A 54,865-nucleotide genomic window follows, 5' to 3' on the forward strand; every position below is an offset into this window, starting at 1 on the left:
GAGTCTACCGAATCAAACTCTATATTGCTCAATATTGCCTGTGAGAGAAAACCGTCAGGAACGAACCTTGAATACATTCGCTTGTTGAAATCACGAGAATATAACTTTTTAGTACCATTAAAGACACTGATGTGAATGATATTATCATAATAAACGCTCTCCACCTTCACCCCATCGTCATTGTAGGAATACTTTATCACCTTATACGTTGTAGGATTTACGGCTATATAACAATGATAACGTACGCTGTTATACACCACAACCGTATCTTTCTTCAAATCGTGTGTAACGATTGGCAATTGAGGCTTTTCTATTTTAAAGGCTTTTTCTTTATCCGGTTCCATGCTTTTCACCAGTTTCAGAACATCACCATTATGATTTTTCAACAAAAACAAGTTCTTTGTCAATTTCAAAATCGGATATTTGGTTATGTCACGACCGATACATAATGTATCCGCACTGACACGGAAAAATGTCGGCTGACTTGTGGTATCAGGATAAAAGATAGTATCCTTTTCTATCTTAAAAACAGGGGCTTCGGTTTCGAAGTCGATCCAAATTCCTTGTAAATTTGCTTTGGCTTCTTTGTCTTCCGTTATAAAACCAACCTGTGATTGTTTTTCATTTTGTCCACACCCGCAAACAAAAACAACAATGAGGAATAAAAGAAAAAGCCACTTGTTCATTCTATAAGTATTATATGTATATATCATTTGCCAATACAATGATACTCGAAACCGTTCTCTTTAAGCTCCTCGCTATCAAATATATTACGCCCGTCTATCACCAGAGGATATTTCATGGCTTTCTTTATGACCATCCATGTAGGCAAACGAAATTCTTTCCATTCAGTAAGCAGAAGCAAAGCATCTGCATCAAGCACCGCATCATATTTGTCACGACAATAAGTAACCTTATCACCGATGCGCCGTTTGCACTCATCCATGGCTACCGGGTCATAGACCCGGACTGTGCAACCGGCTGAAAGCAAATGTTCTATCATGACAAGAGCTGTACTTTCCCGCATGTCATCCGTTTCCGGCTTGAAAGACAAACCCCACAAAGCAATCGTCTTACCTTGTAAGCCGACTTCCTTATATACATTTTTCAATTTGTCAAACAACACTGCTTTCTGCTTTTCATTGACTCGTTCAACGGCTTTAAGGACTTCCATAGAATATCCTTTCTTGTCAGCTGTCTTTATCAAAGCCTTGACATCTTTTGGAAAACAAGAACCGCCATAGCCGCATCCGGCATACAAGAACTTCCTGCCTATACGTGTATCAGCCCCTATTCCCGCTCTTACCATATTGACATCCGCACCGACCAACTCACACAAATTAGCAATATCGTTCATAAAGGAGATGCGGGTAGCCAACATCGAGTTTGCGGCATATTTAGTCATTTCGGCCGAAGGAATATCCATAAATATGACACGGAAGTTGTTTATAAGGAATGGTTTATATAATTTAGTCAGGACTTTCTTTGCCTGTTCACTCTCGACTCCAACAACAACACGATCGGGAGACATGAAATCACTTACGGCATTACCTTCCTTTAAAAACTCAGGGTTACTTGCCACATCAAATTTCACGTCTACCCCACGCTTATCCAGCTCATCCTGGATTGTCGCACGCACTTTGGCCGCAGTTCCGACAGGAACCGTACTCTTGGTTACCACCACGAGATATTTAGTCAAATTCTTGCCAATGGTGCTCGCTACCTCCAACACATATTTGAGATCTGCACTACCGTCTTCATCCGGTGGGGTGCCAACAGCCGAGAAAACAATCTCCTGATCATTCAGTACAGAAGCTAAATCGGTCGTAAACCTCAATCTCCCGGCCTTTACGTTTTTCACAACCAACTCATCCAGCCCCGGCTCATAAATAGGTATTTCGCCTCTTTTAAGACGCTCGATTTTATTTAAATCGACATCTACACATGTGACATTCGCCCCTGTATCAGCAAAACACGTTCCGGATACAAGACCAACATAGCCGGTACCTATTATAGCTATATTCATTTTTCAGATATTAATACTCAATCAAACAAAACCGCATCTTTAAGCAATTGCGCTTTGAGATCCTTGTCGCTCATCACAACATTATTTTCCTCAATCGGCCACTTAATTCCAAGCGCAGGATCATTATACAATATACTCGCCTCGCTCTGTGGCGAATAAACATTGTCCACCTTATAGGTAAACACCGCTTCATCGCTCATTACAAGAAACCCATGAGCAAAACCACGCGGTATAAAAAACTGTCGCTTGTTCTCTTCACTAAGTTCAACCATCACATGTTGCCCGAAAGTAGGACTGCTTTTACGCAGGTCGACCGCAACGTCAAGTACTTTCCCTTTTATGACACGGACCAATTTGGCCTGAGAAAATTCTCCTTTTTGATAATGCAGACCGCGCAATACACCATAACTTGATTTTGACTCATTGTCTTGTATGAAATCGACATGACCTATATTGCTTTCAAAGTCAGCTTTTTTCCAAGCCTCGAAAAAATATCCACGTGCGTCATTAAAGACTTTCGGCTCTATAATATAAACACCTTCTATACTTGTTTTTTTGTATTCCATAAGATAATAAAGATTTATATTTCCGTTGTGCAAATGTAATAAATAAATTCCGTTTAGATATTGTTTTGCCAATTTAATTCTACATTAACTTGCTTTTATTTGCAAATATCCGCGAAAAGACTTAATTTTGCAGCCATGATTGAATTGGAAAGACATATTGAGATTCTTTTACTTGGTAATGACTGTGTAATAGTCCCCGGATTAGGAGGCTTTATGACACATCACTCAGAGGCGCGTTATGACGACAACGAACATTTATACCTGCCGCCATTGCGCACAATAGGATTCAATCCCCAACTTAAATTAAATGATTCTTTACTTGCCCAGTCATATATTGAGGCATACGATATAAGTTATCCGGAGGCAATACGAAGGATAGAAGAAGAAGTACATGAGTTGAAACAACATCTTCGGAACGACGGTAAATACGAGCTGAACGATATTGGGATATTATACATCAACGAAGAAAACAAGTATAATTTCGAGCCATGTGAATGCGGAATACTATCGCCGGATTTATACGGTTTGGATTCTGTTGAAATAAAAAAAATATCAAAAGATGAAATGACTTCATCCATAGCCGATATTGACAAGGAGGTCATTATATCCGAGAATACCGAAATTGAGGATGACAACCTTTCAGACGATAAAACAATAAGAATCAAGGTCGCATGGATTAGAAACGCTGTTGCTGTAGCCGCGTCACTCATTGCATTCTTATTCATCACGACTCCTATCTCAAACAGTAACAACAGCTATATCACCGGAAATATCAATAATGGAATAATATCCAATATCAATCCGACATCCGGTAGTGAAAAAATGCACAAAATAACTCCAAAAGAGATTAAGGCAGCTGTTTCACAAAAAGATACTATCACAGGCATTAAACCGGATGCAAATCACAATATATCCACAAAAGATCAAGATACAGGAGCATACTGCATTGTTTTGGCGAGTAGAACGACAGAAAGAAATGCTAATATGTATATTCAGGAATTACATAAAAACGGGTATAAAGACGCACATATATACATCAACAACAATATCGTAAGGGTCGTATATGGCCATTACAATAATGAGTCCGAAGCGTATTCCGCATTGCGTTCTGCACATAATAATGAATATTTTGAACAAGCTTGGGTATATAAAAAGAAATGAAAAGAGTAAGATGCCCGAAATGTGATAACTATATCACATTTGATGAAACAAAATACGAATCAGGCCAATCACTGTTGTTTGAATGTCCTGAATGTGGAAAACAGTTTAGAATAAGAATTGGAGTATCTAAATTGCGAGCAACTCAAAAGGAAGAAAATCCCGATGAGAATGCAAATGAAAACGGCTTTGGTTCTATTGTTGTGATAGAAAACGTCTTCCATTATAAGCAAGTCATCCCATTACAATATGGAGATAATGTCATAGGACGCTATATGAAAGGTAGCAAAACAAATACTCCTATCGAGACCAACGATCCAAGTATAGATATAACACATTGTATAATAAATGTCTGTCGCGACAAAAAAGGTAAATTGAGATATATTTTACGTGACGGTCCTAGCTATACCGGAACATTCGTTGATAATGAAATTTTAGGCGATAAAGAACGTAGGGTTATCAGCGACGGCTCTCTTTTCACGATTGGAGCTACAAGTATAATACTACGGGAAGCCCAAACCAAAGATACAGATAGTATTTAGATTTTTTGTTCAAACACTTTCATTATCGTCGTTTGATATGTGATAATGAGGAACCCATATTTGCTTTGCATCTAAAAATCAGGCTCAAATTCTGTATCAATAAATTTATTGATACAGAATTTGAGCCTGATCAATTGTTAATCGGCCTTATAAATTTATTTACTCATCAGGACATAAGTATTTATTACCTGTTTGCTTGATAAGTTCACGAGCATAGTTTGCAGGATATCCGAGACGTTCAACCTTTGAACCAAGACCATATTTTGTTCTTGTAAATTTACCGTCTTTCTCTGGTTTAACTATCATATCATTGTATTTTACAATAAGATAGAAAGCGAGTTGCTGCCAACGAGAAAGCATTTGACCAGCTTTTTCAGCTGTATAATTTGTCAGATATTCCACAGCCTGTGCCGGCTCTTTAGCATATAACTCCATTGCCTGTTTCTCAACCTCCATCTGCAAGTCAAAATAAGATGCATCAAGAGAATCACGAACAGCTTCAAGACTATGAAACATCTGGCTATATCTGGGATATACCATATTACTAACCCAATTGCAAACCCAATAAGCACTATTCATTTTAAATGTTAAGGCATCAGCACCAGGAGCATTATAACATTCCGGAACACGTACTGCACAACAATAAACAGGAGTGAATGGTACCATATTCCCGTCATCATTGCCAAACCACAATATTCCACCTATCTCACGAGGAAGCCATGAACGCATCTGACTTACATAAACGAAACCAGACTGTTGGGTCGACGTGGGACGTTCGTTGAAATATGTCTTGCCATCAACTTCAAACGCCAATGGTGTAGGGCGGTAAGGCATCTGCCATATTCCGCCACCTATATCACTGTCAAGAGCGAACGGTGTCCCCTCATAATGGTCACGCATACAGTTTTCCAAATCATGAACACTTATCTTTTTATTAGGCGTAATCCATAAAGGCATTGGTTTCGCATCTTTAACCTTACCTTCGGCGTATGGTATATACTGAGCCATTTCGGTACTATAATGATTGAAAAAACTCCAAACACGAGCTTCACAATAGCGACGTCCGCCAAAATCCGGATAAGCATAAGCCTCACAGAAGCTGAAATCAGCATCCTTTCCATCAAACCATCCCTTACTGCGAGCAAACTTTATAGCATTCTTTGAATACATTACATTCTGCTTGTCTTTCTGGTTAAATGTACGTATTCTGCTTTGATTTGCATGCGCACAGATTGCATCATCCGGTATACGCAAAGCTACCCATACTACGGATTTACTACCGGCTCCGCATCCCATCATCTCCATTATCCACGCTTCATTAGGGTCACAAACAGTAAACGTTTCCCCCTCGCTATTGTATCCGTATGTCTCTGCCAAAGTTGTCATAGTCCTAATAGCTTCACGAGCAGTACGAGAACGTTGTAATGCAATATAAATCAATGAACCGTAATCAAGAATACCGGTTGAATCCACCATTTCTTCGCGCCCTCCGAATGTTGTCTCTCCTATCGTAACCTGATATTCATTTATATTTCCAATAACATTGTAAGTCTCAGGCGCTTCTGGTATTTCTCCGTGATACTTGTTAGTATCCCAGTCAAAAATTTTACGCATTGCTCCTTTCTCATGTTTGGCAGCCGGATAATGACATAATGTCTGATACATTCCATAATCATCAGCACTATACGTACACATCACGGAGCCATCCGCACTTGCTTTCTTACCAACGATAAGATTGGTACACGCCATGGCACTTCCATACACCATAAGCGCAAATACTATTAACGCTTTCTTTCTCATCATTATTTATATTAAACTCTTTTTCTATTTCATTTATTCTTTCTACAAATATTCGTAAATTAGGCTTAATACACAATTTTAGTATTAAACACCCTTGTATTTTCACGATGATCTGTTGCGAAGAATTTCAAGTGATGAACATTTCCAGTCTTCTCTATTGGTGTATCACTTAAATCACAGACTACCATTGAGCACTTTTCAACTTTCTCGAAAAGTACAAACCGACCATCGACATATCCCTTATAAGTCTTGATCCCGCTTTTGTTATCATCTACTTCCAATTCTACAACAGCCAATTTGCTCCATTGTTCCTGTCTTACCGGAGTTATTTCCGGAGCTTCATCGTCATAATCCAACTCATATAAAAGTCCTAGATCCCTTATTTGTCCTGTCACCCAACCGTTTCTATACTCGCCTCCATAATACCGATATTTATCATCATGCCCGACGATAAAAAGTTTGCTCGGATCCTTTACCTTTCCTTTAACAGCAATACTCAGTTCAGCCCATTGTAATAACGGATATGAAGTATTACTAAAAGAATACATTGGAGAACTCTTGCCTTCCTTTTGCCTTACCTCTGGTCTCAAATGAATATCGTCCGCCAAAGTACCGTAAGGAATTACAAGCTGCATGCCCGGCAATGAATAACAATTTGTTTTATCCCACTTCAGCATTAACGTAAAATCCCCATCGTCATCCTCTTTCGAAATATTTTGTGCAATTCCACTCACCACAAATTTGTAATTTGACGTATTTCCAAATATATCCCGTAAAATATATTCCAAATGATAATCACGCTCTTCATTTATGTCTACTATCCCCAAACTATCATCCGCTTTCAACATGTCAAGCCTGTTGCTTGGTGTCGTAAATGATTTCATATACCATACTCCGCTTTGATAATAATGACCGTAATCTCCCCAAACATTCACCATCCTTGTGCTTTGCGAGGGGAAGTCCGTAACACATGCATGAAAAACTTCCTTTCCATCAACCAATAGTATTGTTTCATACACTCCATATCTATTATACGTGGCCTCTGAATAATCATTTGCCCATAAACCAAATCCAATTTTACCCCAACCTATGAAATGCTCCTCCATGTTATGTGAGATAAATCGAAATGCCTGACAGGTACGATTTTTATTAAACAATCCCAAATCCTTCATCGGATACACCAGAAATCCGTGAGCCATTGGTGGGGTCTCATCTTTAATATATGAACTTAACACACTAAGAGGATCTAATAATCTACCAGTTTTTGTGTCTCGCAATTCAAGATGCAAGTGTGGAGCTTGACTAGCACCCGTATTTCCACTAACAGCGATAAGTTGTCCTTCAGACAATGGGCAATCCAATGGAGACAATCTTACGTCTGCAATATATGATTGATTTTCATACTGCCATTTCCTCAATAGCGATTTTATGCGTGGTGAAAAAGATTTCAAATGACAATACACGCTGGTCTTTCCATCCGGATGAGCCACATAGACAGCATTACCGAAGCCAAACATTCCGACTGTAATTCTGCTCACATATCCTTCACCGATAGAATAGATAGGTTTACCCTCTACCCCACCTGTTTTCACATCAATACCGTTATGGAAATGATTGGGGCGAGGCTCACCAAAATTCCCCGCCAAAGACATTTCATAGTCTACCGGCGGGGTGTAATTGATTGATATTGCCAAAAACAATCCGGCAATAAAACTCAACATGCCTTAAAACTCATATCAAGTCCTTTTACCGAGTGTGTCAAAGCGCCAACAGAAATAAAATCGACCCCACACTCTGCATAATCACGAATAGTGTCGAATGTTATTCCACCGCTCGACTCAACTTCGTATACACCATTCACAAGCTCTACAGCTTTCCTGGTATCATCCACAGAGAAATTATCAAGCATTATTCTATTCACTCCACCACAGTCAAGCACCTGACGCAACTCATCAAAATCACGAACCTCTATTTCTATTTTCAAGTCAAGTCCATTGGTTTTGAGATAATCATGACATCTGTTTATTGCATTGGATATACCTCCTGCAAAGTCTATATGATTGTCTTTCAGCAATATCATATCGAAAAGTCCGATACGATGATTGCACCCTCCACCTATCTTTACAGCCTGCTTTTCAAGCATTCGCATTCCGGGTGTTGTTTTTCTTGTGTCCAATATTCGCGTTTTCGTTCCTGCGATACGTTCCACATATTTATTAGTCATGGTTGCAATACCGCTCATACGTTGCATTATATTCAACATGAGCCTTTCTGTTTGCAACAAAGAACGTACTTTTCCCGTGACAACCATCGCCACGTCACCTTTACTCACCTTAACACCATCATTTATAAGCACTTCCACATTCATTGACGAATCAAAACGTGCAAAGACCTTTTGGGCTACTTCCACTCCTGCCAATATACCGTCCTCCTTTATCAGAAGATGCGATTTTCCCATAGCTTCATCCGGTATGCAACATAGCGTTGTATGATCCCCATCACCTATATCTTCCGCAAAAGAAAGATCTATCAGTCTGTCTGTCAATTCGTTTACACTTAACATAGCTATCTCTATTATATTATATTATATTATATTATTTATAAATAAATACCAAATCCTACTCGGAAACCTACAGTACTATAATCACTGTGACTCTTGAAAGACTGATTATAATATATTTCCGGTTCAATTGTTACGGTATGGCTGATGAAAAAAGCATAACCCACCTGCAAACTCGGCATAAAATCATCATAATTATTGTTTGAATGCAGATAATTTACAGAGGCTCCTAAATACAATCCGTTCTGAACTATATAATAACGTGCGCCTGCGCCAAGAGTATAAGCAGCCGGCACGTCTTTTTTCTTATCATAGCCGATCTGTCCCGTTATCATGAAATCTTCACTGAAAAGATAACCGGCTTTGGCTTGTAAGCCCAAAGAACTTTTTTCTGTTCCGTTATAACTCAGGTTTAGCCCAGACAAAGAAGAGCCTATATACTTCTTACCTTGCTCAAATTGCGCATTGGCAGCCATTGTCACAACCAATCCGACAAGCATAAAAACTAATTTCTTTTTCATTGTTCTATTATTTAATTTTGTGATTTTTTATATTTCCCGTACCACATCCTAAACCACACCGTCGCTATCACAAAAACGAGTGTGCCCAAAGCATAAGCTACCTGAGCATCCATATGAAACGCTTGCCTTGAAGCGAAAAGGAAAGTAGCACATACAGTGGTCATAAATAATGCCGGTATCAATGCTATTATATAACACTTATTCTCCCTTACAAGATATACTGTAAGTGTCCATAAAGTAAATACAGACAATGCCTGATTGGCCCATCCGAAATATTGCCATATTATATTAAATCCGTCCGGATTGCCAATCTGCCACAACAAAAACATAATAGAAACAACAAACAACGGAACAGAAATATAAAAACGTTGCAATATGTTTTTTTGTCCGATACTGATATTTTCCGCAATAATCAAACGAGCAGATCTGAAAGCCGTGTCACCACTCGTAATCGGAGCTGCAACAACACCAAGCAGAGCCAACACTCCACCAACAACACCCAACCAATCATTACAAATGATATTCACCACGGCTGGAGCCGATGTATGGAACCCCGTTTCTCTCGCTGCCTCCAATACATGATAGCCAGGGGTCGGCTCTCCATAAAAGAAATACATCGACACGGTAGCCCATATCAACGCTACAATTCCCTCTGTTATCATAGAACCGTAAAAGATCGGACGCCCCATCTTCTCACTCTTCACACAGCGAGCCATCAAGGGACTTTGTGTAGCGTGAAAACCACTAATTGCGCCACAGGCCACTGTTATAAACAGGCAAGGGAATATATTGTCTGTCCACGATATATCGGTTTTTACAGCCATATTATCAAGACCATCCCAAAATTCCGGTAAACGTGGCATCTCGATGAGAAGAATTACCATCAATGCCAACGCCATGAAAAGCAGGGATATGGCAAACAACGGATAGATCTTGCCTATCACCTTATCTATAGGCAACATTGTCGCTACCACATAATAAATAAATATTACAAATACCCACATCATGGAAGAACCTCCGATTGACTCTAGTATCACTGCCGGACTGTACACAAAAACCGTTCCAACCATTATCAACAACAATACCGTGAATACAAGCATTATTTTCTTTGCTGCCTGTCCGAGATACTTGCCTACCAAAACAGGAAGACCGCTTCCCCCGTTACGCATAGACAACATTCCACTGAGATAATCATGCGTGGCGCCGGCAAAAATACATCCTAACACTATCCAAAGATAACAAGACGGCCCGAATTTAGCCCCCATTATAGCTCCGAAAATAGGTCCTGTACCTGCTATATTGAGAAACTGAATCATGAATATCTTCCAATTAGGAAGAACAATATAATCTACCCCGTCAGCCTTTGCCACCGCAGGTGTAATCCTGTCGTCCGGACCAAAGACCCTTTCTACGAAACGGCCATAAAAAAAGTACCCGATTACCAAAGCCGCAAGGCTCAATATAAAAGAAATCATATTATCGGTTTTTATTTTAAAATCTTCATGCAAAAGTAAGTATTTAATTTGAGATATAAAAAAATAATGATAACTTTGCGCCAAAATACTTTAAACATGAAAGTTTTAAAACGTATATATAAATACATAGCTATAATATCACTCTTTTTTTCTATCTCTCAATTATCGGCCAATGCACATATCCCGTCACCCAAACACGAGGTGCGGGCAGTATGGCTCACAACAATAGGAGGGCTTGACTGGCCGCACTCTTATGCACGGTCGGAAAACTCAGTGAAAATACAAAAGAAGGAGTTATGCGACATTCTTGACAAATTGAAAAAAGCAAACATAAATACCGTTCTGCTACAAACACGTATACGAGGAACCGTCATTTATCCATCGGCATACGAACCATGGGACGGTTCTATGTCAGGTATTCCCGGGCTTTCACCTGGATATGACCCATTGGCATTCGCCATAGACGAATGCCACAAACGGGGAATGGAGCTACACGCATGGGTTGTCACCATCCCCATAGGAAGATGGAACAACACCGGGTGCAAAAAATTGAGATATAAATATCCGAACATGATAAAAAGAATAGGTGATGAAGGATACATAAACCCCGAACACCCACAAGCCGGTCCATACATAGCAGATATATGCGGTGAGATTACAGAAAACTATGACATAGACGGGATACACCTGGATTACATCAGATATCCTGAAACATGGAACAGGAAAATCAATCGCAGACAAGGCAGAGAATATATAACCGGTATTGTGAAAATGATACATAACAGGGTGAAAGGAAGAAAACCATGGGTTAAAATAAGCTGCTCACCAATAGGAAAATTTGATGATTTGACAAGATATAGAAGTCACGGCTGGAATGCTTATACCACAGTATGCCAAGATGCACAAGGCTGGTTACAAGACGGATTTATGGACGAATTATTCCCGATGATATACTTTAAAGGCAACCAGTTTTATCCGTTTGCCCTTGACTGGAAAGAGAACGGTAATGGGCGAATAATCTGCGCAGGATTAGGCATTTATTTCATGTCTGATAAAGAAAAAGATTGGGATGTTGAGTTGTTTAAAAGAAAGATGAATGTATTAAGAGCAAACGGAATGGGACATGCATTCTTCCGCTCACGTTTCTTCACGGAAAATATCAAAGGAATATATGATCTTACTTCCGATGAAATCGATAAAAATCCAGCGTTGATACCACCGATGACATGGCAATGGAATGTTAAACCGTCCGCACCGTCGTCCATGACCATTACCAATACAAAAACAGGATATCTCATCTGTTGGAACGGTGCCAAAGACATGTCAGACGGTACTTACCTATCTTATAACATATATTCATCTCCTTCATATCCCGTAGACATCGATGATGCAAGAAACATCATTGCTACACGATACTTGAAACAAGAAATATTCATAGCTCACGAAAGAAACAAAAGACCACGATATTATGCTGTAACAGCCATGGACAGGTACGGTAATGAAAGCCAGCCTATAAGCATTCCCCCAAAAACAACAAAAGAAAACAGAAGTTATTTACTAAAAAACGATGGCAAGACACTAAGTGTACCCCCAAAAACAAACATTCTATCGGCTGATTATCTGATAATTGAAACACTTCAGGGAGGAATTGTTGCAACAAGACCGTATATCGATGAAACCGCCGATATTTCAGATCTTTCGGAAGGAATGTACGTTCTAAGGTCGTTAGGTCAAAAAGGCATAACTCACAGACTTGGAACATTCATAATAAAACGGCATTAATCTTATAAATTAAGAATCAGAAATAAAGACGATACTAAATAAAATGCGAAGAGCGGATAAATGTAATGCGAAAACCCCGATTAAAATACAAAAAGGCTTAATCATGGTGTTACATAGATGACAAATCTCAAGCCATACTTATTGTTCCGCAGACTGATTATATTAATGTATATCGAAAGAATAAGATAGCTTTTTATAAAAAAAATCCAAATTTATTTCCTTTTACCGCTGAAAATCAGTATATTTGCACTCCAATTAACGAAAAAGGGATAAAATATTATAAATAATTCAGATATTCACAAACAATTAAAATGACTAAAGCAGATATCATAAACAAGATTGTAGCAGATACCGGATTGGCTAAAAAAGACGTTGCAACTACAATTGAAGCCTTTATGGAAGAAATACGACAAAGCTTGACAGAAAAAAAAGAAGATGTATTCCTTAGAGGCTTTGGCAGTTTTATTGTTAAGCACCGTGCACAAAAGACAGCCCGTAACATTTCAAAGAATACAACCATAGTCATTGAGGCTCATGATTACCCCGGATTTAAGCCGGCAAAGAGTTTCATTGAAAAAATGAAATAATCAAACATTTAATAATAATCAAATTAAAATCTTAAGCTATGCCAAGCGGAAAAAAGAAAAAGGGCCACAAGATGGCAACTCACAAGCGTAAAAAGAGATTGAGAAAGAACAGACACAAGAGCAAATAAGCAGAGCTTGATTGCAAGTCTATTCAAAAAAGAAATGAGAGGAGTGTGTCAATAAAGTTCATCAGAACTTTGGCACACCCTTTCTATTTAAGAAACAGACGAGAATTACAAGAAACAAGAAGAAATGACAAGCGAAGTAATTATTGATGTACAGCCCAAAGAGATCTCCATCGCTTTACTTGAAGACAAAAGCCTGGTGGAATATCAGAACGAGACACGTTCCGCATCTTTCTCCGTAGGCAACATCTATGTGGCAAAAGTAAGAAAACTGATGCCCGGGCTAAACGCATGTTTCGTAGACGTGGGATTTGAGCGAGATGCTTTCTTGCATTACCTTGATTTAGGTTCTCAATTTAACTCATACGAAAAGTATCTCAAACAAGTACAAAGCGACAGAAAAAGACTTTATCCGATATCAAAGGCATCAAGACTGCCTGACCTTAAAAAGGACGGAAGCGTACAAACGGCCCTAAAAGTAGGACAGGAAGTGATGGTACAGATTGTCAAAGAACCAATATCCACAAAGGGACCGCGTCTGACATGCGAACTTAGTTTTGCCGGACGATATATTGTCTTGATACCATTTAATGATAAAGTCTCTGTTTCCTCAAAAATTAAAAAAGGCGAAGAACGAGCAAGGCTCAAGCAACTCATCCAAAGCATAAAACCCAAGAACTTTGGAGTTATTGTGCGTACCTCTGCCGAGGGTAAACGAGTTGCGGAACTGGATACAGAATTAAAGATTTTGCTTAAACGTTGGGAAGATGCCATAACAAAAGTGCAGAAAACCACCGTACGCCCGCAAGTTGTATTTGAAGAAACAGGGAGAGCCGTCGCTCTATTGCGAGATTTATTCAATCCCACTTATGATGGCATTTATGTCAATGACACGGAGATTTTCAGCCAAATAAGAGATTATGTCGGGTTAATAGCCCCTGACAAAGTAGACATTGTAAAACAATATAATGGGCAAGTGCCCATTTTCGACAATTTCAATGTCACAAAGCAAATTAAATCCGCTTTTGGAAGAACCGTAAATTACAAGCGTGGCGCTTATCTCATCATTGAACATACAGAAGCCTTACACGTAGTGGATGTCAACAGCGGCAACAGGACAAGAGCTGAAAACGGACAAGAGGCAAATGCGCTTGAAGTAAACCTCGGTGCCGCCGATGAACTGGCACGCCAACTACGCTTACGCGATATGGGAGGTATAATTGTTGTCGATTTCATTGACATGAACCTTGCAGAAGACAGACAAATGCTCTATGAGCGCATGTGTAAAAACATGCAAAAAGACAGAGCAAGGCATAATATACTGCCGCTAAGCAAGTTCGGACTGATGCAAATCACCCGCCAAAGAGTGCGTCCGGCAATGGATGTTAACGTGGAAGAGACATGCCCGACATGTTTCGGACGCGGCAAAATAAAATCAAGCATACTGTTTACAGATCAATTGGAGAGTAAAATTGACCGTTTAGTCAATAAGATAGGTATCAAGAAACTGTATCTTCATGTACATCCGTATGTAGCCGCCTACATAAATCAAGGATTAGTTTCCATGAAAAGAAAATGGCAAATTAAATATGGCCTGGGAATAAATGTTGTTCCATCACAAAAGATGGCTTTCCTTCAATATGAATTCTATGACAAAAACAAAGAATTCATCGATATGAAAGAAGAAATAGAGATACAGTAGTAAATATAAAAACACGGGAATACAATTAGTTATTTCCGTGTTTTTTTGTATTTCACAGATATTTTTATTTATTTTGCATTGTAACACAAAAAATACCGAAATGAATACCATAAAAACCACTTTCTGGATTTTTCTGTTCCTGACTTTCTATACATACATAGGATATGGGATTATACTTTATGTCATCATAAGAATAAAGAGAATAATAATCCAAAAACAAAAGCAAATTCTACAATCAGAAACCGACCTTCCGGAAGTGACAATGCTTATATGCGCATATAACGAGCAAAATATCGTAAAAATGAAAATGGAAAACATTGGCGCATTGGATTACCCAAAAGACAAACTGCATATCATGTGGGCCACAGATGGAAGTACAGACTCAACCAATGAATACCTGAAAGCATATCCAAGCATTCAAATTACATTCCATCCAGAACGGCGCGGCAAAACAGCCGCAATGAACAGAGCCATACCAAAGATACAGACAGGCATTATAATCATGACCGATGCCAACACAATGATAAATCCCGGAGCGATAAAAGAAATTGTACGCCTATTCAATGACCCGTCAGTAGGATGCGTGGCAGGAGAGAAACGTGTAATGGCAAGAAATAACGAACATACCGCCGCAAAGGGAGAAGGCCTATACTGGAAATATGAAAGCACTTTGAAACGATGGGATTACGAATTATACTCGGCAATGGGAGCCGCCGGTGAGTTATGCGCCATAAGAAAAGAATTATTTGACCCGATACCTGAGGATACGTTGCTTGACGATTTCATCCTTTCCATGGGCATGACAGTAAAGGGATACCGCATTGCATACACCCCATACGCCTATGCGTTTGAATATGGTTCGGCAAACATTGAAGAAGAGTCTAAAAGAAAAAGAAGAATTGCGGCAGGCGGATTACAAAGCATCTGGCGTCTGAAAAACTTGATGAATCCCATTAAATATCCGATAGTAGCATTCCAATTTATTTCCCACAGAGTCCTAAGATGGAGCATCACGCCCATAGCCTTGTTCACATTGATACCCCTTAACACGATATTGGTCTTCTCAAAAGCCGGAACTATATACACTATTATCTGGGTCTTACAGATAATGTTTTATGCGGCAGCTTTCGGAGGATATCTGTCAGATACACAAGGACGTAGAAACAGAATACTATATGTTCCGTATTACTTTATGTTCATGAATATCAATGTATTCCATGGCATTCGGTATCTGTTCACACACAAAAACACCGGAGTATGGGAAAAAGTGAGAAGAGGGTAAAATATATTATATATGACCATCATTAATTCTATTTTTTGTCGTATCTTTGTCTCTACTAAACGATGAATAAAGATATGGAGAAATATGAACCGGATTTTTTTCTGCAAAAGCTTGCGATATTGGAAGACAGACTCCAAAAAGCATTGGCAGAAAAAGAAAAGGCCGAATACGAACTGAAAAAATGCAAAGACAGTATTCTTAAAGCTGAGAATGCCAGCAAAATGAAATCATTGTTCCTTGCAAACATGAGCCATGAAATTCGTACTCCATTAAATGCCATAGAAGGTTTTTCCAGGATCATAGCTGAAACGGAATCCATGGAAGAGCGCATGCAATTTCTTGAAATAATAGAAAGCAATAACAGCAGACTAGGTTTTCTAATAAACGAGATACTTGATCTTTCACGAGTTGAGGCCGGAGAAATTACAATAAAAAAATCCCATACGGATTTAGATGAATTATGCAAGAGCATAAAACATATTTTTAAATTCAAAATAACAGAGTGTGTTAAACTCATGATAGACACTCCCACTGAATCTATCATGCTCAATACCGATGCAAACAGACTTACACAGGTTTTTTCAAACCTTATAAACAACGCAATAAAACATACAAAACAAGGAGCTATAACATTCGGTTACAGACCGGTTGACAACCGCAATAAAATCCGATTCTATGTAAAAGATACGGGAGACGGTATATCGTCGAAAGACATAGACCATATATTTCAAGCATACGTATCAAAAGATGCTGAAACACACTATAACAGCTTCGGACTAGGACTCCCGCTAAGTAAGATCATAATTGAGAAAATGGGCGGACAAATATATGCTGAATCACATATTGGAAAAGGCTCAACGTTCTACTTCACCCTACCCTTTGACGGCTTTTTCCGCAATATAAAGAAAATGTCAACCACAACTTCCGTTACAAGAACATTGCGAATGGATGCTAACGGAGGAACAAATAAAATGAAACTAATCCTTATTGCCGAAGATGAGGATTGCAATTATGAGCTCTTGAAAAAGATTTTATCCAAGCGCTACAGACTTATACGGGCAAGGAACGGTATCGAAGCTGTCACTCTAAACGAGGAAGAAACACCCGACTTGATACTCATGGATATACGAATGCCGGAAATGAACGGCCTGGATGCCACACGGATCATAAAAGAGATAAACATGAATATTCCGGTCATCGCACTAAGTGCATATGCCTTTGATGAACAAATTAAAGACGCAATGAGCGCCGGATGCAATGAATTTATCCCCAAACCGATACACATCGAGCATCTTATTAAAACGATAATTAAATACTTAAACGAATAACCAATCTGAATATGGGAAAATTAGCAGTATATAAATATATCACAATGATGTTTCTGGTAATACAGATAGTATTGTCCATCTTTACCTTTGTAGGTCTGTTCGGTGGCGACGTGCCTCCTTCCGGCAATACGGCAAGAGCCATGCTGGTATATGTATTGCCACTTCTTATAGCTGCAAATGCCTTCATACTGATATATTGGCTTCTTAAACGGCTTTGGATTGTATCTTCAATACCCATTATCACCGTATTGTCATGCATTCCATATATAGGTACAATATATCAGTTCGGCCCGTCAAATACAAATGCAGACAATAGTGCCGGAATAAAAATAGCCACATATAATGTCGCGAACTTCGGCCGTGAGACATCCGGCTTCATGGCACAAGACATTCTTTCGGAAATGAAAAAGCATAAAGTTGACATTCTATGTATGCAAGAATATTCGGATGCCAGTGGTGATAAGAAAAACTCCGACAGCTATAAAGAATATTTCACATACATGGCTACCGGAAACAATGACATGGTAATATATAGCCGCTACCCGATAAAAAAAACAAAAAACATTCCTTTTGAGTATACAAACAACAGTGCAATGTGGTGCGACGTTGATGTAAACGGTAAAAGAATAAGGGTATTCAATGTACATTTGGAAACTACAGGATTTAACAGAACTCTCCAACAAGCCGCCAAACTCACCAACAGCGGAATAAAGGTAGAGAGCAATTCCATTATAAACGCCATTTACAACAACTATACTCTCGGCATGATTATACGGGCTGGGCAAGCCAACACAGTGGCCCTTGAAAAGCGCGACTCAGACATTCCGACAATATTATGCGGCGATTTCAACGATGTTCCATATTCATACGTATACAATACTATGCTCGGTGACATGACAGACGGATTTAAAGAATGCGGAAGCGGATGGATGCGCACATACAGGGGTAAGAAATCCGTACGTATAGATTATATTTTTCACGATAAAAGTATGACCGGACTGACATACTACAATACACAACTTACATATTCAGACCACTATCCCGTGTTTATGAAAATAGAAATATAAAAACCTGGTATCACGGAATTGCATTCCGTGATACCAGGTTTTTCAGATAACCTTAAATCTTATTCTGAATGTGCGCAGATGCTCATCCCAGTTTGTCCCAAGCATCTCGAAACGTCCTATTTGCGACGTGGAGCGGACGTGCTTGCCTATACACGGACACACGTCATAATCCCCAATACGCACAAGACGGATTACCTCTGATGCATCATCAGGTAATTTTTCCAATGTCACACCATAATATTTACCACCGGGTGCTGTATTTTCCTCTGTCAAGTCGGCAATGTTCACGAACTCAAAAGTAACCGGAAGATCCATTTCTATAAGCTCGTTCATTCTATCAGCAATAGCCTTTTCCTCTTTCCGGTCCGGCTTGTGGTCTACCACATAAGTTATTTTACTTTTCTTACGCTCTATATGTGCATTACCGGAACGTCCACAACCAAACATCCTGATCATGGTCTGATTCAACAGATGTTCCGCTGTGTGACTTTGTGGATGCTCCTCCTTGTTATGCGCATTCAAAACAAACTCATTCATATCAATGCTTACAACAAAATTTCCATACACGACCGTAACATGAGCCGACACTCATCCTGACCGGCTTTCCTTTGGACAAAGACAGCACCATCTTATCATCCGTCAACAAATCCTCTGCTTGATATCTCCCCTCAGGCATGTCAAGAAAGTCAAAAGCATGTTCAGGAATTTTCACGTCACACTCAGATCGTTCACTCGAGAAATTGGCAACCACGAGAAGCGCTTCACTACCATACTTCCGCAAAAACGCATAAAGATTACTACCTATATGGCTGTTTGCATACATTAAATCATAAAACTCACCTTCTGCCACTGCCTGTTCATTCGTAGCCACATTCAGCACTTTGGCATATACGGCCCCTAACGTTCTCTCCTCTCTTGTCTGTTTACGCCTGTCATAATACCCACGGAAAACAGAAGGCACCGACCAATAATCAAATATAGTAGTGCGGCCGTCTACTCCACTAAATCCCTCCTTATCCATCCCTGACTCTCCAAATTCCTGACCGGCATAAAGCATGAACGGATTTTGGCGCATCAACACACTGACGATAAGCCCCGGCACCCCTTTGGCACCGCTGGCCGCAAAGAAATCACTCGCAATGCGTTGCTCGTCATGATTTTCAAGAAAGTACAACATGTGGCTGCGTATGTCATCGGTAACCTGCCACTGCCATGTGATATCCGAAGCCTGGCGGTGTCCACAGATTACATCACGCACACAATCATACATTCCCACTTTGTCATACAAATAGTCAAAACCTGCCGATATATAGTTTCTATATTGCGCCGGATCATATACTTCGCCAATAAATTTTATCTCCGGATAACGACATTTCACCTTGTCCGTCGCCCAAGCCCAAAATGCGGTCGGTACCATCTCTGCCATATCACAACGGAAAGCATCTACGCCCTTTGATGCCCAGAAAAGCAATATATCCGTCATCTTGTTCCATGTGTCGGGAACAGGAGAGAAATGTTCGGAGCGGCCGCCGGCATCACAATAATCAATGCCATAGTTAAGCTTCACCGTCTCATACCAGTCATTGCGTCCCGGAGAACAGCCGAAATGGTCATTCCCAGTCGCTTTTGCCGGGAACTCCATGTACGGTTCATCCGCTTCACCCTTTAAATCAATATCCGGACTAAACCGCATGCCCCAGCAATAATAAAAATTATTATCCGTCGAGAAGTGCATTCCATCATTGTCTGTCTCGCCAAGATCCTTCACCCCGTCGGGTTTCGCTATCGAACGATATTGCCGTGCCACATGATTAGGCACAAAATCTATTACCACTTGCATTCCCGCCTTATGTGTGCGCTCCACAAGCGCCTCAAACTCAGCCATCCGATTGTCTACGTCATCGGCTATATCCGGGTCTATATCATAGTAGTCGGTAATGGCATACGGAGATCCGGCACGTCCTTTCACTATAGCCGGATGCTGACATGGAATACCGAAAGCCGAATAATCTGTTGTTGTGGCATGACGTATAATTCCGGTATACCATACATGTGTGACTCCCAATGCCTTTATTCTCCGCAATACCTCCCGATCGAAATCACGCATTTTGCCGCTTCCGTTCTCTTCAATGGTACCGCCTTCCTTACGGGTTTGATTACGGTTACCAAACAGTCGGGTGAATACCTGATATATAATAACTTTTTTCATTTATGTGCCTGGTGTTCTTACGTTATGGAAATAAAAACAAAAACGCAGGACACACAGATCTGCTTATACCTTTCTGTGTACCTGCGCCATAACTAATATTACGTTCAGTAATTTATTCTATACCATGTGAAGCCACGCTCTTGTCGATACGACCAATCATACCTTGAAGAGCCTTACCGGGACCGCACTCCGTAAAATCATCCGCACCGCCCGCAATCATATTGCGGACGCTTTCCGTCCAACGCACACTGCTTGTGAGCTGTGCTATCAAATTTGCCTTGATGTCTTCGGGTTCTGTATGGGCATTGCCGTCCACATTCTGATATACAGGACATTTCGGAGCTGCAAATGTTGTCTTCTCGATTGCGGCTTGAAGCTCATCCTTAGCCGGCTGCATGAGCGGAGAATGGAATGCGCCTCCGACTTTCAACGGTAACGCTCTCTTTGCCCCGGCTGCCTTAAGTTTTTCGCAAGCCTCATTTATGGCCTCTATGTTTCCCGATATAACGAGCTGTCCCGGACAGTTGTAATTTGCAGGAACCACCACATGACCGCCCTTGTTCACTTCTGCGCATATTTCCTCAATCTTCTCGTCCGGCAAACCAACAATGGCAGCCATAGTAGAAGGAGCCACGTCGCAAGCCTTCTGCATTGCCATTGCACGTGCATAGACCAGCTTCAGACCATCTTCAAAACTCAACGCCCCGACAGCCACGAGAGCCGAGAATTCTCCAAGTGAGTGACCGGCAACCATGGCGGGATTGAAATCATCGCCAAGGCACAATGCCGAGATAACGCTGTGCAGGAATACAGCAGGCTGCGTGACTTTGGTCTGTTTGAGTTCTTCATCCGTTCCTTCAAACATGATGTCTGTTATCCGGTAGCCAAGGATATCGTTTGCCTTCTCAAAAAGTTCTTTTGCCAATGGATTATTGTCGTAAAGGTCTTTGCCCATTCCGACAAATTGTGCTCCCTGACCGGGAAAAACAAATGCTTTCATATTCAATATTTGTTATAATTTATAATTAATTGCAAAGTTACTATTTTTCTACGAATTTACCAAAACGCAACATGAATATCACTGCAACCGTGTTGAATTATATTTACAAAACACTATTTATATTTCGATTATTTGGAAAATATAAATCCCATGGCTGAAAAAATCGCAGTATTTACTCTATTTACATAAACAACTATCAATCAACTAAATACATCCAAGAACCATAATACTCATACTTTGCGGACAACAGTATTTACGCATTTAATATCCCGTTGGGTTGCATTTAGCGGCTCGTTGCACCGCAACGGGATACTCGTTATCTTCCAACGAGTTGCTAAATGCAACCCAACGGGATACCTATTGCAAAAAAAGGCCGGTCGCCACCTATTGTCACAAACCGGTCTATCGTTTTATATATAGTGTTCTGTATAAGGTTATTATTCTATAATGAGAAAAAACGAAGTGCCAAATTCGTGATTTTATTATTACACTTCAAATCAATCGCTCATTCAGCTTTCTTCAAAGGAACAAGGACACTGAACGTACTACCCTCTCCCAAAACGGACTCAACCTCGACATCACCGCCATTCTTAACGGCAAAGTCTTTGCACAACTGTAAACCGAGGCCGCTTCCTTCTTCGTTATTAGTACCACAAGTACTTTCTCCTCTTGCAAAAAGTCCGGCTATTCGATCCTGACTGATTCCGACTCCATTATCCTTAATGCTCACTCGGGCCATATCGCCGTCTCGTCTCAGAACTATATCAATAGTACCTTCCTCATTGCTGAACTTTATCGCATTACTGATAAAATTCCGGATTACGGTCTTAAGCATATCATTATCTGCACATACGGTAAGCCTTTCTGTACCTAAATCGCAATTCAACTTGATATGTTTTGTCTCAGCTATCATCACATAAATATCCACAATTCCAGGAATTACATCATTAAGGTCAAAGTCTTGATATACAACATTCAACCGTCCTGTCTGGCTCTTCGTCCATTTCAACAGATTGTCAAGCAGTCCGTGTGTTTCTTCCGACTCTTTATTAGCCCTGTCTATCAGACCGAACAACTCCGGGCCTATCATATCGGGAGACACACTGTTCACAAAAAGATTGAGTACCATACGTATGCTTGCCATAGGAGAACGTAAGTCATGGGCAATCACGGAGTACATCTTGTCACGGTTGCTTATCGTATTTCGCAATTCCTCGTTCTGCTTCTCTATTATCCGACGTGCCACCACAAGTGATATCTGCTGCATTACCCGCATTATCAGTTCTTCTTTATTAAAAGGCTTGGTAAGAAAATCGCTCGCTCCTACCTTAAAACCATGTACGAGATCAGAAGGAGTATTGAGTGCCGTGAGAAATATTATGGGGATAGATGCTGTTTCAGGATCATTTTTCAGAATGACAGCCGTATCGAAACCGCTCATATCAGGCATCATGACATCCAACAGAATGAGATCCGGCCGTTCTGACTTTGCCTTTTCTATACACTCATTACCATTGCTTGCCGTACATATTCCGAATTGTTCTTTCGTCAAAAGTATCTTCAACAGCAAAACATTGCTGACAACATCATCTACAATAAGAATTGTATAGTCGCTCCTGTTTATTTTAGCATCCAATACGTTGCCACATTCCATCATTATCTGTCTTTTATTAATATATAGGCAAATATACACTAAATATTCCAAATGTACAATTTTTTCCTTGACTATTTGTCGGTACGGATTGGTTTTGCATAATCAACACTATGATTTTCACAGAATGACAATATAAAAAAGCGGACAGCCCTTTCACCGGCTGTCCGCTTTCGATATTCATCTATGGTGTTTTACATAATCACCACCTTATTTATACTCCGCCCAACTCTTTATATCAATATCTTCAAGACTCGTCTGGCAAAAAGCGGTAATGAAAGCACTTGCCAGCCGGCTGTTGGTTATCAGCGGCACGTTCAGGTCTATCGCCGCACGACGTATTTTATATCCGTTGCTGAGTTCGCTGACAGTCAAATCCTTGGGAATGTTCACCACCATGTCTATTTCATGATTACGCAACATGTCAAGAGCCTGCGGATGTTCCTTCTCCGATGGCCAATATACCATAGTGTTCTCTATGCCGTTCTCTGTAAGATATCTTGAAGTCCCGCCGGTAGCATACAACTTGTATCCATTAGCGACAAGGGTTCTCGACGCATCCAGCATCTCAGCCTTCTGCTTCGCGCTTCCGGTTGAAAGCAAGATTGTTTTCTCCGGTATGCGGTGTCCGACGGAAAGCATGCTTTTGAGCAAAGCAGTATTCGTATCGTCCCCAAGACAACCCACCTCACCGGTAGAAGCCATGTCGACACCAAGAACAGGATCCGCTTTCTGCAAACGGTTGAAAGAGAACTGACTGGCCTTGATGCCCACATAGTCGAGGTCAAACAAGCTCTTATGAGGCTTTTCGACCGACAGTCCGAGCATTACTTTAGTCGCTATCTCTATCAGATTAATTTTCAATACCTTACTTACAAACGGAAAGGAGCGCGAAGCACGCAGATTACACTCTATGACGAGTATGTCGTTGTCTCGAGCCATGAACTGGATATTGAACGGGCCGCTTATATGCAACTCTTTGGCTATCTGCCTGCTCACACGCTTAATGCGGCGCACCGTCTCAACATATAGCTTCTGTGGAGGGAACTGTATCGTGGCATCACCGGAATGAACACCGGCAAACTCAATATGCTCGGATATAGCATAAGCCAAAATCTCCCCGTCTTTGGCCACGGCATCCATCTCTATTTCCTTGGCATGCTCGATAAAACGGCTCACGACAACAGGATGATCTTCTGATACATTGGCTGCCAATTTAAGAAAACGATCGAGCTCTTCCGCATTAGAGCAAACGTTCATGGCAGCTCCCGACAGTACATACGATGGGCGGACAAGAACCGGGAAGCCGACACGGGCTATAAATTTATCGATATCTTCCATGGAGGTCAAGGCGCTCCACTCCGGCTGGTTAATTCCGTTTCGACTAAGCATTGATGAGAATTTAGCTCTATCCTCGGCATTATCTATATCTTTAGCCGATGTACCGAGAATTGGAACGTGCTGCTCATCAAGGCGGATTGCAAGATTGTTAGGAATCTGTCCGCCGGTAGACACAATGACTCCATGCGGACTTTCCAAGTCGATTATATCCATGACCCGCTCAAATGTCAACTCGTCAAAATACAACCGATCGCACATATCGTAATCTGTAGACACCGTCTCGGGATTGTAATTTATCATAACGGAACGGAATCCTTCTCTTCTTATGGTTTGCAATGCCTGTACACCGCACCAGTCGAACTCTACAGAAGAACCGATACGATACGCCCCCGAACCGAGAACAATGATAGAACGCTTGTCTTTATGGAAATCAATATCGTGCGCGACACCGGCATAAGTGAGATAAAGATAATTTGTTTGGGCCGGATACTCGGCTGCAAGCGTATCTATCTGCTTGACAAACGGAAGTATACCGTAACGCTTACGAAGATTGCGAACCACAAGACCAGCCTTGGCCATGCTCCGCAATTCGGTCTCAAGACCTACGGCACGGGCTATCTGAAAATCTGTAAAACCATATATTTTCGCTTCACGCAAGAGTTCTTTATCAAGATTATTGATGCTCTTCAGCGATTTCATACGCTCATCAATATCTATAATATGCCTCAATTTTTGAAGAAACCATTTATCTATCTTTGTGAGCTCATGAATTTGCTCTATCGTATAGCCTTTGTGCATGGCTTTTGAAATAACAAACACACGCTTGTCGGTAGGCTCACGCAATGCTTCATCAATATCAGGAATTTCAAGTTCTTTGTTTTCCACAAAACCATGCATGCCCTGCCCTATCATGCGAAGACCCTTCTGTATGGCTTCCTCAAAATTACGACCGATGGCCATGACTTCTCCAACCGACTTCATCGATGAGCCAAGCTCTTTATCTACCCCACGGAATTTACTCAAATCCCAACGTGGAATCTTACATACCACATAATCAAGTGCGGGTTCAAAGAAAGCGCTTGTGGTCTTGGTTACGGAATTTTTCAAATCGAAAAGGCCGTAACCCAGTCCCAATTTGGCTGCGACGAAAGCAAGAGGATAGCCAGTAGCCTTAGATGCCAAAGCCGAGGAACGGCTCAATCGTGCATTTACCTCTATCACTCGATAGTCTTCGCTTTGCGGGTCAAATGCATACTGAACATTACACTCTCCCACAATTCCTATATGGCGGATAATTTTTATTGAAAGAGCGCGCAACTTATGATATTCGCTATTGGTAAGTGTCTGAGAGGGAGCGATAACGATACTCTCACCCGTATGGATGCCTAGCGGGTCGAAATTCTCCATGTTACACACCGTTATACAATTATCATAACGGTCACGAACCACTTCATATTCTATCTCTTTCCAGCCTTTAAGACTTTTCTCTACAAGTACCTGCGGAGAAAAAGAGAATGCTTTCTCTGCCAGTTTATCAAGTTCTTCTTCATTATCGCAAAATCCACTGCCAAGTCCTCCAAGTGCATAAGCAGCACGAAGAATGACAGGATATCCAAGTTCTGCCGCTGCCTTACGCGCATCCTCTATCGTCTCGCAAGCCTCACTCTTAATTGTCTTTACATCAATCTCATTGAGTTTCTCGACAAACAGCTCACGGTCTTCCGTGTCCATAATCGCCCGGACAGGAGTGCCAAGCACTTTAACGTTATATTTTTCAAGTACTCCGCTTTTATAAAGTTCCACTCCGCAGTTAAGGGCAGTCTGCCCACCAAAGGCCAGCAAAATACCATCCGGACGCTCTTTCTCTATCACCCGCTCTACAAAATAAGGCTGAACAGGCAAGAAATAGATTTGATCCGCAACACCCTCGGAGGTTTGAACCGTGGCAATATTAGGATTTATCAATACGGTATATATTCCTTCTTCTCTCAATGCCTTAAGAGCCTGGGAACCGGAGTAGTCAAATTCACCAGCCTCTCCTATCTTCAATGCTCCGGAACCAAGCAATAGGACTTTCTTTATACTTTCGTCTTTCATCTTTTACTTCAATTTTTCCACAAAACGATCAAACATGAATTCGGTATCAACCGGACCGGAACAAGCTTCCGGATGGAACTGACTTGTAAACCAAGGATTGTCAACATGGCAAATACCTTCATTGGAACCGTCATTCATATTCACAAACAATTCATGCCATTCCGGTCCCAATGTACTTGCATCAACTGCATATCCATGGTTTTGGCTTGTTATATAGCATCTGTCTGTGCCAACCTCACGAACCGGTTGGTTATGTGAACGATGCCCATATTTCAATTTATATATTTTAGCGCCTCCGGCTTTCGCAAGCAACTGATTTCCCATACAAATTCCACAGATAGGTTTTCTGGACATACTCATCTGCTTACGAAGAACGACGACCGCATCTTCGCACATGTCAGGATCACCCGGACCGTTTCCAAGGAACAACCCGTCGAAATCCATCGAAGTATAATCATAATTCCAAGGTACACGTATCACTTCCACCTCACGGTTTATCAGACAACGTATTATATTGTGCTTTACTCCGCAATCGACAAGAATAACTTTTTTTCCAGAACCTTCATTATAACGTATAATATCTTTGCAACTTACCTTATCCACAAAGTTCACTCCTTCATAATCGGCATTGGGAATATTATCAGGCTCATCGTCAAGAAGAATTTTACCCATCATAACTCCATGCTCACGAAGCACTTTAGTCAATTCCCGAGTATCAATACCCGTTATACCTGGCACATGCTCTCTTTTCAGCCAATCTGCCAAACTCTCACCGGCATTCCAATGACTGAACTCTTCACTATAATCGGCAACTATCACAGCCGAGGCATAAATTCGGTCGCTTTCCATAAAGGTCGCAATACCGCTCTCGTTAATAGTAAAAGGAGGAACACCGTAATTTCCAACCAAAGGATATGTCAACACCATCAACTGACCGGCATAAGAAGGATCGGTAAGACTTTCGGGATATCCCATCATGGCCGTGTTGAATACGACTTCTCCTGCTACCGGATGCTCATAACCAAAGGAGGAACCGTGAAACCTTGTGCCATCTTCAAGTTCTAATGTTACTTTTCTCATTTATTTGTGTGTTGTGTTCTTAAAACTTCTGTTCGTATTGATAAACTTTCTCAATGAAGTTTATAAAGGCCTGATTGGCAAGTTTCATTCCTCCCGGAGTAGGAAAATCTCCCGTAAAGTACCAATCACCTTTGTGGTTGGGAATAGCGGTATGAAGCCCCTCTATACTCTGGAACACCAATTCAATTGGAGTTGTAACCCCTGATGGCCTTAACATCTCTACCATCTTTTCGTTCAGTTCTTCCACTGTAAACGGTTGATAAAGGGCTTTCACACAACATTTAATCTCACCTTTGGGTTTCTTTATTTCCTCTTTACATTGCTTGTAGGTATCATCAATAAGACTATGCATCCCACGCTCTTTAAGAAGTTCGATGCATGCCCGGAAAGCAATGAACTCTTCCAAACGTGCCATGTCGATACCATAATAATCAGGATAACGTATCTGAGGAGAAGAGCTTACTATGACGATTTTCTTAGGATGTAAACGGTCTAGTATCTTTATTATGCTTTCACGCAGAGTTGTACCACGCACAATACTGTCGTCTATTATAACCAGATTGTCTACTCCAGGCTCCAATACTTCATAAGTGATATCATATACATGTGAGGCCAAATCATTCCGCGAATTACCTTCTGTAATAAACGTACGCAATTTTATATCTTTCCAAGCAGCTTTCTCTGAACGCACATACTGGTGCAAAATTTTCTCTAATTCTTCACGAGTTGGTATATGCTTGAGACTCTCTATGGCTTTTATTTTCTGGTCGTTGACATAATGCTTAAATCCGCCAAGCATTCCATAATAAGCCACCTCTGCAGTATTGGGTATGAAAGAGAATACGGTATGATCAACATCATAATCCACAGCTTTAAGAATTGCCGGTGTGAGTTGCTCTCCAAGCAACTTACGCTCTTTGTATATATCACGGTCTGAACCGCGGCTGAAATATATACGTTCGAACGAGCAAGCCGAATCACCTCTTGGTTCCAATATCTGCTCAACAACACATTCACCACGATTATTGACAAAAATAGCTTCACCGGGCTTCAGCTCCGTAACATCATCACATTCTATATCAAATGTTGTCTGCAATACCGGACGCTCACTGGCAACAGCAACGACCTCATCGTTCTTATAATAAAATGCCGGACGTATTCCCCACGGATCACGCATGGAAAACATCTCTCCGCTTCCAGTAAGACCACAAACAACATATCCTCCATCAAAATCAGGCATTGTCGTCTTCAAGACATTTCCCAAATTGACATTATTGTCAATATAATGTGTTATATCAGTCCCTTCAAGTCCTCTTTCCTTTGCTTTGACAAAATTACGCTCCACCTCACGATCAAGACGATGTCCCATCCATTCCAACATTATATAACTATCGCTATAAATCCGAGGGCACTGTCCTTGTGCTGTGACTTTATCGAATATCTCATCAATATTCGTCATGTTAAAATTTCCGCAAAGGCATAAATTTTTTGCTTTCCAATTATTACGGCGCAGGAAAGGATGTACATATTGCAAACCGCTCTTTCCAGTTGTCGAATAACGGAGATGTCCCATATATAACTCACCGGCAAATGGAAGGTTCTCTTTTGCGAAATCCGCATCAGCCAATTCCTCTGTGGATAATTTCCTAAAATCTTTTTGGGCATTGGCAAAAATCTCTGTTATTGCATTTGAGCCCAACGCTTTCTCACGAAACATATATTCATTACCAGGGAGTGTATTCAACTTGACACAAGCCATACCGGCACCTTCCTGCCCTCTGTTGTGCTGTTTCTCCATCATAAGATAGAGCTTGTTCATACCATACATCCATGTTCCATATTTATGCTGGTAATAATCAAGCGGCTTCAATAACCTTATCATAGCCACTCCACATTCATGTTTTAACTGTTCCATCTATATTATCCTTAATTTCCTTATTTTCTAATTATTATCCAACCTATTGAAGTCCTGATTATTTTTTAATATTACAAATATTTTATATCCACAATCATTTATTCCACTGTAACTGATTTCGCAAGATTCCTTGGTTGATCAACATCCTTACCCTTACATACAGCAATATGATAAGCCAATAACTGCAATGGTATTGTTGCTATTAGCGGCTCCAAACACTCTATCATCGGCGGCAACTCTATAACTTCATCGGCAATACGGCTGATTGTATCATCACCTTCCGTAACAATCGCAATTACCTTGCCTTTACGAGCTTTTACCTCCTGAATATTGCTCAAAACCTTTTCATACATCGCATTATGTGTCGCTATAACAACAACCGGCATATCCGAGTCAATAAGAGCAATTGGCCCATGCTTCATCTCTGCTGCCGGATAACCCTCTGCATGTATGTAGCTTATCTCCTTCAGCTTCAATGCTCCTTCAAGCGCGACTGGATAGCTGTATCCTCTTCCTAAATAAAGAAAATTACGCGCATACGTAAAAATACGGCTTAAATCTGCAATACGATTATTCTGTAATAGGACCTTAGACATTTTATCCGGTATCTCATGCAACTCTTTCACAATACGCAGATATTCTGAGGTACTTATAGTATTTTTTTCTTTTGCCAAGGCCAAGGCCAACATTGTAAGGACAGTAACCTGTCCGGTAAATGCTTTTGTTGAAGCGACCCCTATTTCTGGACCAACATGGATATAAGAACCCGTATTAGTCATCCTCGGAATGCTGGATCCTATGGCGTTACATATTCCATAAATAAAAGCTCCGTTTTCTTTTGCAAGTTTAACCGCGGCCAAAGTATCCGCCGTCTCACCACTTTGTGATATAGCGATAACAACATCTTTGGACGATATTACCGGATTGCGGTATCTAAATTCCGAAGCATATTCGACCTCTACTGGTATTCGACAGAAGTTCTCAATCATCTGCTTGCCAATAAGCGCTGCATGCCATGAAGTTCCGCAAGCCACTATTATAAATCTATTGGCATCAAGCAACTGCTTTTTATAATCTATAACAGCACTCAGAACAACATTATCGGTAGACTCATTGATACGTCCTCTCATGCAATTTGTTATGCAATCTGGCTGTTCGAATATTTCTTTCAACATGAAATGAGGATATCCGCCTTTCTCCAGCTGACCTAATTTTATATCAACAGTCTGTATTTCCGGATTTAAACGCCTGTTCAAAACATTTACGACCTTTAAATCCTCGCCTTTTTTCAGAACAGCGATACTACCGTCTTCAAGATATACAACCTTATCCGTATATTCTGCAATGGGACTCGCGTCCGAACCAAGGAAAAACTCATCTTCACCGATCCCGACAACAAGCGGACTTTGTTTGCGTGCCGCTATTATCTGATCGGGAGTACGCCTGTCTATCAAGGCAATGGAATACGCTCCTATCACTTCATGTAAAGCCAACTGAACGGCTGTCAGCAAATCAAGTTCTTTACGTTCTTGGATATATTCTATCAACTGAACCAATACCTCAGTATCTGTGTCTGATTGGAATGTTCGTCCTTTGGCTATTAACTTGACTTTCAGATCCGCATAATTCTCTATTATACCATTATGAATTATCGCTAAGTTTTTCGATTGTGAATAATGAGGATGAGCATTTGTTACAGAAGGTTCACCGTGTGTAGCCCATCGGGTATGGGCAATACCTATATTGCCAGTTTTATCCTTATCTTCACAATAACTAACTAAATCATCAACTTTTCCTTTCGCTTTATATACATTTAGCTTCCCATCAGTATCAACCAATGCAACTCCCGCACTATCATAACCACGGTATTCAAGCCGTCTAAGACCTTTTATTAATATCGGAAAAGCATCTTTGCAACCTATATATCCAACAATTCCACACATTTTAAATCCATATATTAGAAAAGAAGAATGAAATTAATGAACTATCATTTCTTTCATTCTTCTTATAAAACTTTAATTAAGAATATTGTATAATAAAGAAGTCAGTGAGATTAGTATCGACGTGGCCGAGAACCATAATGTTGTCATACTACCGACACTTGAATTCTGAGATTTAACCTTATTGGGCTCCACATATACAATATCATTCTGTTGCAAATAATAATAAGGCGAATTTATAACATTTGCATCCGTTAAATCCAGAACATGGATTGATTTTTGTCCGGTAGAATCCTCACGTATAAGTTTCACATTTGTACGTACACCATATATCGTAAGATCGCCTGCCTGAGCTAAAGCTTCAAGAATCGTTATTTTCTCATTACCGACCGTGTACATTCCTTGCCGATTGACTTCACCCAACACTGAAATCTTATAGTTTGTCATACGAACGGTAACTATAGGATTTTCGCTTTCGCTCATATACGGCTTAATCTTATCTTGTATTAATTTTTCTGCTTCAGATTTTGTCAATCCGCCCAAATGAATACTACCGACCTTGGGAAAATCTATGTTGCCCGCATTATCAACCAAGTAACTTTGCAACAAAGCCTGAGCATAGGACGAACGCGAACCCTGGTTTAGCGGCGTAGGAACTGTCATATTAAATGGCAGAGCCGCATCTGCATCAGTAGCACTCACAGTTATTGTAAGAACATCTTTCGGCATAATACGAGCATCATACAGAAACTTTGACGCTGTTAAATCTACCTCCGAACTGTTTTGAAAATAAGCAACTTCCTTTGTACTAGAACAACTGCCTAATAAGACAATAAAAGCCAACAAGGCTATGGGAAAAACGAGTCTTCTTGTAATTGTCATCATTCTTAAATATTTTAATATTTTGCAAAATTACACCTATTTTTCCAATTAAACAAAGAATTTATACAGAAAAGTTTTGAAAGCAAAAAGAGTAATATACAAAGTATAATACATCAAATTCCACTTATTATTCTTTTTACTTTCAAAACTTAAATAATTCTATTCCGTAAAGAAGTTTATAAATCAATAAAACTTAAAATAATTACGGGCATTGTTATAAGAAATATCTTCAACCATACGAGATAATATTTCCTTATCATTGGGCAGCAATCCTTTCTCCACATCATTGCCAAGAATATTACATAATAAACGACGGAAATATTCATGACGAGGATAACTCAGGAATGAACGCGAATCAGTAAGCATACCGACAAACCTACTGAGCAGACCCAATACAGACAAAGCATTCATCTGACGAGTCATGCCATCGAGCTGATCATTGAACCACCAACCGGAGCCGAACTGTATCTTACCAGGACAACCACCCTGAAAGTTTCCTAACATCGTAGCGATGACCTCATTCGCACAAGGATTCAAAGTATAAAGAATTGTACGTGTCAACTTGCCCTTCATATTTAATTTATTGAGGAATTTGCTCATTGCTTTCGCTGTATTAAATTCTCCAATAGAATCAAATCCCGTATCTGCACCAAGCAAATCATACATCTTAGTATTATTATCCCGTATTGCCCCATAATGGAACTGCTGTGTCCAGTCTGCATCAGCATCCATTTCGGCCATGACAGTCAAGAAACAATTCTTGTATTGGCGAACCTCATGATTTGTAAGTTCTTGCTTGGTCATTGCTTTTGCGAATATTGCTTCTATCTGGGTGTCTGTGTACTCCTCATCATAGAATTCTTCTATTCCATGATCAGACAATTTGCATCCGTTTTCCGTAAAGAAATCATGGCGTTTTTGCAAAGCATCCACCATATCCTTAAACGTTGTGATAGTAACACCTGCGACTTCTCCTAATGTGTTGACATAATCAGCGAATTCCGGTTTTTCTATATTCATTGCTCTATCCGGGCGCCATGCAGGAATCATTTTTATCTCGAAACCACTTTCACGTGTTTGTTTATGATAACGCAAATCATCAATAGGATCATCGGTGGTACAAACACATTCCACATTATAATGACGCATGAGGCCACGGGCGGAAAACTCGGGTTGCTGAAGTTTCTCATTACATTCGTCAAAGATTTCACGGGCTGTCTTCGGGCTAAGTTGCTTTGTTATTCCAAAAGCAGTCTTCAATTCCAAATGAGTCCAATGATAAAGAGGATTACGGAATGTATAAGGAACTGTTTCCGCCCATTTTTCAAACTTCTCCCAATCAGTGGTATCCTTACCTGTGCAATATTTTTCGTCAATACCGTTTGTTCGCATTGCACGCCATTTATAATGGTCACCGCCCAGCCATAACTCTGTTATGCTCTTAAATTTATGGTCACTGGCCACCATCTCGGGTATAAGATGGCAATGATAATCGATGATCGGCATCTTTGCCGCATGATTGTGGAACAAATCCTGTGCGACTTCTGTGTCTAACAAGAAGTCCTCATCATTAAATTGTTTCATAATTAGAATATATTTTTTATAATTTATAGTTATTAAGCGTATCTGTTTATCATCTGTTACAAGATATCTCCTATGTTGCAAAAATAGCAATTTTATTCCATATTTTCGAAAAATTTACGTATTTTTGCAGAAAAATTTTACGTAAACGATGACGTACGACAATCATGTTTTACTTATTTATACAGGCGGAACAATAGGAATGAACCGCAATCCGCAGACTGGAGCACTCGAACCATTTAATTTCGAGCATCTTATCAACAATGTTCCCGAACTGTCTCTATTTCCCACACGCATATCAACGATCCAGTTTAATCCTCCGATAGACAGCAGTGATATGTCTCCGCAGTTATGGACGGAGTTGACACATATAATAATAGATAATTATGAAAAATATGATGGATTTGTAATATTACACGGTACAGACACAATGGCCTATACGGCTTCCGCTCTCAGCTACATGCTTGGAAATCTGACAAAGCCTGTAATTCTTACCGGAAGTCAATTGCCTATTGGCCAATTAAGAACAGACGGGAAAGAAAATCTTATTACAAGCATTGAGATTGCAGCTGCAAAACATGAAGATGGTAAATCCATGGTACCGGAAGTCGGAATTTATTTTAACGGGCATCTGCTTCGTGGAAATCGTACAACCAAACAAAGTGCCGATGAATTTGATGCTTTTGAAAGTTTTAACTACCCCCACCTCGTTGAAGCCGGTGTAAATATCACTTACCATGAAGAACAAATACTAAAACCGGACTTCTCCAAACCGATATCTCCTCACTTCAGACTTGATAATAATGTTATTGTCTTCACCATATTCCCAGGAATACGTGAAGATTTGGTAAGACACATTATCGCTACTCCCAATCTACGTTCGATCGTAATGCGGACTTATGGCAGTGGAAATGCCCCACAGCGACCTTGGCTCCTTAATGCTTTAAAAGAAGCCACGAATAATGGGAAAATAATCATCAATATAAGCCAATGTATGGCCGGTAAAGTTGAGATGGGGAGATACGATACCGGCTATCAACTGAAATCAGCAGGTGTACTGAGTGGATACGACAGCACTGTTGAAAGTGCTGTAACCAAATTGATGTACCTACAAGCAAGGTTTGACGATCAGGATACGATAAGAGAGTATATGAGAAAAAGTATACGTGGTGAAATATCGTGTTGAAAAGAAAGAATAAAAATAACCAAATAAAGATAAATGCACAGTCTGTTGTAATTATTGTTTTCAAAAAAAACATATCTTTGCAACATCACAATTATTTACTAATAGAATTTATATTATGAAAGATTTGAAAGGAACAAAAACAGAAAAGAACCTGCTCGAAGCATTTGCAGGAGAGTCTATGGCACGTAACAAATACACATATTTCGCCTCAAAAGCAAAAAAAGACGGATTTGTACAGATTGCAGCTATCTTCGAAGAAACAGCAGCAAACGAGAAGGAGCATGCAGAGCTTTGGTATAAGTATTTGCACGGAGGCAAAATAAACCATACCGAACTCAATCTTGAAGATGCCGCCAATGGAGAGAACTACGAATGGACAGACATGTATGAACGCATGGCAAAAGAAGCCGCAGAAGAAGGTTTTGATGAAATTTCAAAGAAATTCTTACTTGTAGCAGGTGTAGAGAAAAAGCATGAGGAACGTTATCGCAAATTACTGAAAAACGTTCAGGATGAAAAAGTTTTCTCAAAAGACAATGATGTTATTTGGCAATGCAGCAATTGCGGCCATATCATGATTGGCAAAAAAGCACCGGAAGTATGCCCCGTATGCGATCATGAAAAAGCATATTTCCAAATAAAACCGGAGAATTATTAATCATACGGCGTTTTATTAAATAGAATACCAAAAGAAAAAAAGGACTGATTTACAAATATCAGTCCTTTTTTTCTTTTGGTATTCTACATCCTAATCATGACAAAGCATATTACTTGATTATAACATTAAGAGGATTTCGCAGACCTGAAAGGAAAGAATCTATACGCAATTGCCATTCTTGCTGATTACGGCAATCATATTTACTCCAAGCCGATCCGAAATAATACGTATATTTATCACCACCCTTATAATCTTTTACCACACCAAGTGCATGACCGGAATTACCTCTTGTCGGATTCACATACATAACTTTTTTAGTGGTAATAAGTCCTTTGGGAAACAATGCCGCTACATATATTTGAAAATTCTGTCCGTTAGGATTATCCGTAGGATCGGCATATTGAACAAAATCTTTACCCAACACAACACTTTCCGTATCTTCAGTGTGAATAACCACACCTGACGCAATATCAACTGCCTGCTTCAATCCATCATAGCATACTGTCATCTTATTAAAATTGGAACCTTTGTCAAGACTCAGTATTCTGGTTTCTATTACATTTTCATCACCTCTCACTTTTGTTGGATTATAAACCAACTTTACCGTAAAACGCAACGGACCATTATCCAATAATTCATAATCTTTATAACAATACGGGAACAATATACTATCTCCTATCATCATAGCCGGAGTTCCACAACCAAGGGTTGGTCCTACTTTATAACAGTCAAGTCCATGACCTTGATCAAAGTGATAGCTGGTTATCATGTTCAAAGAATCAGCAGCAGCCTTATTGGTCTTTTTAAGTTCCGCTATCACCGGTTTCATTGCATCCTCTATATAATACCGCTGCTCAACAACAAGATCAGGAGTATTCTTTACCCAAACATCATTTCCATACGCGTCTTCGCCTGAACGCTGTAACGCCGGTCCATAACAACGGTATGCTCCACGATCATTTTCCCATGCAATATCATCTACACGTTCTGGATACATCCTTCCATAACAAGTATTTACGAATGTCTTAGGAGTACCTTTCTTTATTGTATAAGTTGCAGTACCATGTGGGCGAACAGATGCTTCGACAAGAATTTTGCCATCATAAGTTATCTGATAAGCCACTTGCTGCCCCAACACATTATATATTTGGAACTGACGACCACCTGTAATCCCCAATCTTTGATATATAGTTTTCGCATCAAGCTCCACAACTTCCTGACGGAAAACATTCTGACTGTTTGTCACATTTACCGTAAAAGCCTTGTCTTCTGCCGCACGCACACTACCATCATCAAAGCGAACCTTCTCACATGCCGCAAGCAAGAATACTCCTGTACCAAAGTTTGTGACATCTGTTACCGATAGTTTCTGTCCTCTCACTGCCTTTTCTCCTATAGGCTGTACATATCCGACAGAACCGTCTGCCTGTAAAGCCTTGCCGGAAAGATAATCCCAAGCTCTGTTTATTACAGGCTCATAATAAGCCCTGTCAAGCAATCCATTATTTACCCCCCATAACAATCCATAAGTAAACAATGCCGTTCCGCTTGTCTCAGGACCTTCCGCCTGCTTCGCATCAAGCATTGAACGAGTCCAGTAACCTTCCTTTTGTTGGCACTTAGCTACCGCTTCCGACAGCTGGACATAACGTTCCACAAAGAAATGGCGATGTGTATATGATTGTGGCATATCGGCCAACACTTTTGCCAGTCCGGCCAATACCCAACCATCACCACGAGCCCAAAAATCTTTCTTGCCATCAGCTGTCTTGTGAGCCGGGTAAACATATTTCCCGTCACGATAATACAAATGTTCTTCTTTATCAAACATCAGTTCATCAGCATATTTAAAATTGGCATATAACTTATCAAGATATTCTATATCTCCGGTTACCTTATATAACTTTGTCATTACAGGCATCACCATATATAACGCATCCGCCCACCACCAAAAATCAGTGGCACACATATTGGCCTCACGTGCCATGACCTCTTTTACACGAGCGATTTTATATGGGTCGGGATTCGTTTCATACATATCAAGATATGTCTGAAAACATGTTTGCCAATCTCCAAAAAGAACATACTCATTACCTTCACCATAGTTCTTATATTTCCATTTCGACTGGTCTTTCTCAGTTGCCCCACTCCACTTATTATAACGGGCCCATTTGTCACTGTACTCAAAATAGGAAGCATTTCCGGTCAAACGGTAAACTTCCATATTTCCAGTAAAATACACAGCATTATCCCAAAAGGCATTAACTTCCGGTTTATTTGTCTTCTGCCAATGCATGTTTACTTTCTCCACAATTTCCAAAGCGGATAATCGCGGTTCAACTTTTTTCTTTTTTGCCTTCGCATCCATTGATACCGGAATAAGCATCAATGCCAAAGCAATACCTGTTGACAATAGTCTCATGATTATATTTGTTTTTTAGTTGTTTGTTATTTCATTTCTGAATTAAAGAAATTCACCACCTGCCTGAACAAATGATTACGTGTATTTCCTCCATATATACTATGATTGCGATTGGTGTATATGTTCTCCTTGAAATCCTTATCCGCCTGAACCAATGCCTCAGTATATTCCGCCGTGTTTCTGAAATGTACATTATCATCTGCCATCCCATGACAAATCAATAATGCTCCATTGAGTTTATCCACACGGTTAATCGGGTTTATATCATAACCCGACGGATTTTCTTTCGGCGTACGCATGAATCTCTCTGTATATACCGTATCGTAAAAACGCCAACTTGTAGGCGGAGCTATTGCCACTCCGGCACGGAATACGGGCCGTCCCTCACTCATACTCATCAAAGTATTCCATCCGCCATAACTCCATCCGATGATACCGATTCTTTTTTTATCCACATAAGACTGTTTGCCAAGCCATATAGCGGCCTCCACCTGATCATGTGCTTCAAGTTCTCCCAAACGTAAATATGTACATTTCTCAAACTCAGCTCCACGGCCTCCCGTACCTCTATTGTCTACGCATACAACAATATATCCCAATTGTGACAAATATTGTTCAAACAATGCACCTTGCCCACATATTCCTATGTTCCAGCTATCAAGTACTTGTTGACTTCCCGGTCCGCCATACTGATACATAACCACCGGATACTTCTTTTGCGCATTAAAATCAGAAGGTTTAACCATCCATCCGTTCAACAACACGCCATCATTCGTTGTAAATGAGAATAGCTCTTTGCTCCCGATATCATACCCGACCATTTTCTTTTTCAAATCCTTATTGTCTACAAGCGACACCAACTCCTTACCAGAATTATCATTCAAAGTATATACACTGGGATTGTTTATATCGCTCCATATATTTATGAAATACTTGAAATTCTTACTGAAAACCGCATCATTGACACCTTTCCGAGAACTGTTATTCAAACAAGAGATCTTGCCGTTCTGTCTTGATACGAATATCTGCTTATATTGTGGACCGTCAGGGTTGGCGGAGAAATATACATCCCCCGTTGTCTCATCAAGCCCATAAACATCTATGACTTCATACTTATCGTTAACAATCTGCCTTCGCAACTTTCCGTTAAGCGAATAAACATATATATGATTGTATCCATCACGCTCGCTTGGCAATACAATATGGCTATCCGTTATCTTAATATTTGACATCGAACTCTCCTTTATATATTTATCAACTTTATCACGAACGACAAGTTGACAAACAGTGGATAATGGATTGGCCATGTATATAGACAACTCATCCTGATGCCTGTTCATCGTGATTACAGCTATTTTCGACGGCTCACTTGTCATTACTATACGGGGGATATAGCTGTCGGCATCTATCGGCAATTGTATTTTTCGCGTCTGATGTGATTTTATATCATAACTATATACTGCCACTTTCGAATTGTCTTCACCGGCAATTGGATATTTATAAGTGTAAAATCCCGGATATTCAGAATATTCATCCATTGACGGATTCATCCCTCTAAATAATTGCATGGAGTATTGTTTTACAGCTGTCTCATCATATTTTATCCAACAGATACAATTACCGTCAGCCGTGAAAACCATGCTTCGGCTCATACCGAACTCCTCCTCATTAACCCAATCGGGAATACCGTTTATTATTTCATTACGTTTACCGTCCTTGGTTACCTGACTTTCCGAATTACCATACAATAACTTTACGAGAAAAATATTATTGTCACGCACAAAAGCTACCTGGTTGCCGTCGGGAGAGAACAACGGTGTCTGCTGTGGGCCATTATCCGACAACGGAACCATTTTGTTATTGTGAATATCGTATATATAATAAACCGCCGTAAAAGAATGACGATAAATGTATTTTGTCTCAGTCTGTATAAGCATTCGTTTACCGTCAGGACTCATTATATATCCATCTACCGATTGTATCTTTGCGCCCCTGACTGTATTGGCATCAAATATCGTTCCTATCGGCTTACCTGTCTTAAATGAATATCTTACAATCTTTTTGGCGTCATTATTAATCTGGGCATAACTTTCCCCATCAGATAACGGTTCGACCGCCGCCAAACGCTCCCCTCTAAATACTCCGCTTGTTATGCTTTTCAAATCAAACTTACTTCCTGCAAGCATTTGGGATGTAGCTATCAATAATGCCGCACACATAAATGCAAATCTTTTCATCTCTTGTTCATTTATTGTTTTGTAGTTTCCGCAAAGGTACAACTAAATTCTGAAAAGACGCGCAAAAGAACTTAAAGAATTACAAAAACAAAACGGGCATATCAAGTCATTAAACTTGATATGCCCACATACATGAGTCTTATTTATAACTAATTATTCTTCCGCCGCTTCCGCCTCATGCTCCTTGATAAGTTGTTGTTGAATATCATTCGGAACAAGCTCATAACTTGCGAACTTTGTAGTGAATGAAGCACGTCCACCGGTTATGGAACTCAGAGATATACTGTAATTGGAAAGTTCCTTCAACGGAATCTTTGCCTGCAACTTCTGATAGCCGGCCTCACTGTCCATCCCCATTATAAGGGCGCGACGACCTTGCAAATCGCTCATAACATCACCCATGAAGTCTGCCGGGACATAAACCTCAAGATCATAAATGGGTTCCAAAATTTTCGGGCCGGCCTCTTTGAATGCCGCAGAGAACGCATTACGGGCAGCAAGCATGAACGACAATTCATTGGAATCAACCGGATGCATCTTTCCGTCGTATACAATAACACGCACATCACGGGCATAACTGCCGGTCAACGGTCCTTGTTCCATACGCTCCATCACGCCCTTCAATATCGCCGGCATAAAACGCGTGTCTATCGCACCACCGACCACGGAATTGATGAATACGAGTTTGCCGCCCCATTCAAGGTCAACTTCCTCTTTCCCTTTTATATTCATACGATACTCCTGACCGCCGAACTTGAAAACGGTAGGATCCGGCATGCCCTCGGCATAAGGCTCAACAATCATGTGAACCTCGCCGAACTGTCCTGCACCGCCCGACTGTTTCTTGTGTCGATAATCGGCACGTGCGGCTTTCGTGATTGTCTCCCTGTAAGGTATCTTCGGCTCACCGAATTTCACGGCTATCTTCTCATTGTTTTCCATACGCCATTTCAATGTACGCAGATGGAACTCGCCTTGCCCGTGGATTATAATCTGGTGCAATTCCTTGCTTTGCTCCACCACCCATGTAGGATCTTCCTGACGCATCTTTAACAATGCTGCCATCATTTTCTCTGTATCCTGTTCGTTAACGGCTTTGATGGAACGGGAATATTTTGAGTTCGGATATTTAATGAAATCAAAACGGTTATCACAATCTTTTCCATTAAGCGTATTTCCTGTTTTCACGTCTTTCAACTTAACCGCACAGCCTATATCACCTGCGTTAAGCTGGTCTACGGCCTGACGATTGGCACCGGCACATACATAAATCTGTCCGAGGCGTTCTTTCGAGCCGCGATCCGAGTTTGTAAGTTCGTCCCCGGTCTTCACACTACCGCTCATAACCTTGAAATAACAAACCTCGCCAATATGCGGTTCCACACCGGTCTTGAAGAAATACAATGAAGCGGGGCCGTCTACTGTCGTCTTTATCTCCTCTCCGCGAGTATTGTGAACAGACGGCATCTCGTCTACAAACGGAACCACATTGCCAAGGAACTCCATCAGACGGCGTACACCCATATCCTTGCCCGCACAGACGCAGAAAACCGGGAAGATAGAACGTGTGACAAGCCCCTTGCGGATGCCCTCGCGCATTTCATCCTCCGTGAGTTTTTCCTCTTCAAAAAATTTCTCCATCAGTGTCTCATCGTTCTCCGCCGCAGCCTCAACAAGCGCTTTGTGCATCTCCAAAACCTTATCCATCTCTTCTGCGGGTATATCCTCTATAGTAGGCGCACCGCCATCTGGCCCCCAAGAGTATTTTTTCATCAGAAGGACATCAATCAATGAGTTAAAGCCCGGTCCTTCATTCAAAGGATACTGAACCGGGACTACCTTCGGACCATATATCTCCGTCAACTTTTCAAGCACATTATGATAGTCGCATTTATCCGAATCAAGCTGATTAACAAGGAAGATAACCGGTTTTTTCAACTTCTCCGTATAGCGGAAATGATTTTGAGTTCCGACCTCCGGCCCATACTGTCCGTTAAGCAACAGCACGGCGGTATCCGTGACATTGAGTGCCGTCATTGCGGCACCGACAAAGTCGTCCGAACCGGGACAGTCTATTATATTCAGCTTCTTGTTATTCCACTCCACATGGTATACCGTGGAAAAAACAGAATAACCGTATTCCTGCTCTACCGGGAAGTAATCACTCACGGTGTTCTTTGCCGTAATACGACCACGGCGTGAGATTATACCCGCCTCATAGAGCAATGATTCCGTGAGGGTTGTCTTACCTGAACCGTCATTGCCAAGGAGGGCAATGTTCTTGATTTCGTTTGTTTGATATACTCGCATATCGTGATAGATTTAAGTTAATAGTTATATTTATCGGCCTCTAAGTTAAAGTTTTTTCATGAGAATGACAAAATATGCGATCACAAAAATCACCGTTATTAAACAATATTAGTATTTTTGCATTAAAATTCATAATATGGCAGGACTATACATTCACATTCCTTTCTGTGTCAGCAGATGCATCTACTGCGGCTTCTATTCCACGACAAACCATGCCCTTAAAGAGGGATACGTCGATGCCTTGTGCCATGAAATAGAAATGAGAAGAGACTACCTGAAAGAGGACATACGCACTATATATATAGGAGGTGGCACTCCCAGCACACTCGGCGGCCAACAACTGCAACGCATTTTCTCACACATAAACAGTGACAATGCGGTCGAGATTACCATGGAATGCAATCCTGACGATATAACACCCGAATACGTCTCTCGATTGCGCGGCCTGCCAATCAACAGAATAAGTATGGGGGTACAGACATTCGACGACAAAAGGCTGGCCTTCCTGCGGCGCAGGCATAAATCGGCAAATGTAAAACAAGCGATAAACGCCCTGCGGCATGTAGGGATTAGAAACATAAGCATAGACCTGATGTATGGGTTTCCAGGAGAAACCATTGAACAATGGATAAAAGATATAGATGAGGCCGTTAACATGGGGGTCGAACACATTTCTGCATACAGCCTCATGTTTGAAGAAGGAACACCGTTATATTGTATGCTTGAGAAAGGCTGGATAAAAGAGATTGACGAAGAACTCTCTCTGTTGATGTATGAAACACTTATAGACAGGCTTGCCGAAGCCGGATACGAGCACTATGAAATAAGCAACTTCGCGAAACCGGGCTTCCGCTCGCGCCACAACAGCAGTTACTGGACCGATATACCATACATCGGGATTGGAGCCTCAGCCCACTCATACGACAATACGAGCCGACAATGGAACGTGTCAGACATATCGACATACATTACCGAGATAAACCGAGGAAACATTCCCGCCGAGAGGGAGATTCTGGACATTGACACTCGCTATAACGACACTGTAATGTTAAGATTGCGAACATCCGAAGGAATAAACATCAATGAAATAAAAAATGTTTTCGGCTCAAAATATAGCGGCAGATGTATCAAAACAGCACAAAGACATATCGAAAACGGATTGCTTGTGCTTGAAAACGGCCACCTGCACCTCTCCCGTAAGGGTCTTTTCGTGAGCGATATGATAATGAGCGACTTTATGATAGTATGAAAAAAACACCTACTTAGCCAAAGCATAACCGGCAACAACAGCTACCACACCCAAGAAAAGACTCAAAAATGTATAAAGAAGTGCCTGCAGCAAACCGTTATTGCCTGCCAGCATCACATTCTCATTCATGAAAGTTGAGAAAGTGGTGAAACCTCCGCAAAAACCTGTAACAAGAAACAACTTTACCGATGGGGAACAAATACCGTTGAATGACGTACCGGACAATAGTCCTATCAAAAAACACCCGAGCACATTAACGGTTATTGTCGCTAAGGGAACAACAGGCATCCCCAACATACGAAACAAGACGGAAACAAGGTAACGCATTCCGCCGCCCAAAAGACTGCCGGCACACACAAGCAATAATTCTTTCATTCTTCACTGTTGATATTCGGCCGACAAAAGTAACAAAAAACATCCTTACAGCCAAAAACTCCGGCAAACTAATATTTATCCCAACACCACCGACACTGACGATAAATCGTCAATATATCGTAAAGTGTATCGTAATATCATTTGCTTTTAAGTGTTTTTTTATATAATTTTGAAGAAATAAAAACGCTACAAAGAACCATAAACATGATAAATATTTACAAAACCAACGAGCAGCACTGCATATTTATGCAACTTTGCAAGACTGCGATATTTGATATTTCGCAAATACAAAACAATTATTCATACAGATTGATATTCCATGAAAGACACAACAAACTCGGAATGCACTTAATACCACATATTAAACACAGCATAATAACGCTTTTCCGCATGTAACAATGCTGTATCCGCATAGGTTACGGACCTACACGCTACATCACCGGCGAGACTTTACCATTGTGTATAAAGTCTCGCCGTTATCATTTTCAACACTGCATATTTATACAATTCTGCCCCAAAAGGCTCTGTAACGAGCAATCCGTTGGTCTGCAACGGGATACTAAACGCATTGCATTCGGTATCCCGTTGCAGACCAACGGGTATCTAATTGCAATACAACAAGAGTCTGATTGCAAAATACATTACCGCAGAACAAACAACAGTATATTTTGTATCAATTTTCAATGTTACAGAAAAGCTTTCCGCCATGTTCTCGCATAAATATACAAAAATATGATGTAGCGAAATGCCTGATATTTTATTTACAAATCAACATACACCCGACATCCAATCATTGTCATGCGACAATTTTGACAATAAGATTAAAACCAGTAAAATAAGGGCACAAAAAACTGTTGTTTTATTGGCTTTCTCGCCATTTTATTGTACTTTTGCTGCCAATATGGAGAAAATAATACTCGGCATCGATCCCGGAACAAACATAATGGGATATGGCGTGCTGAAAGTAAAAGACAACAAGGCGCAACTCATAACGATGGGTATCATAGACCTGAGGAAATTCGGAGACGCTTATCTGAAACTCGGACACATATTCGAGCGGGTGACGGGTATCATTGATTCATATCTGCCAGATGAAATGGCTATTGAAGCGCCATTCTTCGGAAAAAACATACAATCAATGCTGAAACTCGGCAGGGCACAAGGCACAGCCATTGCTGCGGCCATACGCCACGGAGTTCCGATACACGAGTATGCTCCGCTAAAAATCAAAATGGCCATCACCGGACAGGGACAGGCATCGAAAGAGCAGGTGGCGGCCATGTTGCAACGCATGCTAAACATCAAAGACAGCGAGATGTGCGATTTCATGGATGCCACTGACGCACTCGGAGCGGCTTACTGTCACTATCTTCAAATGGGGAGACCAGAGTCGCAAGCGAATTACAGGGGATGGAAAGACTTCATAAACAAAAATCAAGGCAGGATATGCAAAAAATAATAAGCATAAAAGACGGAATCACCCGCATGCCGGAATGGAGAATGAAAGAACCTGTGAATTTCGAGACTATTGACGGTGAGCACATAGCCATCATCGGCAATAACGGTAGCGGAAAGTCCATGTTGGCGGATATCATAACCGGAAGTCATCCGCTGCTCGGAAACAGCATAGCCTATGACTTCTATCCCAACCAAAGCCTCCTTGTTTCTGAAAATATAAAATACATAACGTTCAGAGATTCATACGGTGAAAACAATAACACCTATTTTCTGCAACAAAGATGGAACCAGCAGGAAATTGACGAGGACACACCGACCGTAAGACAACTGCTTGACAATGCATACAGGTTATGCGGAGAGGACACGGCAGAGCGAAGAAACTTGAAATACCGTATTTTCGAGTTGTTCGGAATGGACTACATCATGGACAAATACATCATACTGCTGTCAAGCGGTGAATTACGGAAATTTCAAATAGCAAAAGCCTTGTTTTCCATACCGAGGGTATTTATCATCGACAACCCTTTCATAGGTCTCGATGCTGAGACACGCACATTGATGGCCCAACTATTGAAATCACTCACACGTGAAATACCGTTACAAATAATTATAGTATTATCGAAGACGAACGAAATACCGGAATTTATCACGCATGTAGTTGAAGTGACCGACATGGTCGTTAACCCCAAAATGCCAAAAGAAGAGTTTGTCGGGCACAGAATACCCAATGATATGGTGGGACTCGATCCCGACAAAAAGAGAGCCATAAAAGAACTTGAAGATGAAACGGAAGATTACAAAGCGGAAGAAGTAGTCGCCATGAATAATGTCTGTATAACATACGGAACAAGGAAAATACTCGACAGCCTGAACTGGACTGTAATGAACGGTGAAAGGTGGGCTTTAAATGGCAGGAACGGCTCCGGAAAAAGCACTCTTCTATCGCTCATCTGCGCAGATAACCCGCAAAGCTATGCATGTGACATCAATATGTTCGAACGCAAACGGGGCACAGGTGAAAGTATATGGGATATAAAAAAACACATTGGTTACGTATCGCCGGAAATGCACCGGGCATACATGAAAAACCTGCCTGCAATACGTATAGTGGCAAGCGGAATGAAAGATTCCGTTGGTCTATATGCCAAACCCAGTGATAAAGATTATGCCATATGCAGATGGTGGATGAATATCTTCGGACTCGACGGACTTGAAGAAAAGCCCTTCCTTAAACTATCGAGCGGCGAACAAAGACTTGTGCTTCTCGCACGGGCATTCGTCAAAGATCCGGAATTACTCATACTCGACGAACCTCTGCACGGCCTTGACGACCGGAACAGAAGACTCGTAAAAGACATCATCTGCGCTTTCTGTGAACGAAAGAATAAAACTCTCATAATGGTCACTCATTATGAAGAAGAACTGCCAGCATGCATCAATAGGCATCTAACCTTGAAACATAATGTTCATAATTAAAATAAACATGGTAAATATGAAAAAAGTATTATTATCACTGGCATTCATCTGTCTTACAGCAGGAGCAAACGCCCAGAATGTATATAATGAGATTAGAAAAAACGCATCTGACATTGTCGCAAATCCGGCAACGAACAATATGGTCAGACAAATAAACCAGTTTAAGGTAGACGCACTTGACTATATGATAATAAAAATGCGTGAACAAATGCCTGACTCTTCCGCAATTTTTCTCGACAAGCAGGCTTATGCCATGAATACTTTTATAAACGTATACATCAGGAAAGTGCTTGACAACAAAGACATGCCACAAGCTCAAATAGTAAAAATCATGCAGTTCTTCATGGACGTATCTTACTCCAATCCGCTATTCAACGATCCAGACAAAGAACTTACTCTAGGATATTATTCCAACGGTAAATGCCTGACCAGATTTTCCTTGGATACGGATTGGCGCAGGGCTGTGGCCGCGGTAGCGATGGAAATGAAATAGCAAAGCTTATTCACTCATATTCATAATACCACCAATAAGTACCGGAATACTGATCGTATACTTTTATCTTACGCTCGGTAAATGATGGATATTGTTTTTCCAATGCCTGCAAATCCTCAAAGTCCATATCCACGACACTGTTATGATACACAAAAGCAGGGTTTGAGCGTGTGTGGACATACAATGTAAGGGCTTCACGATAATGCTTCGGCAAACTGTCACATACATTTTGTGACAGGCTGTCGGGGGTGCCATAGTAAGACAGAAGCGCACTCACAAATCCATCAAGATCTTTGTCTATAAGATAACCGCACAATATGTAATCCTTGACAGCCTCTGTGCCCTGACCGTTATTACGCAATACTTCCAGATAAGTCATCGCATCCATATTATAACGTGGTATGGCACCCAAAAAACGGTATATGCTGTCATTGGGATACAACAAACATGAAGTTCCCTTAAACGTTGGCACAATATCCTTGCTCGTTCCTTTTATCGGATAAGAAAACAGTCTTTCTCCCAATTCACCAGCTCTCGCGAGAGCATAAATACGAAGCATAGTCAGACTACTGTCTGTCTCCAATGACCTGCGACCGGTCTTCAAGGCCCTCTCGTTGTCTTGCTCTAAAAGGCTTGTCTCGACACTCATTCGATAATGTGCTACGGCATTTCCGTTTCCCGCAATACCAACCATAAGAAACATTGCCGCCATTATCAAAATATTTATCCACATGGTACGAGAAAACATGCCTGTCTCCGGAGATTGCCTGACAAGCATTCCCCGTGAAACGGTTACCACAACAATCCATAATATCAACACTATAGGGATGATCCATATTAGAGAAGAAAAGCCTTCACCAGAATATATACGATCGCTAAAACCTGATATTACAGAAAGAAAGAATAGGGATGGGAAATAAGTCAAAGCATGGGTATGACGCTGCAAACGTGTAACGGCATAAACACCGACTTGTAATAATTGTAATACAAAAGTTATCAGCACCGCACCTATCAGCTTATCATAAGATGTCGCGCCACCACTCAGAGAATGCTGGGTCATTGCCAACAAGTCGGCCTGATGAAAATAAAGATAAATAAACGAGAAAGATGAAAAAACTATAGCACAAACCGCCTTTATGACGGTTGTGCTATTTCTTGTATTTAACTTATCAAAACTCATATAATAAGAGTACTGTTAAACTCTCTTTGGATTTCTATTATTCAATTTTTCCTTAACACTACCGCAGAACGAGCCGGAATATATAATTTAAGCCACTCCTTACGTTCCTCCACATACATGGAATCAAAGTTGGTCATGTGTGTTATTGTATCGTCGGCAAGACCATTACCACCAAACTCTTTCGCATCAGTATTCAGTACGACATCATAAGAACCGGTTGGCACAAGAAAACCATAATCGACAAAAGAACGTATAGGATTGAAATTAAACACGAAGATAAGGTCCCCTCTACTGAATGCAAGTATCTGGTCTCCGTCATTATGCCATATCTCTTTTATTGGCTTGTTTTGAATATTCCTGATACTCTTTATTACTTTAAGCATTTCCTTGTCGAAATCTCCAAGATAATGGTAATCAAGCTCTTTATTGTCAACAAGATTCCATTGACGGCGGGCATATTTATGACTCCACCCGTTACCTTCACGCGGGAAATCAATCCATTCGGGATGACCGAACTCATTTCCCATAAAATTCAAATATCCGCCATTCATTGCCGCGACTGTAACCAGACGGATAATCTTATGCAAGGCCATACCACGATGAACGACATCATTTTCATCTCCCTTTTTAAAATGCCAATACATATCGGCATCTATCAAACGGAATATTATCGTTTTATCTCCTACCAAAGCCTGATCATGACTCTCACAATAACTTATCGTCTTTTCATCCCGACGCCGGTTCTTCACCTCCCAGAAAATAGAGCTCGGCTTCCAATCCTCGTCTTTAAGTTCTTTGATAGTCTTTATCCAATAATCAGGGATATTCATCGCCATACGATAGTCAAATCCGTAACCTCCATCTTCAAACTTTGCCGCAAGTCCGGGCATACCACTGACCTCTTCAGCAATGGTTATTGCATTGGGATTGACTTCATGTATCAACTTATTCGCAAGGGTCAGATAACATATAGCATTGTCATCTTGCCCGCCATTGAAATAATCTCCGTATCCGCAGAATGCCTCGCCGAGTCCATGACTGTAATACAACATAGAGGTAACACCGTCAAAACGGAACCCATCAAAATGATACTCTTCAAGCCAGTACTTGCAGTTTGACAACAAGAAGTGAATTACCTCGTCCTTACCGTAATCGAAACAAAGGCTATCCCACGCCGGATGTTCATGCCGATCACCGGCATAAAAGAACTGATTTGGGTCTCCCGCCAGATTACCAAGCCCTTCAACTTCATTCTTTACGGCATGTGAGTGTACAATGTCCATAATCACTGCCACCCCATTTTTATGGGCGGTATCTATCAACTCTTTCAAATCCTCCGGAGTACCGAAACGGCTTGACGGAGCAAAGAAGGAACTGACATGATATCCGAACGAGCCATAATAAGGATGCTCTTGTATCGCCATAATCTGAATACAATTATATCCATCCTCTATTACCCGTGGCAACACATTCTCCATAAACTCCCTATAAGTACCGACTACTTCCTTGTCTTGCGACATTCCGACATGGCACTCATATATAAGAAGAGGAGATTTTGTAGGCTTAAATTTCTTCTTACAAAATTCATACGGCTGATCCGGATTCCAAACCTGAGCAGAAAAAATCTTTGTCTTATCGTCTTGTACAACACGACGGCACCAAGCCGGAATGCGTTCACCCTCTCCCCCATTCCATTTGACTTTCATTTTATAGAGGTCACCATGCCGTAAAGCTTTATTACTGAGTTTCAATTCCCAGTTGCCAGTTCCCTCTATTCTGGTCATCTTGTATTTCGGATCTTCCCGCCAGCCGTTAAAATCACCAATCAGATATATCTCGGTCGCATTAGGTGCCCACTCACGAAAAACCCATCCCCGAGCTTGTTTGTGTAAACCAAAATAGAGATGACCATCAGCAAAATCAGATAGTGTCTTCTTTCCGTTCCTCGTCAATAGTCCGATCTTCCACAATGCATGTTTATGCCGCCCGCAGATTGCGTCTTCGTATGGTTCAAGCCATGAATCGTTCTTCACCAAACCTATATGTTCCGGTTTGGCTTCAAACTGATTTCGACTGCCAATAAGCTTTTTGACACCTGTCTTTTTCATCATTAGTATTAGTTTAATCTTTCTTGTTAATACGATTTCATGCCAATACTTTAAATATGGCTTTTCTTATTTCAGGCTCAGAAGATACGCATGGCGCATGACCATCCTGCGGGAAAAATACCGCGAACATCCCGGGATGACAAGTCACATAGCTTTCGGCTGGCAGACCTGGTATCTTTGTTATATCCTTTTCTGAGTTGTATTCCGCTTCCGGTAAGTTTACCAATGGAGTGTAACCGAAAGTTTCCGATGCAGACAGGGGAATCTGTATATCTATCATCTTATTGTGAGTCTCCAGCACAGCCTCGTCCGGAGTCTTGCCTTTTGCCGTGGTTATATTAACAAAAAGGTCTGCCCCTTTTATCTGATACTTACCATTTTCCATTGAACTTATATCGTTATTGGCCAGGAAATCTACAACATCCTTAAACAATGGGTTCAAAGATTCATATTTGCTCAAATTGTCAAGTGTGTCTATTATCATAACTAAAAATGTTTAAATTGTTAATATCGTGTTTGTTAAAACAATATATTTATTTGCCTATTTGCTTACGCCCACGTATATATCGGCCTCTTTCGGTAACATTACCATTTCTGTCTTTCTGGATATACGGGCCATCCCTACGGTCATCAACATAAGTCCCCTCAAACCTGTTGCCGTCTTTATCTTCCTCTATTGCCTGGCCATGACGCTTTCCTGCCTTAAAAGTACCTTTAAACTTCCAGCCGTCCGCATATCTTGCCACACCTGGACCGTCTATCATCCCATCTTTAAAATGACCTTCAAAGACATCCCCGTTTTTCATCGTCAGTTTACCGGTACCATTCGGCTTATCTCCTTTCCACTCACCGACATAAGTATTTCCGTTTTTCCACACAAGAGTACCTTGCCCTTGTTTATCTCCCTCAAAGAAAAGGCCAGTGTATCGGTCGCCGTTGGCATATTTAAAAATACCCGTTCCGGTGCGCTCACCTTCCACGTAATCACCTTCGTAAATGTCACCATTCTTGAATTTATAAATGCCTTTTCCGTTTTGGATGTCATTCTTCCATTGACCGATATACACATCTCCATCCGCATAACGGAACGTCCCACGTCCGGTACGCTGATTGTCAACCCACTGCCCGTCGTAAACGGAGCCGTCGCCCCAGTCAAATACTCCGCGGCCGTTTTTCTTGTCATCAACCCAGTCTCCTTTATAAAAAGCGCCACCGGCGAATGTATATGTACCCTTACCGGTACGACGATCCTGTTTCCAATCGCCGTCATACTTATCTCCGTTATAGTAATACATCACTCCGTGTCCCTGCTGATAGTCACGAAACCACAAACCTACATATTTATTGTTGTTCGCGAAATAATAAGTCCCCTGCCCATGTTGCTGATCCTGAAACCACTGACCTTCATATTTCTCGCCGTCAAAAAAAGTATAAATACCGTATCCTTGGCGCTTGCCTTTCACGTAATTGCCTTCATACCAATTGCCGTTCTTATACTTTGTCTTACCTTTTCCCTGTGGTTTACCGCCAACCATTTCCCCGTTATACTCTCCACCGTCTTTTGTAACACATGTGCCAAGAGTGAGTTTCTGCCCATATACGGATGAAGACAACAACAATATGAATATAGATATTAAATGATATTTCAACTTATTATGATATTTTTTGTTACAATGCCAAAATTAATAAAAAAAAAACAGGTGGCAAAAAAGATTAGATTTTTTAACGGAATATATACATATAATTTATAACTTTGCAGTGTTTACTATAACAAACGCCTAATGACTGGCGTCAACAACATAAAGAACAAGCATATAAACGAAACATGAAATTCATAGGAATAATACCGGCCAGATACGCTTCCACAAGATTTCCGGGCAAGCCCTTGGCTACGTTGGGCGGAATGCCGGTCATAGAGCGAGTGTACAAGCAAGTTTCTGCTGTACTCGAACATGCGTGCGTGGCTACCGACGACGAGCGGATATACAATGCGGTAACGGCTTTCAGCGGTAATGCCGTCATGACATCGGAACACCACAAAAGCGGAACGGACCGTGTGGAAGAGGCCGTTTCTAAAATAAACGGAGATTTCGACGTTGTAATAAACATCCAAGGCGACGAGCCATTTATACAGAAATCGCAAATAGAGACCGTATGCCGATGCTTCGATGATCCTCAAACACAAATAGCGACATTGGGCAAATACTTCGGGAATGACATGGAAGCGATATCCAACCCCAACACTCCCAAAATAGTGACCGACACCAATGGATATGCCATGTATTTCAGCCGCAGTATTATCCCTTTTGTCAGAGGATGCTCAAAAGAGAAATGGCACACGGCATTCCCATATCTGAAACACATCGGACTATACGCATATCGCCGTGAAGTTCTTGCCGAAATAACCCAACTGCCACAAAGCACACTTGAAGTAGCCGAGAGCTTGGAACAGTTGCGATGGCTCCAAAACGGATATAATATAAAAGTAGGACTTACAGACGTAGAGACCATTGGTATCGATACGCCTGAAGACCTTCAACGTGCCGAGAAGTTCCTAAAATCCATACAAGACAAATAAACGGAAGATGCCAAACGATTTTTTCAGATTTAAGCACTTCACCATATTTCAAAACCGGTGTGCCATGAAAGTGGGTACCGACGGGACCTTGCTTGGAGCATGGGCCGAAATACCGAAAACGCTCCATGCCCGCATTCTCGATATCGGAACAGGAACGGGCCTTATAGCCATTATGATGGCGCAACGCGCCCCACATGCCAACATAACAGGCATTGACATAGACGCTGAGGCAGCGGCACAGGCCAAAGAAAACGCTTCCGGCTCACCATGCGCCGACAGAATACAAATAGACAATATCGCCCTGCAAAGCATCGGAAATGAGAAATTTGACAGCATAGTATGCAACCCGCCCTATTTCAATAATTCGCTAAAATGCCCCGACAGGCAACGCACGATTGCCCGGCATACATCGGAACTGACATTCGGACAACTTATGTCGACAGCATTCAGGCTGTTGAAAGACACAGGGACCATATCCGTTATCATTCCATCAGACTGCAGACTTGACATGGATTCTGCGGCGGCTTTGGCTGGGCTGCATCCCAAGCGTGTGTGTTCCGTGAAGACAGCCCCCGCAAAACCACCCAAACGTATGCTTCTGTCATATGCCAAACGCCGGTACAAAACGATTGAAAATGATACTATTGTAATTGGAGACGATAAATACAAAACGATTCTAAAAGATTTTTATCTCGCTTTATAAATAGACAAACCACTACGCTTGTTAACTAAAAGTATCACATTATTACTTGTATTTAACCGCCATTTCGTGTATATTACCAGAATAGTATTTCCTTAATTAATCTAATATTCACATATTGCGCCATATCCAACTTATTAGATAGACGTATAATATCATAAACATACTCTTACCTTTGCAGTGTCAATAGCGATTGGCACTTTTTTCTAGTAAGAGAG

42 protein-coding genes are annotated in these 54,865 nt (G+C 40.9%); 16 read left to right on the plus strand and 26 right to left on the minus strand.

The window, feature by feature from the left end:
* The 3 genes from MoGM_RS00645 to rfbC form a co-directional block, all read right to left on the minus strand.
* On the minus strand, window positions 1-686 hold a 686-nt coding region (locus MoGM_RS00645), incomplete at its 3' end, for a DUF4738 domain-containing protein (protein WP_158249528.1).
* 23 nt (window positions 687-709) lie between these two features.
* Window positions 710-2,026, minus strand: a complete 1,317-nt coding sequence (locus MoGM_RS00650) for a UDP-glucose/GDP-mannose dehydrogenase family protein (protein WP_104368305.1) — start codon at window positions 2,024-2,026, stop codon at window positions 710-712.
* Window positions 2,027-2,043: 17 nt separating this feature from the next.
* The gene (gene rfbC, locus MoGM_RS00655; protein ID WP_104368306.1) at window positions 2,044-2,592 is read right to left on the minus strand and encodes a dTDP-4-dehydrorhamnose 3,5-epimerase; all 549 of its coding nucleotides are present in this window, start codon (window positions 2,590-2,592) and stop codon (window positions 2,044-2,046) included.
* A gap of 135 nt (window positions 2,593-2,727) precedes the next feature.
* Between rfbC and MoGM_RS00660 the strand changes: the two genes are divergently transcribed.
* Together MoGM_RS00660 and MoGM_RS00665 are read left to right on the plus strand one after the other, a co-directional pair.
* Window positions 2,728-3,753 (plus strand): SPOR domain-containing protein, encoded by a 1,026-nt coding sequence (locus MoGM_RS00660; protein WP_104368307.1) that lies wholly within the window; start codon window positions 2,728-2,730, stop codon window positions 3,751-3,753.
* Window positions 3,750-4,292: an FHA domain-containing protein gene (locus MoGM_RS00665; RefSeq protein ID WP_104368308.1), complete on the plus strand. Its 543-nt coding sequence runs from the start codon at window positions 3,750-3,752 to the stop codon at window positions 4,290-4,292. Before MoGM_RS00660 ends, MoGM_RS00665 begins: the two co-directional genes overlap by 4 nt.
* 159 nt (window positions 4,293-4,451) lie before the next feature.
* On the opposite strand, the gene MoGM_RS00670 is transcribed toward MoGM_RS00665, so the two are convergent.
* The 5 genes from MoGM_RS00670 to MoGM_RS00690 all read right to left on the minus strand — a co-directional run bounded on the left by MoGM_RS00670 (window position 4,452) and on the right by MoGM_RS00690 (window position 10,648).
* Complete coding sequence (locus MoGM_RS00670) at window positions 4,452-6,095, minus strand: dipeptidase (protein WP_371410487.1); 1,644 nt, start codon at window positions 6,093-6,095, stop codon at window positions 4,452-4,454.
* A 62-nt stretch (window positions 6,096-6,157) separates the two neighbouring features.
* Window positions 6,158-7,813: a M23 family metallopeptidase gene (locus tag MoGM_RS00675; RefSeq protein ID WP_104368309.1), complete on the minus strand. Its 1,656-nt coding sequence runs from the start codon at window positions 7,811-7,813 to the stop codon at window positions 6,158-6,160.
* Window positions 7,807-8,655, minus strand: a complete 849-nt coding sequence (gene nadC, locus MoGM_RS00680; protein WP_104368310.1) for a carboxylating nicotinate-nucleotide diphosphorylase — start codon at window positions 8,653-8,655, stop codon at window positions 7,807-7,809. The genes MoGM_RS00675 and nadC overlap by 7 nt, the downstream gene beginning before the upstream one ends.
* 35 nt (window positions 8,656-8,690) lie before the next feature.
* Window positions 8,691-9,173, minus strand: a complete 483-nt coding sequence (locus MoGM_RS00685) for an outer membrane beta-barrel protein (protein WP_104368311.1) — start codon at window positions 9,171-9,173, stop codon at window positions 8,691-8,693.
* A gap of 11 nt (window positions 9,174-9,184) precedes the next feature.
* Window positions 9,185-10,648 carry a carbon starvation protein A gene (locus MoGM_RS00690; RefSeq protein WP_104368312.1) on the minus strand — a complete coding sequence of 488 codons (1,464 nt, stop codon included), beginning with the start codon at window positions 10,646-10,648 and terminating at the stop codon, window positions 9,185-9,187.
* A gap of 96 nt (window positions 10,649-10,744) precedes the next feature.
* On the opposite strand from MoGM_RS00690, the gene MoGM_RS00695 reads away from it, so the two are divergent.
* From MoGM_RS00695 to MoGM_RS00720, 6 genes are all read left to right on the plus strand, one after another.
* Window positions 10,745-12,430, plus strand: a complete 1,686-nt coding sequence (locus MoGM_RS00695; protein WP_104368313.1) for a glycoside hydrolase family 10 protein — start codon at window positions 10,745-10,747, stop codon at window positions 12,428-12,430.
* 311 nt (window positions 12,431-12,741) lie between these two features.
* Complete coding sequence (locus MoGM_RS00700; RefSeq protein WP_104368314.1) at window positions 12,742-13,017, plus strand: HU family DNA-binding protein; 276 nt, start codon at window positions 12,742-12,744, stop codon at window positions 13,015-13,017.
* Window positions 13,018-13,269: 252 nt separating this feature from the next.
* Window positions 13,270-14,844 carry an Rne/Rng family ribonuclease gene (locus MoGM_RS00705; protein WP_104368315.1) on the plus strand — a complete coding sequence of 525 codons (1,575 nt, stop codon included), beginning with the start codon at window positions 13,270-13,272 and terminating at the stop codon, window positions 14,842-14,844.
* A 100-nt stretch (window positions 14,845-14,944) separates the two neighbouring features.
* Window positions 14,945-16,126 carry a glycosyltransferase family 2 protein gene (locus MoGM_RS00710; protein ID WP_104368316.1) on the plus strand — a complete coding sequence of 394 codons (1,182 nt, stop codon included), beginning with the start codon at window positions 14,945-14,947 and terminating at the stop codon, window positions 16,124-16,126.
* Window positions 16,127-16,200: 74 nt separating this feature from the next.
* The gene (locus MoGM_RS00715) at window positions 16,201-17,454 is read left to right on the plus strand and encodes an ATP-binding protein (protein WP_158249529.1); all 1,254 of its coding nucleotides are present in this window, start codon (window positions 16,201-16,203) and stop codon (window positions 17,452-17,454) included.
* Between the two features lie 11 nt (window positions 17,455-17,465).
* The gene (locus MoGM_RS00720; protein WP_104368318.1) at window positions 17,466-18,521 is read left to right on the plus strand and encodes an endonuclease/exonuclease/phosphatase family protein; all 1,056 of its coding nucleotides are present in this window, start codon (window positions 17,466-17,468) and stop codon (window positions 18,519-18,521) included.
* 42 nt (window positions 18,522-18,563) lie between these two features.
* Here the strand turns inward: MoGM_RS00720 and MoGM_RS13480 are convergent, their stop codons facing one another.
* The 10 genes from MoGM_RS13480 to uxaC form a co-directional block, all read right to left on the minus strand.
* Window positions 18,564-19,058 carry a hypothetical protein gene (locus MoGM_RS13480; RefSeq protein WP_146078600.1) on the minus strand — a complete coding sequence of 165 codons (495 nt, stop codon included), beginning with the start codon at window positions 19,056-19,058 and terminating at the stop codon, window positions 18,564-18,566.
* 1 nt (window position 19,059) lies between these two features.
* Window positions 19,060-20,730, minus strand: a complete 1,671-nt coding sequence (locus MoGM_RS00730; protein ID WP_104368319.1) for an alpha-amylase family glycosyl hydrolase — start codon at window positions 20,728-20,730, stop codon at window positions 19,060-19,062.
* 112 nt (window positions 20,731-20,842) lie between these two features.
* On the minus strand, window positions 20,843-21,730 hold the full coding sequence (gene fabD, locus MoGM_RS00735) for an ACP S-malonyltransferase (protein ID WP_104368320.1): 888 nt from the start codon (window positions 21,728-21,730) through the stop codon (window positions 20,843-20,845).
* A 505-nt stretch (window positions 21,731-22,235) separates the two neighbouring features.
* A complete protein-coding gene (locus MoGM_RS00740) occupies window positions 22,236-23,366 on the minus strand; it encodes a hybrid sensor histidine kinase/response regulator (RefSeq protein WP_199181750.1) in 1,131 nt (376 codons plus the stop codon).
* A 225-nt stretch (window positions 23,367-23,591) separates the two neighbouring features.
* Window positions 23,592-26,819: a carbamoyl-phosphate synthase (glutamine-hydrolyzing) large subunit gene (carB, locus tag MoGM_RS00745; RefSeq protein ID WP_104368321.1), complete on the minus strand. Its 3,228-nt coding sequence runs from the start codon at window positions 26,817-26,819 to the stop codon at window positions 23,592-23,594.
* A 3-nt stretch (window positions 26,820-26,822) separates the two neighbouring features.
* On the minus strand, window positions 26,823-27,899 hold the full coding sequence (carA, locus tag MoGM_RS00750) for a glutamine-hydrolyzing carbamoyl-phosphate synthase small subunit (RefSeq protein ID WP_104368322.1): 1,077 nt from the start codon (window positions 27,897-27,899) through the stop codon (window positions 26,823-26,825).
* A gap of 19 nt (window positions 27,900-27,918) precedes the next feature.
* A complete protein-coding gene (locus MoGM_RS00755) occupies window positions 27,919-29,814 on the minus strand; it encodes an amidophosphoribosyltransferase (RefSeq protein WP_104368323.1) in 1,896 nt (631 codons plus the stop codon).
* Window positions 29,815-29,912: 98 nt separating this feature from the next.
* The gene (gene glmS, locus MoGM_RS00760) at window positions 29,913-31,757 is read right to left on the minus strand and encodes a glutamine--fructose-6-phosphate transaminase (isomerizing) (protein ID WP_104368324.1); all 1,845 of its coding nucleotides are present in this window, start codon (window positions 31,755-31,757) and stop codon (window positions 29,913-29,915) included.
* A gap of 72 nt (window positions 31,758-31,829) precedes the next feature.
* Window positions 31,830-32,639, minus strand: coding sequence for a polysaccharide biosynthesis/export family protein (locus tag MoGM_RS00765; RefSeq protein ID WP_233210087.1), 810 nt, complete (start codon window positions 32,637-32,639; stop codon window positions 31,830-31,832).
* A 180-nt stretch (window positions 32,640-32,819) separates the two neighbouring features.
* The gene (gene uxaC, locus MoGM_RS00770; protein ID WP_104368344.1) at window positions 32,820-34,220 is read right to left on the minus strand and encodes a glucuronate isomerase; all 1,401 of its coding nucleotides are present in this window, start codon (window positions 34,218-34,220) and stop codon (window positions 32,820-32,822) included.
* A gap of 148 nt (window positions 34,221-34,368) precedes the next feature.
* Here uxaC and MoGM_RS00775 point away from each other — a divergent pair, with 148 nt between their 5' ends.
* Both MoGM_RS00775 and rbr read left to right on the plus strand, forming a co-directional pair.
* Window positions 34,369-35,403 (plus strand): asparaginase, encoded by a 1,035-nt coding sequence (locus tag MoGM_RS00775; RefSeq protein ID WP_104368325.1) that lies wholly within the window; start codon window positions 34,369-34,371, stop codon window positions 35,401-35,403.
* Between the two features lie 115 nt (window positions 35,404-35,518).
* Window positions 35,519-36,061 carry a rubrerythrin gene (gene rbr, locus MoGM_RS00780; RefSeq protein WP_104368326.1) on the plus strand — a complete coding sequence of 181 codons (543 nt, stop codon included), beginning with the start codon at window positions 35,519-35,521 and terminating at the stop codon, window positions 36,059-36,061.
* A 109-nt stretch (window positions 36,062-36,170) separates the two neighbouring features.
* Here the strand turns inward: rbr and MoGM_RS00785 are convergent, their stop codons facing one another.
* From MoGM_RS00785 to MoGM_RS00795, 3 genes are all read right to left on the minus strand, one after another.
* Window positions 36,171-38,483 (minus strand): DUF4861 family protein, encoded by a 2,313-nt coding sequence (locus MoGM_RS00785; RefSeq protein WP_104368327.1) that lies wholly within the window; start codon window positions 38,481-38,483, stop codon window positions 36,171-36,173.
* A gap of 26 nt (window positions 38,484-38,509) precedes the next feature.
* Window positions 38,510-40,720, minus strand: a complete 2,211-nt coding sequence (locus MoGM_RS00790) for a S9 family peptidase (protein WP_104368345.1) — start codon at window positions 40,718-40,720, stop codon at window positions 38,510-38,512.
* Window positions 40,721-40,873: 153 nt separating this feature from the next.
* Window positions 40,874-43,030, minus strand: a complete 2,157-nt coding sequence (locus MoGM_RS00795) for a translation factor GTPase family protein (RefSeq protein ID WP_104368328.1) — start codon at window positions 43,028-43,030, stop codon at window positions 40,874-40,876.
* Window positions 43,031-43,166: 136 nt separating this feature from the next.
* Here MoGM_RS00795 and hemW point away from each other — a divergent pair, with 136 nt between their 5' ends.
* Window positions 43,167-44,279, plus strand: coding sequence for a radical SAM family heme chaperone HemW (gene hemW, locus MoGM_RS00800; protein ID WP_104368329.1), 1,113 nt, complete (start codon window positions 43,167-43,169; stop codon window positions 44,277-44,279).
* 9 nt (window positions 44,280-44,288) lie between these two features.
* Here the strand turns inward: hemW and crcB are convergent, their stop codons facing one another.
* A complete protein-coding gene (gene crcB, locus MoGM_RS00805; protein WP_104368330.1) occupies window positions 44,289-44,654 on the minus strand; it encodes a fluoride efflux transporter CrcB in 366 nt (121 codons plus the stop codon).
* A 901-nt stretch (window positions 44,655-45,555) separates the two neighbouring features.
* On the opposite strand from crcB, the gene ruvC reads away from it, so the two are divergent.
* The 3 genes from ruvC to MoGM_RS00825 are packed head-to-tail and all read left to right on the plus strand — an operon-like array spanning window position 45,556 to window position 48,081.
* Window positions 45,556-46,113 carry a crossover junction endodeoxyribonuclease RuvC gene (gene ruvC, locus MoGM_RS00815; protein ID WP_104368332.1) on the plus strand — a complete coding sequence of 186 codons (558 nt, stop codon included), beginning with the start codon at window positions 45,556-45,558 and terminating at the stop codon, window positions 46,111-46,113.
* A complete protein-coding gene (locus MoGM_RS00820) occupies window positions 46,101-47,588 on the plus strand; it encodes an ATP-binding cassette domain-containing protein (protein WP_104368333.1) in 1,488 nt (495 codons plus the stop codon). The genes ruvC and MoGM_RS00820 overlap by 13 nt, the downstream gene beginning before the upstream one ends.
* A gap of 16 nt (window positions 47,589-47,604) precedes the next feature.
* Entirely contained in the window at window positions 47,605-48,081 is a 477-nt protein-coding gene (locus tag MoGM_RS00825) for a hypothetical protein (RefSeq protein WP_146078601.1), read from the plus strand.
* Between the two features lie 10 nt (window positions 48,082-48,091).
* Here MoGM_RS00825 and MoGM_RS00830 read toward each other — a convergent pair whose 3' ends face one another.
* The 4 genes from MoGM_RS00830 to MoGM_RS00845 all read right to left on the minus strand — a co-directional run bounded on the left by MoGM_RS00830 (window position 48,092) and on the right by MoGM_RS00845 (window position 53,018).
* Complete coding sequence (locus MoGM_RS00830) at window positions 48,092-49,141, minus strand: DUF6057 family protein (protein ID WP_146078602.1); 1,050 nt, start codon at window positions 49,139-49,141, stop codon at window positions 48,092-48,094.
* A 161-nt stretch (window positions 49,142-49,302) separates the two neighbouring features.
* On the minus strand, window positions 49,303-51,369 hold the full coding sequence (locus MoGM_RS00835; protein ID WP_233210089.1) for an alpha amylase C-terminal domain-containing protein: 2,067 nt from the start codon (window positions 51,367-51,369) through the stop codon (window positions 49,303-49,305).
* A 37-nt stretch (window positions 51,370-51,406) separates the two neighbouring features.
* Window positions 51,407-51,853 carry a YhcH/YjgK/YiaL family protein gene (locus MoGM_RS00840; protein WP_104368337.1) on the minus strand — a complete coding sequence of 149 codons (447 nt, stop codon included), beginning with the start codon at window positions 51,851-51,853 and terminating at the stop codon, window positions 51,407-51,409.
* 49 nt (window positions 51,854-51,902) lie between these two features.
* Complete coding sequence (locus tag MoGM_RS00845) at window positions 51,903-53,018, minus strand: MORN repeat-containing protein (protein ID WP_233210088.1); 1,116 nt, start codon at window positions 53,016-53,018, stop codon at window positions 51,903-51,905.
* 176 nt (window positions 53,019-53,194) lie between these two features.
* On the opposite strand from MoGM_RS00845, the gene kdsB reads away from it, so the two are divergent.
* Complete coding sequence (kdsB, locus tag MoGM_RS00850) at window positions 53,195-53,947, plus strand: 3-deoxy-manno-octulosonate cytidylyltransferase (RefSeq protein WP_104368338.1); 753 nt, start codon at window positions 53,195-53,197, stop codon at window positions 53,945-53,947.
* 7 nt (window positions 53,948-53,954) lie between these two features.
* Window positions 53,955-54,650 (plus strand): tRNA1(Val) (adenine(37)-N6)-methyltransferase, encoded by a 696-nt coding sequence (locus tag MoGM_RS00855; RefSeq protein WP_104368339.1) that lies wholly within the window; start codon window positions 53,955-53,957, stop codon window positions 54,648-54,650.
* Window positions 54,651-54,865 lie beyond the last annotated feature (215 nt).

Source organism: Prevotella sp. MGM1 (genome assembly GCF_002933775.1).
Classification (GTDB): Bacteria; Bacteroidota; Bacteroidia; order Bacteroidales; family Bacteroidaceae; genus Prevotella.

Excerpts from the sequence above, each read along its gene's own strand:
- MoGM_RS00650 (WP_104368305.1), bottom strand. The coding sequence starts at position 2,026 with ATGAATATAGCTATAATAGGTACCGGCTATGTTGGTCTTGTATCCGGA.
- rfbC (WP_104368306.1), bottom strand. The coding sequence starts at position 2,592 with ATGGAATACAAAAAAACAAGTATAGAAGGTGTTTATATTATAGAGCCG.
- MoGM_RS00660 (WP_104368307.1), top strand. The coding sequence starts at position 2,728 with ATGATTGAATTGGAAAGACATATTGAGATTCTTTTACTTGGTAATGAC.
- MoGM_RS00665 (WP_104368308.1), top strand. The coding sequence starts at position 3,750 with ATGAAAAGAGTAAGATGCCCGAAATGTGATAACTATATCACATTTGAT.
- MoGM_RS00670 (WP_371410487.1), bottom strand. The coding sequence starts at position 6,095 with ATGATGAGAAAGAAAGCGTTAATAGTATTTGCGCTTATGGTGTATGGA.
- MoGM_RS00675 (WP_104368309.1), bottom strand. The coding sequence starts at position 7,813 with ATGTTGAGTTTTATTGCCGGATTGTTTTTGGCAATATCAATCAATTAC.
- nadC (WP_104368310.1), bottom strand. The coding sequence starts at position 8,655 with ATGTTAAGTGTAAACGAATTGACAGACAGACTGATAGATCTTTCTTTT.
- MoGM_RS00685 (WP_104368311.1), bottom strand. The coding sequence starts at position 9,173 with ATGAAAAAGAAATTAGTTTTTATGCTTGTCGGATTGGTTGTGACAATG.
- MoGM_RS00690 (WP_104368312.1), bottom strand. The coding sequence starts at position 10,648 with ATGATTTCTTTTATATTGAGCCTTGCGGCTTTGGTAATCGGGTACTTT.
- MoGM_RS00695 (WP_104368313.1), top strand. The coding sequence starts at position 10,745 with ATGAAAGTTTTAAAACGTATATATAAATACATAGCTATAATATCACTC.
- MoGM_RS00700 (WP_104368314.1), top strand. The coding sequence starts at position 12,742 with ATGACTAAAGCAGATATCATAAACAAGATTGTAGCAGATACCGGATTG.
- MoGM_RS00705 (WP_104368315.1), top strand. The coding sequence starts at position 13,270 with ATGACAAGCGAAGTAATTATTGATGTACAGCCCAAAGAGATCTCCATC.
- MoGM_RS00710 (WP_104368316.1), top strand. The coding sequence starts at position 14,945 with ATGAATACCATAAAAACCACTTTCTGGATTTTTCTGTTCCTGACTTTC.
- MoGM_RS00715 (WP_158249529.1), top strand. The coding sequence starts at position 16,201 with ATGGAGAAATATGAACCGGATTTTTTTCTGCAAAAGCTTGCGATATTG.
- MoGM_RS00720 (WP_104368318.1), top strand. The coding sequence starts at position 17,466 with ATGGGAAAATTAGCAGTATATAAATATATCACAATGATGTTTCTGGTA.
- MoGM_RS13480 (WP_146078600.1), bottom strand. The coding sequence starts at position 19,058 with ATGAATGAGTTTGTTTTGAATGCGCATAACAAGGAGGAGCATCCACAA.
- MoGM_RS00730 (WP_104368319.1), bottom strand. The coding sequence starts at position 20,730 with ATGAAAAAAGTTATTATATATCAGGTATTCACCCGACTGTTTGGTAAC.
- fabD (WP_104368320.1), bottom strand. The coding sequence starts at position 21,730 with ATGAAAGCATTTGTTTTTCCCGGTCAGGGAGCACAATTTGTCGGAATG.
- carB (WP_104368321.1), bottom strand. The coding sequence starts at position 26,819 with ATGAAAGACGAAAGTATAAAGAAAGTCCTATTGCTTGGTTCCGGAGCA.
- carA (WP_104368322.1), bottom strand. The coding sequence starts at position 27,899 with ATGAGAAAAGTAACATTAGAACTTGAAGATGGCACAAGGTTTCACGGT.
- MoGM_RS00755 (WP_104368323.1), bottom strand. The coding sequence starts at position 29,814 with ATGGAACAGTTAAAACATGAATGTGGAGTGGCTATGATAAGGTTATTG.
- glmS (WP_104368324.1), bottom strand. The coding sequence starts at position 31,757 with ATGTGTGGAATTGTTGGATATATAGGTTGCAAAGATGCTTTTCCGATA.
- MoGM_RS00765 (WP_233210087.1), bottom strand. The coding sequence starts at position 32,639 with ATGATGACAATTACAAGAAGACTCGTTTTTCCCATAGCCTTGTTGGCT.
- uxaC (WP_104368344.1), bottom strand. The coding sequence starts at position 34,220 with ATGAAACAATTTAATGATGAGGACTTCTTGTTAGACACAGAAGTCGCA.
- MoGM_RS00775 (WP_104368325.1), top strand. The coding sequence starts at position 34,369 with ATGACGTACGACAATCATGTTTTACTTATTTATACAGGCGGAACAATA.
- rbr (WP_104368326.1), top strand. The coding sequence starts at position 35,519 with ATGAAAGATTTGAAAGGAACAAAAACAGAAAAGAACCTGCTCGAAGCA.
- MoGM_RS00785 (WP_104368327.1), bottom strand. The coding sequence starts at position 38,483 with ATGAGACTATTGTCAACAGGTATTGCTTTGGCATTGATGCTTATTCCG.
- MoGM_RS00790 (WP_104368345.1), bottom strand. The coding sequence starts at position 40,720 with ATGAAAAGATTTGCATTTATGTGTGCGGCATTATTGATAGCTACATCC.
- MoGM_RS00795 (WP_104368328.1), bottom strand. The coding sequence starts at position 43,030 with ATGCGAGTATATCAAACAAACGAAATCAAGAACATTGCCCTCCTTGGC.
- hemW (WP_104368329.1), top strand. The coding sequence starts at position 43,167 with ATGGCAGGACTATACATTCACATTCCTTTCTGTGTCAGCAGATGCATC.
- crcB (WP_104368330.1), bottom strand. The coding sequence starts at position 44,654 with ATGAAAGAATTATTGCTTGTGTGTGCCGGCAGTCTTTTGGGCGGCGGA.
- ruvC (WP_104368332.1), top strand. The coding sequence starts at position 45,556 with ATGGAGAAAATAATACTCGGCATCGATCCCGGAACAAACATAATGGGA.
- MoGM_RS00820 (WP_104368333.1), top strand. The coding sequence starts at position 46,101 with ATGCAAAAAATAATAAGCATAAAAGACGGAATCACCCGCATGCCGGAA.
- MoGM_RS00825 (WP_146078601.1), top strand. The coding sequence starts at position 47,605 with ATGAAAAAAGTATTATTATCACTGGCATTCATCTGTCTTACAGCAGGA.
- MoGM_RS00830 (WP_146078602.1), bottom strand. The coding sequence starts at position 49,141 with ATGACCCAGCATTCTCTGAGTGGTGGCGCGACATCTTATGATAAGCTG.
- MoGM_RS00835 (WP_233210089.1), bottom strand. The coding sequence starts at position 51,369 with ATGAAAAAGACAGGTGTCAAAAAGCTTATTGGCAGTCGAAATCAGTTT.
- MoGM_RS00840 (WP_104368337.1), bottom strand. The coding sequence starts at position 51,853 with ATGATAATAGACACACTTGACAATTTGAGCAAATATGAATCTTTGAAC.
- kdsB (WP_104368338.1), top strand. The coding sequence starts at position 53,195 with ATGAAATTCATAGGAATAATACCGGCCAGATACGCTTCCACAAGATTT.
- MoGM_RS00855 (WP_104368339.1), top strand. The coding sequence starts at position 53,955 with ATGCCAAACGATTTTTTCAGATTTAAGCACTTCACCATATTTCAAAAC.